Source organism: Microbacterium sp. ARD31 (assembly GCF_031844425.1).
On the sequence record NZ_JAUZVE010000009.1, the window covers coordinates 110924 to 166467 of the forward strand.

Here is a 55544-nt window from a genome sequence, read left to right on the forward strand (position 1 = left end):
GCGCCGTACCTTCCCTGAACCAGCCGTCCCAAACCGCCCGGCTCAACCTGCGGCGCAGACGAGGTCCTCGACGGTCCCGCTGACGTCGGCCACCATGTCCATGCTCGTCGGCAGCGCCGTGACGGCCACGACCGCCCAGCGGCCGTCGTCAGTCACCAGGTTGCGGGTCTCGAAGCCCTGGATGTCACCGCCATGGCCCCACCCCACGACACCGCAGTCGAGCTCGGCGCGCGCCAGTCCCAGGCCGTAGCGCCAGCCGGGCTCGGCGTCGAACTGCGGCGCGCGGACCGTCTGCCGCATCTGCGCCAGCTGCGCGGGAGCGAGCAGCTCGCCGTCGACGAGCGCGGTCATGAAGACGCCGAGGTCGGCGGGGGTGGAGACCAGCTGGCCGGCCGCCCACCCGAGCGAGGGGTCCATCCGGGTGATGTCCTGCCACGGTGCCCCGGGCTCCTCGGCGAGGTAGCCGTGGGGGTGGCTGCCGCGGATGCGCTGCTCGCCGACCCGGGGCCAGTAGGTGTCACGCAGGTCCAGCGGCCGGATGATCCGCCGGGTGATCTCCTCACCGACGGGCCGACCCGTGACCCGCTGGACCAGCAGGCCGAGCACGACGTAGTTGGTGTTGGAGTACTCCCACTTCGTGCCGGGCGCGAAGTGCTGCTCCTCCGCCAGGGCCGCGTCGAGCAGGTCGTGCGGCTCGAAGTAGGTGTGCGCCACCGCTCCGAGGGACCCGCCGGCCTCGATGACCAGCGAGTCGTAGTCCGGCAGCCCGGTGGTCTGCTGGAGGAGCTGGCGCACGGTGATGCGCCGGCCGTCCCCGCCCGGGCCGCGCACGACCCCGGGCAGGTAGTGCTCGACCCGGGCGTCGAGGTCGACGTCGCCCTCCTCGACGAGCTGGAGGACGACGGTGGCGGTGAACATCTTGGTGTTGCTCGCGATGCGGACCCGGGAGTCCGCGGGGACCTCCTCGCCCGTCGCGAGGTCGCCCGTGCCGGATGTGTACGTCCGCACGCGGCCGTCGGCGTCGCCCACCGCGGCGATCACGCCGGGGAAGCCGGTGCGCGACACGAGCCGGTCGACCCGCTCCTGCGCGGACGTGCGCTCGGTGGTGGGTGCCGCCTTCGCGTCGACCACGTTGGTCGTCACGGAGAGGGCGACGGCAGCCGCGGCGAGCGTGGCCGCCGTACGACGGGAGATGCGGTGCGAGAGCTGGGACATGGGGTCTCCTCCGGTGGTGGTGGAAGTGGTGGGTGTGCGTGTCCCTCAACCGTCGTCGTCGACGAGCCGGCGTTCGATCCCGCTGCCTGCCGACCTCGTGGTACAGCAGGCACTACTCCTGGCCCCGATCCCTTGGGACGGGCACCGCGCGCCCCCTACGGTGCAGACGTGTCCACCGCTCCCGTCGCCCTGCGTCGCACGCTGCGCTCGCTCGAGCAGCTGCTCGGCGGCTTCGGGACCGCCCTCCTCGCGCTGGGCGTGCTCACGTGGTCGCTGACCCTCGGCTGGTTCACCTCCCGCTCGACGCTCGGCCTCGTGCGCGGGCTCGCCGACCGGGAGCGCGCACGGCTCGGACGGTGGGGCGCCGAGGTGGTGCCCCCGACCGTGCGGCCCGACCGGCTGCGGGAGGCGCTGCGCGACCCGGCCACCCGCGCGGAGCTGCACTGGCTGGCCCGGCACGCGGTCGCCGGCAGCGTGGTGGGCTTCCTGGCCGTGCTCGCCCCGCTGTCGGCGGTGCGCGACCTGACCTTCCCGCTGTGGTGGTGGACGCTCCCCGACGGCTGGGCGAGCCCGTCGCTCGGCCTGTGGGTCGTGCAGACCTGGTCCGGGGTGCCGGTGGTCGTCGCCCTCGGCCTCGCCTGGGCCGCCCTCACCGCCTGGGGCGCCCCGCTCGCCGCGCGGCGGCAGCTGCGGGTGGCCCGTCGGCTCCTCGGCGAGGCACCCGGCGACCTCACCCTGAGGGTCGCCGAGCTCACCCGCACCCGCGCCGCGGCCCTCGACGCGCACGCGGCCGAGCTGCGTCGCATCGAGCGGTCGCTCCACGACGGCGCGCAGAACCGCATCGTCGCGGCCACGGTGATGATCGGCGCCGCGCGCCGCAGCCTCGCGGGAGCGCCGGACCGGACCGAGCACCTGCTCGGGCAGGCGCAGGACGCCGCCGAGCTCGCGCTCGCCGAGCTGCGGGCCGTGGTGCGCAGCATCCTGCCGCCGGTGCTCGCCGACCGCGGGCTGGAGGGGGCACTGCACGGCCTCGCAGCGGCCAGCCCGGTCCCCTGCACCACCGAGGTCGACGTCGGGGTGCGGTGCGCCGCCGCCGTGGAGGCGACGATCTACTTCGTGGTGGCGGAGGCCCTCACCAACGTGGCCCGGCACAGCGGCGCCGGGCGGGTCGACGTCGTCGTACGCCGCCGCGCGGACGACAACGTCGAGACGGTCGTGCGCGACGACGGCAAGGGTGGCGCCCACGAGGGCGACGGCACCGGGCTCGCCGGGATCCGCCAGCGGGTCGAGGCGATGGACGGGCGCTGGTCGCTGTCGAGCCCGGCGGGCGGTCCGACCGAGCTGAGGGTGGAGGTCCCGTGCGGATCGTGATCGCGGAGGACGACCCGCTGCTGCGCGAGGGCATCGGCGCGGTGCTGGTCGCGGAGGGCCACGAGGTCGTCGCGGCCGTCGGCGACGGCGACCTGCTGCTCGAGGCGGTCGAGCGGCACGAGCCCGACGTGGCCGTGGTCGACGTGCGCATGCCGCCGACGCACACCGACGAGGGCGTCCGCGCCGCGGTCGAGGCCCGGCGCCGTCGGCCCGGCCTCCCGGTGCTCGTGCTGTCGGCGTACGTCGAGCGGGCCTTCGCCACCGACCTCCTGTCGCAGGGCAGTGCCGGCCTGGGCTACCTGCTCAAGGAGCGCGTGGGGCGCGTCGAGACCTTCGTCCAGGCGCTCGAGCACGTTGCCCGGGGTGGCACGGCGATCGACCCCGAGGTGGTCGCGCAGCTGGTGGCGCGACCCGATCCGAGGATGGCCCGGCTCACCGCGCGCGAGCGCGAGGTGCTCTCGCTGATGGCCGAGGGCCGCGGCAACGCCGCGATCGCACAGGAGCTCGTGGTGACCGACGGGGCGGTGCACAAGCACATCCGCTCCATCTTCGCGAAGCTCGACCTGCCGCCCTCCGACGACGCCGACCGGCGGGTGACGGCGGTGCTGCACTACCTCGAGAACCGCTGAGCGAGCTCGCTCTGCCCACCACGGCCTGTCGAACAGGACGAAGTCGGGCCCGGCGTACGCCGCTGCGCTCGGCCCGCCCCTCCTGTCGGCACCTCGTCCTGTCCGACACGCCCGGGCGCACGCGGGCGGACGGGCTCGTTGGCAGCACCTTCACGCCGGGACGACGAGCTCGGCCACGGCCCGGGCGTGGACCACGGGGTCGGCGGGCGCACCGCGCAGGAGACTGGCCAGCGCGCCGTTGTAGACGACGAGCAGCCGGCCGACGAGCGCGTCGGGATCGGCCGTCCCGGTCTCGAGCGCCAGCTCGCGCAGTCGTGAGGTCAGCACCCTCGTGTCGGCCTCGACGAGGGCCCCGACCGGGTCGCCCCTCCGCCCGGCCGGTCGCTCGGACGCGGTGGCGAGGAAGCAGCACCACTGGGTGCTCCCCGACGTGCGCCGAAACTCGGCGAGCGCGTCGAAGAGGGCCAGGAGCCGGGCGCGCGGTGACGTCGCGGCCGCGATCGAGGCCTCCCACTGGGCCGTCCAGGCATCGAGCCTTCGCTCCAGCACGGCGGCGAGGAGACCGTCCTTGCTGCCGACGTGCTGGTAGAGCGTCGCGATCGCCACCCCCGCCTCGCTCGCGACCCGGTCGACGCCCGTCACGCCGATGCCGTCGCCGAAGAACAACCGCTCCGCGGTGTCGAGGATGCGCTCGCGCGTCTGGGTCCGGGCCACCGTAGAATCATAACGCTCGTTCTGATAGAACGGTCGTTATGGTTCTGACGATCGCCCCGATCGCGCCCGACCGGGCGCGGAGCCTCGCGGTCGCCGTGCTGGGCACGGTGCTGATCGCCTCCACCTACGGCATGGCCCGCTTCGGGGTGGGACTGTTCGCTCCCCGGCTCGTCGCCGAGCGCCCGGGGCTCGCGCCCGTGGTGGGCTGGGCCGCGGCGGCCCAGTTCGTCTCCTACGCGGTGGCGGCCGCGGTGGCGTCACGGACCTCCGACCGCAGCCCGCGCGCCGGCCTGCTGCTCGCCGGGACCACGGCGAGCCTCGGGTGCGTGGGGGTGGCGACGACCGCGTCACCGGGATGGCTGGTCGTCCTCGTCCTCGTCGGCGGTGCGGGGGCCGGCCTCGCCTCACCCGCGCTGGTCCGCGTCGTCGACGCGCTGGTGGAGCCGCGACGTGCCGCCACCGCCCAGTCGCTCGTCAACACCGGCACGGCGGTCGGCGTGGTGGTGGCGGGTGTCCTCGCCCTCGCGGTGCCGTCCGTCGCGGCCGCGTGGTGGGCGATGGCGGCGGTCAACGCGGCTGCGTCGGCCGGCCTGCTCGTCCTCGTCGGACGACAGGACCTCGGCAACCGGGCCGGCACGGGGACGTCGTACGACTGGCGCGCGCTCGGCGTCCCCGCCGTCGCGGCCGTGGTGGTCGGCGCCGGGTCGGCCCTCGTGTGGAGCTACGGCCCACTCGTCGCCACGCGGTCCGGCCCCGTGGCCGAGGCCCGGGTCGGGCTGCTCTGGATCGCGCTCGGGATCGGCGGCCTGGTGGGCCCCCTCACCGGCCGGCTCGTCGACCGCGCCGGGCTCCGGGGCGCCTGGCTCGGCTCCGTCGGGGCGGTGGTCGTCGCGCACCTCGCCCTCGGCGCCGGCCTCGGCCTCGGGCTCGCCTGGCCCACGTACGTCGCGATGGCCGCATTCGGCGCGGGCTACATGTGCCTGTCCGGCGTGCTGATCCTCTGGGCGCGCGAGGAGTGGCCCGACGCCGCCGGGCGCGGCACCTCGCTGCTGTTCATCGCCCTGGCGGTGGGCCAGGCGATCGGCGCGGTCGTGCTCGATCCGCTCCAGGCGAGCCGTCCCGGCGCGGCCGTCGTGGTCGCCACCCTCGCCTGCCTCGCCGGAGCGGCGCTCGTCCGCCGGCGGGCCTAACCGAAGCGCCACTCCAGCGTGGCGGCGTACGTCTCGCCGGGCTCGAGCACGGCCGAGGGCCACTCCGGGCGGTTCGGCGAGTCGGGGAAGAGCTGCGGCTCCAGCGCGATCCCGTCACCCTGGCGGTAGAGCGCGCCGGTGGTGGAGCGACGCCTGCCGTCGAGGAAGTTGCCGGTGTAGACCTGCACGCCCGGCTGGTCGGTCCACAGCTCCACGCTCGTGCCCGTGGCCGGCGCGGTGAGCACTGCCGCCCGCCGCAGGCCGGAGCCGCGCACGACGTAGTTGTGGTCGATGCCCTGGGCGTCGAGGACCTGGGGGTGGTCGGTCCGGACGGCCCTGCCGACCAGGGTCGGCTCCCGCAGGTCGAAGGGCGTGCCGGCGACCGGCGCGTGTCCCCCGGTCGGGATGCCGGTGGCGTCGACCGGCGTGTAGTGGTCGGCCTCCACGAGGAGCACGTGGGTGTCGATGCTCCCGGCCCCCTCGCCCTCGAGGTTGAGGTAGGCGTGGTTGGTCAGGTTGACCACCGTGGTGGCGTCCGTGGTGGCCTCCATCGCGACCCGCACGGTGTCGCCGTCGACGCGGTAGCGGACGGTGGCCGACACGGTCCCCGGGAAGCCCTGGTCGCCGTCGGGGCTCACGAGGGTCAGCACGACCTCGTCCGCGGTGTGCGAGACCACGTCCCAGAGGCGTACGTCGAAGCCGTCCGGCCCGCCGTGGAGGCTGTTGCCGCGGTCGTGGGTCCGCACCTCGACCTCGCGCCCGGCCAGGGCGAAGCGGCCGCCGGCGATGCGGTTGGCGTAGCGCCCGATGGTGCCGCCGAGGTAGTCGCTGCTCGCGAGGCGCTCCGCGACGTCGGGCTGGCCGAGCACGACGTTGCGGCGCTCGCCGTCACCGCCGGCGACGACGAGCCGGTGCACCGTCGCCCCGAGGGTGAGCACCTCGACGACCGGCCCGGGCTCGGCCCCGATGGTGAGCAGGCGGACGTCACGTCCGTCGGGCATCTGGCCGAACACCTGGTCTCGGGTCACCCGGCCATCCTCGCGGGGACGAGCACCTGCCGCACGCCCGACCCGCCCTGCTGGACCTGCCAGGCGTCCTCGACCTCCGCGAGCGGACGTGCCCGGTGCGCCACGCCGATGCGACCGTCGGCCGCGAGCCGCGCGACGGAGGTCAGCGCGGCGGCGCGCATGTCGGGGGTCAGCGCGTTGTTGGTGTAGCCGAGCAGCGACAGCCCGCCGGCGCGCAGGACCGCGGACGAGAAGGTGGCGGCGTCGGAGGCCGAGCCGCCGAGGTTGACCAGCCGGCCGCCGGGCGCCAGCACCCGCACCGCGGCCTCGGCGACCCAGCCGAACACCGGGTCGAGCACCACGTCGGCAGGCTCCGGCAGCACGTCGCGCAGCGCCTCAGCGAGGGCGACCGGGTCAGGATCGCCGGCCTCCACCACCGCGTCGGGGCCCTGCGCCGCGGCACGCTCGGCCGAGTCGCCGGGCCTGCAGACCGCGACCACGCGTCCCGCGCCCTGGGCCCGCGCTGCGCCGATCGCCGCCTGGCCGACCGCGCCGCCGGCGCCGAGCACCACCACCGTCTCCCCCGACCGCAGGCCGGCCCGCCAGCCGAGCGCCTGCCACGCGGCGACGCCCGAGAGGCCCAGCGCGGCGAGGGCGACGTCGTCGACGTCCAGGTCCGGCAGGGGTACGACGTCGGCCGCAGGCACGGCGCACAGCTCGGCCAGCGCCCCGTCCACGTCGGCCATCCCGGCCGAGGTGGACACGAACACCCGCGTCCCCGCGGGCGGCCCGCCGCCCGACAGCACCTCGCCGATGCCCTGCACGCCCGGGACGTAGGGCAGCTCGCGCGCCCCGAAGTACGACGTCCCGCTCGCGCAGAGGAGGTCCAGCGGGACGACCGGTGCGGCCGTGACCCGCACCAGCACCTCGTCGGGGCCGGGCGCCGGGTCGGCGTGGTCGGCGTACGCCGGTGCCGCCCCGTGGGCGTGGAGGACCGCGGCTCGCATCAGGTCGCGATGTCGGGGTAGGGCAGCGACAGGTGCTTCATCGCCGCGCCGTAGGCGAGCTGGTACTCGAGCGGTCCGTGGTCGCGCTCGAACATCGCGATGAAGAGCGTGAGGGTGAGGAACGGGTGGGCGCCGAGCTCGAACAGCCTGACGTGGTCGTGGCTCGCGAGGGCCTCGCGCTCGTCGTCCTCGAAGGCGAGCCAGGTCGACCGCTCGTCGGACGTGCAGTTGAGGATCCGGTTGGCCTCCTCGGCCTCCCACCACGCGACCGTGCCGCGCGGGTCCTCGCGGTAGCGCTCGACCAGCGCCGGGTCCCGGTCGATGGTGAACAGGAACTTGTTGACGAGGTACTTGCTCATCGGGCCGCTCCGTCCTGTGCTCCGTCCTGTGCTCCGACCTGTGGCACCCCGTTCGGGTACCAGGTGAAGTAGGCCTCCATGGTGTGGAACAGGTCGAGCGAGTCGACGTGGTCGGCCTTCGCGCCCTCCCCCGCCACGCCCATCATCAGCATGAAGTCCATGAAGCCGTGCGTCGCGTTGCCCGGCAGGTGGAGGCTGTCGAGGGTGACCTCGCGGCAGCAGCCGTCGATGTCGCCGTTCGCGATCCACTCGACCGCCCGCCGGTCGAACTCGGGGTCGGGGCCGTGCTCGCCGAACTGCCGCGGCCCGCCGAGCTCGAGCGAGAGGTGGCCGGTGCCGATGATGGCCACGCGCTGGTCGGAGGGCCACGACTCCACCAGCTCGCGGATCGCCTTGCCCAGGGCGACGAACCGCCCTGGCTGCGGCAGCGGCGGGGCGAAGATGTTGGTGTAGATGGGCACGATCGGCAGGTCCGCCTGCGGGCGCAGCGTGATGATCGGGCAGGTGATGCTGTGGTCGATCCGGAGCTCGTTGCTGAAGGCCAGGTCGAAGCCGAGGTCGAGGCCGCCGCGGAGCACGTGGGCGGAGAGGTCCTCCTGACCGGCCAGCGTCATCCGCGGCAGGCCGAACTCGCGCTCCTCGTTGTACCAGTTGGCGTCGTAGAAGGGTGCCTTGCCGACCAGGAACTGCGGCATGTTGTCGAGCCACAGCTGGTGGAAGTGGTCGCTGCCCACCATCACCAGCACGTCGGGACGGGCCCGGGTGAGCGTCTCGCGGAAGGCCTCGATCTTCCGCACCCACTCGTCGGCGAAGGGCGGACGGTCGTCGCCCACCGCGGTGCTCGCGCGGTAGTAGAACGGGTGGTGGGTCGAGGCGATGACGGCGACGATCTCGGCCATGTCGGGGCGGCTCCTCAGCTCTGCTCGGTCTGGAGGGGGTCGACGTAGACGGCGTTGCGGTCGACGCTCAGGTAGGCGTCCATGCCGATGGGGCGGCGCCGCTCCTCCGCAAGCTGCCCGAGCAGGCCCGCGGCCCGCGCCAGCAGCGCGAAGCCGCGCAGCATCTCGACCGGCAGGCCGAGGTCGGCGAGGGCGGCACCGCACACCCCGGCGCCGTTGAGCGGCAGCGTGCGGCCCAGCACCTCGGGGTGCACCCGGCCGATGGCGTCGAACAGCCGCAGGTGCGGACCGAGGAGGCCCTCCTCCTCGGCGATGCGCATCAGGACCGGCGTGCGCGGGTCCCGCTCCTTGTGGACCGGGTGGCCGAGCCCCGGGACGTAGCGGCCGGCCTCCCTGGTGCGGCGTACGGCGTCGAGCGCGAGCGCGTCGTACCCGGCGTCGTCGGTGGGAAGGTCACCGGCCGCGACGACCACGTCGTGGAGGTAGCCGCCGCAGTCCTCGGTCACCCCGAGGAAGCGCGAGCCGCCGCCGAGCAGGCCGGCGGCGAGCGCGCCCTGCAGCGAGTCGGGCGCCGAGAGGTACGTCAGCCGCGCGGCGATGGCGGTCGGGGTGAAGCCGTGGTCGGCCAGCGCGACCAGCACCGCCTCGAACAGCCGCGTCTCCGACGGCGTGGGCCGGCGCATCGCCACCAGCCAGAAGGCCAGCTCGCCGAAGCCGACCTCGCCCATCAGGTCGGCCGTGAGGTCCTGGCCGAGCAGCCGGATCTCGTCGGCGGTCGAGGTGCCGAGGGAGGTGGGGTACTGCTGGTCGGGCTCCGGGCTCATCACATCTCCTCGTCCAGCCAGGCACGGATCTCGTCACCGTGCTCGTCGAGCGCCGGCGGCGGGCGGTCGTAGCGCGCCTCGGCGTCGGAGAACCGGATCGGGTGGCGCACGCCGGGAAGCGCGGCGTCGCCGCTGCCGACGGTGACGACCGGGTCCAGGCCGATCTGCTCGGCGAAGGCGACGCCGCCGTCGACGGTGTTGATCGGTCCGCACGGCACGCCCGCGCCGATGATGTCCTCGAACCACTCCTGGGCCGTGCGGGTGGCCAGCCGCTCGACCAGCAGCGGACGCAGCTCGTCGCGGTTGGCGGTGCGGTCCTCGTTGCGCGCGAACCTGGGGTCGTCGGCCAGCTCGGTGACGCCGAGCACCTCGACGAGCTTGCGGAACTGCCCGTTGTTGCCGGCGGTGACGATGAGGTCCCGGTCGGCGCAGGGCAGCGGCTCGTAGGGGAACAGGCTCGGGTGGGAGTTGCCCATCCGGAACGGCACGGTGCCGCCGGCGACGTACGCACTGGACTGGTTGACCATCCCCGAGAGCGCGGACGACAGCAGGTTGACCTCGACGTGCTGGCCGCGGCCGGTGCGCTGCCGGTCCTGCAGCGCCGCGAGGACGCCGATGGTGGCGTGGAGACCTGCCATCACGTCGAAGACGGAGATGCCGGCGCGGTAGGGATCGCCGTCGGGGTCGCCGGTGAGGCTCATCAGGCCGCTGATGGCCTGGACGATGAGGTCGTAGCCGGGGAGCCTCGCGCCCTGCTCGCCGCTGCCGAAGCCGCTGATCGAGGCGTAGACGACGCCGGGGTTGGCCTCCGAGACGCTCGCGTAGTCGAGCCCGAAGCGCGCCAGCCCGCCCGGGCGGAAGTTCTCCAGGACGATGTCGGCGCGGGCGACCAGCCGGCGGGCCACCTCGAGGTCGTCGGGGTCCTTGAAGTCGAGGGCGATCGAGCGCTTGTTGCGGTTGACGCCGAGGAAGTACGTCGACACCCCGTCGCGCACGGGCGGCTGCCAGGTCCGGGTGTCGTCGCCCTGCGGCCCCTCGACCTTCACCACCTCGGCACCGAGGTCCCCCATCAGCATCGTGGCGTAGGGGCCCGCCAGGATCCGGGAGAGGTCGGCGACCAGCAGCCCCGCGAGTGGTCCCTGCTTCGGACGGTCTGTCACGCGCATCCCTCTCGGTTCTGCGGACAGGTGTCCGCTCACTGGTCGACCAGTGTTCGCGCGGCGGTCCAGACTTGTCAAGGGACTCCCTTGACATCGCGTGACCGTGCGGCGCACAGTGACGGGCACCACATCGACCGTGATACGGACAGTTGTCCGAGAAATGGAGACCATCGCATGCCGACCTCGGACGACCGTCGCCCGGTGCTCTTCACCGGCGGCACCGTGCTCACCATGGACGACCAGCACACCGTGCTCACCGACGCCGACGTGCTGGTCGTCGACGACCGGGTCGCGGAGGTCGGGGCGGGGCTGTCCGCGCCCGACGGCGCCGAGGTCGTCGACGCGTCCGGCGGCATCGTGATGCCGGGCATGGTGGACACGCACCGACACATGTGGCAGACCGCGATGCGCGCCTACGGCGCCGACTGGACCCTCACCCAGTACTTCGTCTGGTACTACCTCGAGCACGGCGCGAAGTTCCGCCCCGAGGACATCCGGGCCGGCAACCTGCTCTCCGCGTGGGACGCCCTCGAGGCGGGCGTCACCACCACCGTCGACTGGTCGCACGGCCTGCAGACCGTCGACCACGCCGAGGCGGCCGTCGACGCGCTGCGCTCGGTCCCGGGCCGCTTCGTGCTCGCCTACGGCAACATCCAGGCCGCACCGTGGGAGTGGACGGCCGACCCGGCGGTCCGCGGGTTCTTCGAGCGCAACCGGGGCACCGACGGCGACATGCTCGGCTTCCAGCTCGCCTTCGACGTCACCGGCGACCCCGCCTTCCCGGAGAAGGCCGCCTTCGAGCTCGCCCGCGACCTCGGCCTGCCCGTCACCACGCACGCGGGCGTCTGGGGCGCGACGAACGACGACGGCATCCGGCTCATGCACGAGCACGACTTCATGCAGCCCGACACGGTCTACGTCCACGCCGCGACGCTCTCCACCGACAGCTACCACCGCATCGCCGCCACCGGCGGCTCGGTGTCGGTGTCCACCGAGTCCGAGCAGAGCGCCGGCCAGGGATACCCGCCCACCTGGCAGGTCCGCCGCCACGGCATCCCCGTCTCGCTCTCCATGGACACCTCGGTGTGGTGGAGCAGCGACCTGTTCAGCGCGATGCGCACGACCCTCGGCGCCGACCGCTCGCGCGAGCACCTCGAGGCGCACGCGGCCGGCGACACGGTCACCCACTCCGGCCTGCGCGCCGAGCAGGTCGTCGAGTGGGCCACCCGCGGCGGCGCACGGGCGCTCGGACGCGAGGACCTCGGTCACCTCACCGCCGGCGCCAAGGCGGACGTCGTACTGATCAAGAACGACGACTCCCCCGTGTCGTTCCCGCTCCTCAACCCCTACGGCCACGTCGCCTTCCAGGCGCAGCGCGGCGACGTGCACACCGTCGTGGTGGACGGCCGCGTCGTGAAGCGCGACCACCGCCTCGTCGGCGCGGACCTCGCCTCGGTGCGCACCGAGGTCCAGGACACCGTGGAGCACCTGCGATCGGCGATGGGCGAGGACGTCTGGCAGCAGGGGATGAACCCCGACCTCCCGGGCGAGGACCACAAGGTGCTCGACAACCCGTACCAGTACACCGACTACCGCTCGCACACCACGCACGGCGCTCGCGGTACGGTCTTCGGCGAGCCGAACTCGGGGAGGTAGCCCATGGCCGGTCGTGGCAGCGGGCCCGACTTCGTGGAGTCACTGGCCCGCGGGCTCGACGTCCTGGCCGGCTTCGGTCCCGACCGGCCGACGATGACCCTCTCCGAGGTCGCGGCGGCCAGCGGGCTCGCCCGTCCCACGGCCCGCCGGCTGCTGCTCACCCTCGAGGAGCTCGGCTACGTCCGCGTCCGCGACGGCGCCTTCTCGCTGACCCCGCGCGTGATCGGCCTCGGCATGGCGTACGTCGGCTCGCTCGGCCTCTGGGACGTCGCGCGCCCGCACATGGAGGACCTCGTCGGGCGCATCAACGAGTCGGTGTCGCTCGCGCAGCTCGACGGCTCCGACATCGTCTACACCGCCCGCGTCTCGGTGCCGAAGATCATCGCGCTGCGGGTCGAGATCGGCACGCTCTTCCCGGCTCCGCAGACGTCGAAGGGCAAGGTGCTGCTGGCCGCCCTTCCGGCCCGCCAGGTCGCATCTGTCCTGGAGACCCCCAGCCGATCGGGCCTGCCGCCGCACGCCGGGCGCCCGGTCGACGAGCTCATGGACGAGCTCACCCAGGTCCGCGCCCGCGGCTGGGCCCTCGCCGACGAGGAGCTCGCCCCGGGCGTCCGCTCCATCGCCGTTCCCGTCCGCGACGGCGACGGCGAGGTCCGCGCGGCGATGAGCGTGACCGTGCACGCCGCCGAGACCTCCCGCGAGACGCTGGTCGACGAGCACCTGCCCCAGCTCGTCCGCACCGCCAGCGAGGTCAGCGCCGACTGGACGCTCTGGCAGTCACGACCGCACGTGGAGGTCGCGGCGCGCGGCTGAGGTCACCGTGGCATAGCGTCGCAGGGGTGGACACCGACCCCTTCCGACTCCAGCGCTTCGTCGAGGCCCAGGAGGGGGTCCACGCGCGGGCGCTGGACGAGCTGCGCGCCGGCCGCAAGACGACCCACTGGATGTGGTTCGTCTTCCCGCAGGTGGCCGGCCTCGGCTCCTCGGCCACTGCACAGCGCTACGCGATCGGCTCGCTCGAGGAGGCGCGCGCCTACCTCGCCCACCCCGTGCTCGGACCTCGGCTGACCGAGTATGTCGAGGCGGTCCTGTCGCACTCCGGTCGCACGGCCCACGACATCCTGGGATCGCCCGACGACGTCAAGCTCCGCTCGTCGATGACGCTCTTCGTGCTGGTGGCGGGTCCGGAATCGGTGTTCCAGCGCGTGCTCGATGCGTTCTTCGACGGCGAGATGGACACGCGGACGGTCGACCTCCTGAACGCCTGAGGGCAGCCAGCAACTCACATCTCCAGCGAGCGTTGTCATCGCGCAGTGGCCAGAACCCACACACGTGCGGCGGTTGTGGCCCTCGTACGCCCTGCCCGAGGGCGAAAACCCACACACGTGCGGCGGTTGTGGCCCTCGTACGCCCTGCCCGAGGGCGAAAACCCGCACACGTGTGGCGTGGCCTGAGGATGCCTCGCGTGGGGGGCGGTCTCGACGTTCTGCGCCGAGCACGGCATCTCGCGAAGGCGTTCTACGAGCTACGCAATCGCGCGATGGTCGACGGTCCGGCAGCGGTGCTCGAGCCGCGGTCCAGACGTCCCACCTCGAGCCCGACGAAGCTGAGCGACGAGGTCAAGGCGCAGGCCGTGCAGGTCCAGGCGGCCTTGGAAGCCTCCGGGCTGAACCACGGCCCGATCAGCGTGCACGACAAGATGAAGGCGATGGACCTGAGCGTGGCGCCCTCGGTGGCGTCGCTGGCCCGGATCTCCGCGAGGCAAGCGTGGCCCGCCTCGAGCCTGGCCGGCCAGCCATCGTGGTTCGACCGGCCAGTATCAACTCGGTACCTGCCCGCGCAGCCACCGCCACCGGCCGACCTGCTACGTCGGCAACGGCCGCCACCTCTGGCGCACACCCCACGGCCAGACACTCCTCGTCGACCACACCGGCACCCACCGGATCAGCCCCCACAAAGCGTCCGCCATGGCCGACGCCATCGACGACGGCGTCGAGCGCTACCACTCGGATGCGGTGGCCTACGACCCGGCTTGAGGCGACGGCTCACCGCGGCCGGGAGCCCAGTTGCCGTGGAAGCCGGTGGGCACGCGGCCGGGGAGGTGCACGGCAGCGACGTCCTCGAGCGTCTCCGCGTCCAGCAGCACCAGGTCGCTGCGCCCGGTGGCGCGGTCGTGGACGTAGCCCATCAGCACCCCGTGGTCCTCCCCGTCGGAGCCGGGGTCGGGGACGAAGCAGAACTCGCCGGCCTCCCGCCCCGCACCGAGCCGCCGGCTCTGCGTGGTGCCGGCGACCACGTCGTGCTTGAGCACGGTGTCACCGAAGCCGGGGCCGACCATCCCGACGGTGTAGCCGAAGCGGTGCGGCCGGCCGGTCAACCGCTCGTCGTATCGAGGGAACTCCTGGGCGTGCTCGTCGAAGCGGTGCTCTCGGGCCGTCCCCGAGCCGACGTCCAGGGTGAAGCGCACCAGCGACGCCGGACCCTCGTTGGGTCCGGTGTAGTCGGTCGCGAACATGCGCGGGTGCCTCACCACGTCCAGGACGACCTCGCGGCTGCCCGGCGCGCCGGTCTCGAACGCGTTGAGGGTGTGGAAGACGTAGCAGGGGTCGATCTCGAACCATTGCACGTCGGTCCCGTCGCCGGCGCGCGGGACCAGACCGATGCGCGCCACGTGCTCGGGGTCCCACGAGTACGGCAGCGGCGCCGCCGGGTCGGTGACGGACTCCCCGCGGGCCACGGCGTCGACCAGCCACTCGGGCATCGCGTTGCCGCCGAGCGCACGGCGCTGCTGGTCAGCCGTCAGCCGAGCCAGGCGCGGGACGCCATCGGTCACCATGCCCATGTCGAAGGTGACGGGCAGGTCGTAGACCACCACGTAGTGCTCGGTGAGGGCGCAGTCGTGGATCATCGGCATCCCGCCGGTCTCGATCTCCACGTGCTTGACGACGGTGCCGTCGGCACCGACGACGGTGTAGTCCACCGTGGTCCCCCGCACCCAGTTGTAGGAGATGGCGTGCAGGTCGCCGGTGACGGGGTCGGCGTGCGGATGGGCGGTGTAGCCCTGCGAGCCGCCGAAGTCGAGGGTCCCGCCGAAGTCGCAGCGACCGACGGTGTCGAGCTCGAAGGTCAGCTCGTACGGCGTCGGCCCGGACTCGACGATCGCGAGGGTCCTGCCGGCGTGCTGGACCACGTTGGTGTTCGGTGCGTGGTCCTCGCCCTCGGGCTTGACCCACCTGTTGCGGTACCACTCGGCCCGACCGTCCGCGATCCTGACGCCGTGCACCATGCCCTGGCCGAGGAACCAGTGGTGCTGCGGGCCGGGATCCTCGGCCGGGTTCGGCCCGTTGCGCAGGTAGCGGCCGTCGAGGTGCTCGGGCAGCCGTCCCGTGACGGGCAGGTCGAAGGCCGTCAGCTCGCTGTGGACCGGAGCGAAGTTGTCGGCGAGGTATCTGTTCTGCGTGGTCGGCATGGCGTCCTCCCGGAGCGTATAACGCCGTTATGCTTCGGACCATAACGCCGTTATGAAAGGCTGGCAAGGTGCCCGGAGGAGTGGACCAGACAAGCGCGGACCGGAAGGCGTCCGCCGACGACGTACGCCGGCGGCTGCTCGAGATCGCCGCCCACATGGTGCGGGAGCAGGGGGCTTCGGCGCTGTCCGCGCGGAACCTGGCTGCCGCGGCCGGGACCTCCACCATGGCGGTCTACACGCACTTCGGCGGCATGCCCGGCCTGGTGCGCGCCATGGTGGCCGAGGGCTTCGACCGGCTCTACGCGCGGGTAGCGGCGGTGCCGGTCACCGACGACCCCGTCGAGGACCTCCGCAACGCCGCCGCGGCCTACCACGCCCACGCCCGCGCGGACCCCGACCTCTACGCCGTGATGTTCGGCTCCGCCACCCTCGGTGCCCACCGCCTGCACCGCGAGGACCGGATCGTGGGGCTGGACGCGTTCGTCCAGATCACCCAGTTCATGGAACGCGGCATGGCGGCGGGGGTGCTGCGGCAGGCGGACCCTGCGGCCGTGGCCGCCCAGTGGTGGACCGCCCTGCACGGCTTCGTGATGCTCGAGGTGACCCGGTTCATCGACGTCGTCGACGACGCCGAGGGCACCGTGCTGTGGCCCTTGATGAACAACCTGCTGAGCTCATTGATGGTGACGCCCGAGCTGCCGCGGGAGGACGTCTAGCGCCACGTCGGACGACGACCGGGTCAGAGCAGCCCGAGGCCGGCAGCGTGGCGGCGTACGGCGTCCGAGTCCGCAGCGAGCACGAAGGGCACGTCCGAGTCCCAGGCGTCGGTGACCTTCTCGACCCGCCCGTCGCCCGGGTCGAGGCGGACCTCGCGGATGTAGACGGCGAGGACGCGGTCGGGGTGCTCGCGCCCGATGTCGGCGTAGATCTGCGGGTCGTGCTCGCCGGAGTCGCCGATGAGGACGAAGCGCAGGTCGGGGTGGAGGTCGAGGATCTCCCGGATCCGGTCGTGCTTCTGCTCGCGACCGGCCGCGGTGCCGAGCAGGTCGCGCAGCAGCACCGGGCCGATCGGGAAGTCGCGGTGGCGGAGGAAGGCGAGCAGGAAGGAGTGCAGGTTCCACGGGCTCGACGAGACGTAGAACACCGGGTTCACGCCCGCGGCCAGGTCGCGGTAGAGCTCGGCGGCACCCGGGAACGGCGTCCGGGTGAGCGCGGACCCGGCGAACGTCTGGACGACCATCCGCAGCACCCGCTGCACGCCCGTCTGCAGGATCGTGTCGTCGACGTCGGAGACCACCCCGAAGCGCGCCGCGCCGGCGGGGACCCGCACCTCCACCTGCCCCTGCGCCGACGTCACGCCGCGGTAGTCGCCGGCCAGAGCGACGACCCCGCTCGTCCACGGGCTCGACAGCGAGGAGGGCGACGCCGGCACCCGGACGAGGAAGTAGCCCTCCCCGTCGGTGACGGCGTCGACCGACGCGTCGCCGACCGTCACCCGCAGCGGGACGCCGGGCAGCTCGTCGGTGAGGAAGTGCCGGACGGTCCGCCGCACGGCGGCCCGGACGCTCTCGTCCTCGACCGCCTCACCCGCGAGCGGGTTGTCCAGCACCCGTCCGCGTACGACGACGCCAGCAGGCCCGCCGTGCCCGATGTAGGGCTCGATCCGGAAGTGCGCCGGCGTCCGCGAGGCGGCACGCCTCAGCCGGCGCCGGTCCCACGCCGACTCGACCGCGACCACCCACCGCTGGAGGCCCACGACGTCACCAGCGACCGTGGACCTGTGCGCGGATGCGCCGGTCGTACAGCTCCCGCACGCCGTCCAGGAAGGACGACGGGAGCTCGCCGACGGACCCCGCGGCCGCGTTGGACTCCGCCTGCGAGACGTTGCGCGCGCCGGGGATGACCGTCGTGACGCCGGGCTGCTGCACGACCCAGGCGATCGCCGCCTGCGCCGGGGTGACGTCGAGCCCGGACGAGTCGACGAGGGCGGAGAACTCCTTCGCCGCCGAGACACCGGTCTCGTAGTCGACGCCCGAGAAGGTCTCGCCGACGTCGAAGGCGCTGCCGTCGCGGTTGTAGTGGCGGTGGTCGTCCTCGGCGAAGGTGGTGTCGAGGTCGTACTTCCCGGACAGCAGGCCCGAGGCGAGCGGGACCCGTGCGATGATCCCGACGCCGGCGTCGCGCGCGGCCGGCAGGACCGCGTCGAGCGGCTTCATCCGGAAGGCGTTGAGGATGATCTGGACGCTCGCGACGTGGGGCCGGGCGATCGCGCTCAGTGCCTGGTCGGCGGTCTCCACGCTGACGCCGTAGGCGGCGACGACGCCCTCCTCGACGAGCCGGTCGAGCACGTCGTAGGTCTCGTCGGCGTCGATGACCTCGCTCGGCGGGCAGTGCAGCTGGACCAGGTCGATCGTGTCGACGCCGAGGTTGCGGCGCGAGCGGTCCAGCCAGGCGCGGAAGTTCGACTCGACGTAGTTCGCCGGCACCTGGTCCATCCGGCGACCCATCTTGGTCGCGACGGTGAACCCGGCGTCGGGGTGCGCGGCGACGAAGCGGCCGACAAGCCGCTCGCTGCGGCCGTCGCCGTAGACGTCGGCGGTGTCGTAGAACGTCACACCGGCCTCGGCCGACGCCTCCAGGACCGCCAGCGCGTCCGACTCGCTGACGTCGCCCCAGTCGGCGCCGAGCTGCCAGGTGCCGAGGCCCACGACCGAGGCCGAGAACGGGGTGCGGGGGAAGGGACGGGTCTCCATGCCGCGAGCCTAGACGCCCGCCACCGCGGCCCGGCCGGGGTTCCCGTAGTAGGCGTCGGGGCCGTGCTTGCGGGTGAAGTGGCGTGCGAGGAGGTGGTCCGGCGACGCCGCCGCGGGATTCAGCGCGAGCGTGTGCAGCGCCATCTGCGCCACCGCCTCGAGCACCACCGAGTGCTCGACGGCCCTGGTGGCGCTCGCGCCCCAGGTGAAGGGTCCGTGCCCTGCGACCAGGGCGCCGGGGACGTCGGGGCGCATCGCCTCGACCAGCACCCGGCCGGTGTTGAGCTCGTAGTCGCGCTCGCACTCCTCCGCCGTCAGGGTGCGGGTCAGCGGCACCGGGCCGTTGAACGTGTCGGCGTGCGTGGTGCCGAGCATCGGGACCTCGCGGCCGGCCTGCGCGAAGGAGACGGCGTACGTCGAGTGGGTGTGCGCGACCCCGCCGAGGTCGGGGTGGGACAGGTAGAGCAGTCGGTGCGTCTCGCTGTCGGTGGACGGCTTGAGGTCGCCGGCCAGCACCCGCCCGGTCTCCACCTCCACCGGCACGAGGTGCTCGATCGACAGCTCGGCGTAGGGCACCCCGGACGGCTTGATGACGTAGATCCCGCGCTCGCGGTCGAGGCCGCTGACGTTGCCCCACGTCAGGGTCGCCAGGCCCTCACGTGGGATGACGAGGTTGGCCTCCAGCACCTCGCGGAGCAGGTCGTCGGGGACCAGGCCCGCCAGCTCGATGGCCATCACAGCCCCTCGGCGAGCCGGTGGTAGGCCGCGTTCCACCGCAGCTCACGCTTGAAGGTCCGCGGCGTGGTGTCGTCGTCGATGACGACCAGCTCGACGCCGGTCATCTCGGCGAAGTCCTCGAGGACCTCGACCCCCACCGCCCTGGAGAGCACCGTGTGGTGCGGGGCGCCGGCCATCAGCCACGCCTCCGCGGACGTGGACAGCGAGGGCCGCGGCTCCCACACCGCACAGGCGACCGGGAGGTTCGGGAGGTCGGCGTCGGGCTCGACCACGTCGATGTCGTTGACGGTGAGCCGGAAGCGGTCCCCGAGGTCGGACAGCCCCGCGACGACGGCCCGGCCCGGGTCCGCCGTGAACCGCAGCCGGACCGGGTCCTCGCGGCCGCCGATGGCCAGCGGGTGCACCTCCAGCGAGGGCCGCGCCGTGGTCAGGGTCGGGCAGACCTCCAGCATGTGCGCGCCGAGGACCTTCTCCTGCCCGGGGACCAGGTGGTATGTGTAGTCCTCCATGAACGAGGTGCCACCTGGCAGCCCCGCCGCCATGGTCTTCGTGGCCCGCAGCAGCACCGACGTCTTCCAGTCGCCCTCGCCGCCGAAGCCGTAGCTGTCGGCCATGAGCCGCTGCACGGCCAGCCCGGGCAGCTGGCGCAGTCCGCCGAGGTCCTCGAAGTTCGTGGTGAAGGCGCCGAAGCCGCCGGCGGTGAGGAACTGCCGCAGGCCCAGCTCGATCCGGGCGCCCTGGCGCAGCGAGTCGGCGCGATCGGCACCGGGCAGCAGCTCGGGTGCGACGGCGTAGGTGTCGACGTACTCCTGGACCAGCTTGTCGACGTCGGCGTCGGCCACCTCGTCGACCAGCGCCACCAGGTCGTTGACGCCGTAGGTGTTGACCGAGACGCCGAAGCGCAGCTGCGCCTCGACCTTGTCGCCCTCGGTGACCGCGACGTCGCGCATGTTGTCGCCGAAGCGCGCGAGCTTGAGGTGCGCGAGCTCGTGGCGGCCGAGCGCCGCGCGGGCCCACAGGGCGACGCGCTGGCCGACCACCGGGGAGTTCACGTGGCCGGCGACGGTCTTGCGGGCAACGCCGAGGCGGGACTGGATGTAGCCGAACTCCCGGTCGCCGTGGGCGGCCTGGTTGAGGTTCATGAAGTCCATGTCGATGGTCGACCACGGCAGCTCCATGCCGGCCTGGGTGTGCAGGTGGAGCAGCGGCTTGCGCAGCGCGTCGAGGCCGGCGATCCACATCTTCGCCGGCGAGAACGTGTGCATCCACGCGATCACGCCCACGCAGCCCGGGTCGGAGTTGGCGTCGAGCATCTGCCGGTGGATCGACGCCGCGTCGAGCAGCACCGGCTTCCAGACCACCTTCACCGGGAGGTCCCCGACCACGCCGAGCCGCTCGGCGATGGCCTGCGACTGCGTCGCGACCTGGTCCAGGGTCTCCGGGCCGTAGAGCCCCTGGCTCCCGGTGAGGAACCAGACCTCGGGGGCGGGCGCGGACGTCATGCTCATGAGGCACTTCCTTCTGCTGTGGCGTTGTGGGACCGGCGGGAGACGGCGTCACGCCGGATCGCCTTGAGCCGCCGCATGGTCGTGGTGGCGCGACCGAAGTGGTCGTGCAGGGCGAGGTACTGCTCGAACAGCGCGTCGTACGCCGCCGCGCGCGCGTCGTCGGGGAGGTAGACGTGGCGGCGCACCTTGCCCATCTGCTTGGCGGCAGCGGGTACGTCGTCGTAGGCGCCGGCGGCGACCGCCGCGTGGATCGCCGAGCCGAGCGCCGGGCCCTGCTCGGAGTCGATGATCGAGAGCGGCAGCCGGGTGACGTCGGCGTAGACCTGCATGAGCAGCGCGTTGCGCGCCAGCCCGCCGGCGACGATGAACTCCTCCACCGGCACCCCGCTGTCGCGGAACGTCTCGACGATGACGCGGGTGCCGAACGCGGTGGCCTCGAGCAGCGCGCGGTAGACGTCCTCGGCGCGGGTGGCGAGGGTCTGCCCGACGACCAGGCCGGAGAGCTCGTGGTCGACGAGCACCGAGCGGTTGCCGGAGTGCCAGTCGAGGACGACCAGCCCGTGCTCGCCGACCTCCTGGGCCGAGGCGAGGCGGGTCAGGTGCTCGTGCACCGACTCGCCGTTCCGGGCCGCCGCCTCCGCGACGTAGGCCGGGACACCGTGCTCGACGAACCAGCCGAAGATGTCGCCGACACCGCTCTGTCCGGCCTCGTAGCCCCAGAGCCCCTCGACGATGCCGCCGTCGACCACGCCGCACATCCCGGGCACCTCGCGGAGCACCTCGGCGTTCATCACGTGGCACGTGGACGTGCCCATGATCGCGACCATCTGACCCGACCCGACCGCCTGCGCCGCGGGGGCGGTGACGTGCGCATCGACGTTGCCGACGGCCACGGCGATGCCCTCGGGCAGCCCGGTCCATGCCGCGGCCTGCGCCGTCAGCGTGCCGGCCCGGTCGCCCAGCGCGCCGATGCGGTGCTCGAGCTTGTCGGTGACGAAGTCGCCGAAGCCCGGAGACAGCGCCGTGAGGAACTCCGGCGACGGGTAGGTCCCCTCCCGGCCGTCGAACCTCTGGTAGATCCCCTTGTAGCCGGCGGTGCAGGCGTTGCGGACGTAGGTGCCGCACAGCTGCCACACGATCCAGTCGGCCGCCTCGACCCAGTGCTCCATCCGGTCGTAGAGGGCGGGGTCCTCCTCGAACAGCTGGAGGCCCTTGGCGAACTCCCACTCCGAGGAGATCAGGCCTCCGTAGCGCGGCAGCCACGCCTCCTCGCGGACGCGGGCGAGCTCGTTGATGCGGTCGGCCTGGCCCTGGGCGGCGTGGTGCTTCCACAGCTTCACGTAGGCGTGCGGGCGGTCGGCGAGACCGTCGACCTCGTTGAGCGGGGTGCCGTCGGCGAGCGTCGGCACCATGGTGCAGGCGGTGAAGTCGGTGGCGATCCCGATCACGTCCGCCGGGTCGACCCCCGCGGCCGCGACCGCCGCCGGGACGGCGACCCGGAGCACCTCGCGGTAGTCCTCCGGCACCTGCAGCGCCCACTCCGGCGGCAGCGGTCGCTCCGAGCCCGCGAGCTCGGCAGGCAGCGCGCGCTCGAGCACCGCGTGCGGGTAGGGGTGCACGGCGGTTCCGAGCTCGGCGCCGTCGGAGACGCGCACCACCACGGCGCGACCCGAGAGCGTGCCGTAGTCCACGCCGACGACGTACTGGTCACTCATGGGTCAGGAGGTCCTCTCGGTGCTGGCGCGCACGACCAGCTCGGGCTTGATGAGTCGCTCGGGTCCGGGGTCCCCGGCGAGGGCAGCGCGCAGGATCTCGATGGCGCGCCGGCCGACGGCCTCGAAGTCCTGCCGCACGGTGGTGAGGGGCGGGACGAGGTACGCCGCCTCCGGGATGTCGTCGAACCCGACGACGCTGACGCCGCCGGGCCCGCCCGGCACGGCGCGCCCGGCCTCGCTCAGCGCGCGCAGCAGGCCGAGCGCCATCTGGTCGTTGGCGCAGAACACGGCGGTGACGTCCTCCCGGCGCGCGATGTCGCGGCCGAGCTCGAAGCCGCTCGCGGCCGACCAGTCGCCGGTGACGTGCTGCGAGGGCCGCAGCCCGGCGGCGTACATCGCGTCCTGCCACCCCTGCAGCCGGGCGCGGGCCTCGGTCCACTCCTGCGGGCCGGCCAGGTGGACGATGTCGGTGTGCCCGAGCTCGACGAGGTGGCGGGTCGCCGCCTCTGCGCCGGCCACCTGGTCGACGCCGACGGTCCACCGCGCCTTGGCGGGATCACCCTCGACGACGACCACCGGCACGCCCCACTGCTCCTGCCCGCGGGCCACCTCGACGGCGGCATCGGTGGCGTGGATGAGCACGATGGCCTCGACACCCTGGTGGCGCAGGTGGTCGATCGCGTCGACGAGCTCGTCGCGGGTCATGCTCTGGAGGTTGACCGAGCTGACGAAGTAGCCCGCGTCGCGACCGGCCGCCTGGATGGTCCGGTGCACCGTCGACGGACCCCAGTAGCCGCTCTTGGAGCCGATCACGCCGATGGTCGCGGACTTGCGGGTGACCAGCGCGCGGGCGGCGGTGTTGGGGCGGTAGCCCAGCTGGCGGATGGCCTCCTCGACCTTCTCCCGGGTCGCGGGCCGCAGGTTGTCCTGGCCGTTGATGACCCGGGACACGGTCTGGTGGGAGACCCCGGCGAGCCGCGCCACGTCGGCCATCACCGGCGTACGCCGGACCTCGCTCATGCCCGGCGCCTGGTCGCGAAGCGCTGCACCACGACGAAGCCGAGGAGCAGCACGCCCGTGATGATCCGGATCCAGTACGAGCTGAGGGTCCCGTCGAAGGAGATGAGGGTCTTGATGATGCCGAGCACCAGCACGCCGAGCAGCGAGCCGAGGACGTAGCCGCGCCCACCGGTGAGCAGGGTGCCGCCGATGACGACGGCCGCGATGGCGTCGAGCTCCATCCCGATCGCGTGGAGGCTGTTGCCTGAGAGGATGTAGAGCGAGAAGAGCAGGCCCGCCAGCGCGGCGCAGAAGCCGCTGATGACGTAGACGCCGACCTTGGTCGCGGCGACCCGCAGGCCCATCAGCATCGCGGACGCCTCGTTGCCGCCGATGGCGTAGACCGTCCGCCCGAACCGGGTGCGGGCCAGGACGTAGGCGGCGACCACGACGGTGGCCAGCGCGACGAGGGCGGTCCAGCGGACGTAGTAGTCACCGATCCAGACCGTCCGGAACGCCAGCTCGGTGAACGTGGGGTCCTTGATCGAGATCGACTCGACGCTGATCAGGTAGGTGAGGCCGCGGGCCAGGAACAACCCGGCCAGCGTCGCGATGAAGGGCTGGATGTCGAAGTAGTGGATCAGCAGCCCCATCAGCAGGCCGAGCAGCGTGCCGGTGGCCAGCACCGTGACCATCGAGAGCCAGGGCGACCAGCCGAGGTCGAGCGTCTTCGCCGCGATCATCGTCGAGAGCGCGACGACCGAGCCGACCGACAGGTCGATGCCGCCGGTGAGGATGACGAAGGTCATCCCGACGCCCAGCACGACCAGGAACGCGTTGTCGATGAGCAGGGACAGCAGGACCTGCGGGTCGGTGAGGCCGTCGTAGCGCATCCCGCCGACGCCGAACAGGCCGACGAACAGCGCCGCCGTCGCGATGATCGGCAGGTAGCGGTCGGGGGGTCGGTAGGTCCGCACCCGGTCCCAGGCCGAGGCGGTGGGGACGGTGACGGCGCTCATGCTGGGGCTCCGTTCGCGAGGGTCGGGGCGCCGGGCCTCCGCACGCGCAGCAGGGCGCGGGCCTTCGGCGACTGGAGGAGGCACACCGCGATCACCACGACGGCCTTGAAGAGGTAGTTGACCTCCGAGGGGATCCCGATGTTCGGGATGGTGCGGGTCAGGGTGGCGATGAAGAGCGCCCCGACGACGGTGCCGGCCAGGGAGAAGCGCCCGCCCATCAGCGAGGTGCCGCCGATGACCACGGCGAGGATCGCGTCGAGCTCGATCCACAGGCCCAGGCTGTTGGCGTTGACCGAGTTGGTGTTGGCGGCGATCACCAGGCCGGCGAGGCCCGCGCACAGGCCGGAGAAGGCGTAGACGGTCCAGATGATCGTGCGGGCGCGCACGCCGGCGAGCCGGCTGGCCTCGGGGTTGATGCCGACGGCCTCGATGAGCATGCCCAGCGCCGTGCGCCGGGTGAGCAGCGCGGTGAGCAGCACCATGCCGACGGCGATCAGGAACGCCAGCGGCAGCGTCAGCACGAACCCCGAGGCGAGGTCGCTGAACCAGGGGTTGTTGACGGTCGTGATCTGGCCGTCGGTGACGGCCATCGAGATGCCGCGTCCGGCCACCATCAGGATCAGCGTCGCGATGATCGGCTGGATGCCGAGGACCGAGACCAGCAGGCCGTTCCAGGCACCTAGCACCACGCAGACCACGACGGCGTACGTCGTCGCCATCACGGCGGTGCTGAGCGCGCCCTCGTCGCCGGCACCGATGATCCGGGTGCAGGCGACCGCCGCGGCGATGGCGGCGATCGCGCCGACGGAGAGGTCGATGCCGCGGGTCGCGATGACCAGCGTCATGCCGAGCGCGACCAGCATCACCGGCGCGCTGTTGCGGACGATGTCGACGAGGTTGCCGTAGAGGTGGCCGTCCTGCATGCGTACGTCGAGGAAGGCCGGCTTGGCGACGACGTTGACCAGCAGCAGCACGACCAGCGCGAGCACCGGCCACAGCAGCTGGTGGCGCAGGACCCGCTGGGCGAGGGTGGGTGTGTCAGGCATCGGGCTCCTCCTCGGCGCGGGCCTCGCCCGCGATGACCTCGAGGACGTCGCGGACGCTGACCTCGTCGTTGACCTGCTCGTGGATCTTGCGGCGGTCGCGCATCACCACGAGCCGGTCGCTGAGCCGCAGGACCTCCTCCAGCTCGGCGGAGATGAAGACGACGGACATCCCCTGCGCGGCGAGCTCGGCGACCTTGGCCTGGATCTGGGCCTTCGCGCCGATGTCGATGCCGCGGGTGGGCTCGTCGAGGATCAGGATCTCGGGGTCGGTGATCAACCAGCGGGCGAGCAGGACCTTCTGCTGGTTGCCCCCGGACAGGTGGCGCATCAGGGCCATCGGGTCCGCCGGGCGGATGTCGAGCGCCTCGATGTAGTCCCGGACCAGCCGCGTGCGGGCGGCCTGCGGGATGGGCCGGAGCCAGCCGCGCGAGGCCTGCAGCGCGAGCAGCATGTTGTCGGCCACGGTCAGGTCGCCGACCACGCCCTCGGCCTTGCGGTCCTCGCTCGAGAAGGCGATCCGCCGGTCGATGGCGTGCCGGGGGCTGCGCAGGCGGCGCCGCTCGGAGCGGACCGTCAGCTCGCCGGTGTCGGCGGTGTCGGCGCCGAAGAGCAGCCGGGCCAGCTCGGTGCGGCCGGAGCCGAGCAGGCCGGCGATCCCGACGACCTCGCCCTCGAACAGTGCGAGGTCGGTCGCCTCGAGGGTGTTCTTGCGGCCCAGCCCGACCGCGGTGAGCACCGGGGTGCCGGACTCGCCGGCGGTCTGCGGGGCGGCGCGGTCGAGCCGGTCGAGCACCTCGAGCTCGCGGCCGATCATCAGGCGCACGAGCTCGAGCTGCGTGGTGTCGGCGACCATCCGCTCCTCGACGAGGCGGCCGTTGCGCAGGATCGTCATCCGGTCCGCGATCTCGTAGACCTGGTCGAGGAAGTGGGAGACGAAGACGATCGCGACCCCCTCCTCGCGCAGACGGCGCATGACGGCGAAGAGCTTCTCCACCTCGTCGGCGTCGAGGCTCGAGGTCGGCTCGTCGAGGATCAGCACCTTGGCCTCGACGTCGACCGCACGGGCGATCGCCACGAGCTGCTGCACGGCGATCGGGTGCTCGTCGAGGACCGTGCGGGGGTCGACGTCGATGCCGAGGTGGAGCAGCGTGCGGCGGGCCCGGCGGTTCATCTCCCGCACGTCGATCGACCCGAAGCGGCGCGGCTCGCGGCCGAGCAGCATGTTCTCCGCGACGGTCAGGTTCGGCACCAGGTTGACCTCCTGGTAGACCGTGCTGATGCCGGCGGCCTGGGCGGCTGCCGGGCTGGAGAACTCGTGCTGCTCGCCCTCGATCGTGACGACGCCCGCGTCGATGCCGTACACGCCGGTGAGGGCCTTGATGAGGGTCGACTTGCCGGCGCCGTTCTCGCCCATCAGGGCGTGCACCTCGCCCGGGAAGAGCCGCACGGACACCCCGTCGAGCGCGCAGACGGCACCGAAGGTGATGGAGATGTCGCGCATCTCGATCACCGGCGGCCGGTCCGGCGTGGGCACGGGCGTGGGTCTGGCCGGCGTCCTCATCTGGGTCATCTCGTTCCTCCCTGCCTCGGGTCGGCGTCGGGCGCGCGGCGCGGCCCGCGGGTGGCGCGGGCCGCGCTGCTGGTCGGGCGGGTCAGTACTGCCGGTCCGGCAGGACTTCCTTGGCCTGCTCCTGCGTGAAGGTGCCCTCCTCGGTGACCACGCGCTCGGGGACCTCCTCGCCGTCGAGGACCTTCTGGGCCAGGTCCATCAGCTGGGGACCGAGCAGCGGGTTGCACTCGACGATGAAGTTGATCTTGCCGTCGGCGAGGGCCTGCATGCCGTCCTTGACCGCGTCGATCGTGATGATCTTGATGTCCTTGCCGGGCTCGAGGCCGGCCGCCTCGATCGCCTCGATGGCGCCGAGGCCCATGTCGTCGTTGTGGGCGAAGACCACGTCGATGCTGTCGTCGGACTGCAGGAAGGACTCCATCACCTGCTTGCCGCCGTCACGGGTGAAGTCGCCGGTCTGGGACGCGGTGACCTCGATCGAGTCGTCGGCGGCGATCTTCTCGGCGAAGCCCTCGGCCCGGTCGATGGCCGGGGCCGCGCCGGTGGTGCCCTCGAGCTGGACGACGTTGACCGTGCCGTCGCCGTCGACGTCGGCGTCCTTCGCGTTCTCGACCAGCCATTCGCCGGCCTTCTCCCCCTCGAGGACGAAGTCAGAGCCGAGGAAGGTCTCGTAGAGGGAGGTGTCCTCGACGTCGACCGCCCGGTCGGTGAGGATCACCGGGATGCCGGCGGCCTTGGCCTCCTGCAGCACGGCGTCGAAGCCGGTCTCGACGACGGGGCTGAAGGCGATGATGTCGACCTTCTGCTGGATGTAGGACCGGATCGCGGCGATCTGGTTCTCCTGCTTGCCCTGGGCGTCGGTGAACTTGAGCTCGATGCCCTCCTGCTTCGCGGTGTCCTGGATGGACTTGGTGTTCGCGGTGCGCCAGCCGCTCTCGGCCCCGACCTGGGCGAACCCCATGGTGATGGTGCCGTCGTCGCTGGCCGAGTCAGAGCTCGCGTCGCTGCTCCCGCAGCTGGTGAGAGCGAAGGTGCTCAACGTGATCGCCGTCGCGGCGACCAGGGTCTTCTTCACCACTGTCTTTCCTCCACATCGATGGGGCGGGGCCGCCCGTGTGACTGGCGTCACGTGCGATGAGTGTGAGCGCTAACATTTGGTCCCGTCAAGGGCTCTGACCCATTTGGGGGACTCAGATGTGAACGTTCACCCGGGGCGGGCAGTGGACCGCCGCACCGTGAGGGTCGGCGCGATCGGGTCGCGGACGGCGTCGTCCTCGCCGCGCACGGCGGCCAGCGCCACCGCGAGCGCGCGCCGGCCCAGCTCGGCGAAGTCCTGCGCGACCGTGGTCAGCGGCGGCCAGAAGTACGCCGCCTCGGGCAGGTCGTCGAACCCCACGACGCTGACGTCCTCGGGCACCCGCCGGCCGCGCTCGTGCAGGGCGTTGAGCAGGCCGAGCGCCATCGAGTCGTTGCCGGCGAAGACCGCGGTGACGTCCGGGTCCTCGGCGATCAGGAGTCCCGCCCGGTGGCCGCTCGCGGGAGACCAGTCGCCGGTCAGCTCCGGCCCCGGCAGCAGCCCCCGCTCCTCGTGGGCGCGGCGCCAGCCGGCCCGCCGCTGCTCGGCCTCCACCCAGTCGGAGGGACCGGCGAGGTGGGCGACGTGGCGGTGCCCCAGGTCGAGGAGGTGGCCGACGGCCAGCACCGCGCCGGCCTCCTGGTCGATGCTCGCCGAGAGCGGGGTGCCCGCCGCGACGCCCTGGACGGTGACGATCGGGACGGGGAGCTGGAGTGACCGGGTGAGCTCCGCGGCCTCCCGGTGGGCGACCGCCACGACGATCGCCTCGACGGCCTGGTCGGAGAGCCGGTCGACGGCGTGGTCGAGGAGCTCGGCCGAGAACTCCGGCACACCGATGAGCGAGACGTCGTACCCGGCGGCGTACCCGGCCTCCTGCACGCCCAGCGCGATCATGCTCGGGCCGTGCAGCCCGAGGTGGGCGGTGACCATCCCGATGCGGTGCGAGCGGTTGGTGGCCAGGATGCGCGCGGCGTAGTTGCGGCGGTAGCCGAGCTCCTCGATGGCGGCGAGCACGCGCAGCCGCGTCTCCTCCTTGACCAGCGAGGCGTCGTTGAGCACGCGCGAGACGGTCTGGTGCGAGACACCGGCCCGTTCGGCGACCTGCGCCATGCTCGGGGAGCGCCCTCCTCGTCGGCTGCCGTTCCCCATGCGGCGCATCCTAGGTGCCGAGCGCGGCCCCCTCCCGGGCGAGCGTCGTCACGCGGTCCCAGTCCTGGGCGGCGAGGGCGTCGGAAGGGGTCAGCCACGACCCACCGACGCAGCCCACGTTGGGCAGGGCGAGGTACGACGCCGCGGTGGCGGCAGTGATGCCGCCGGTGGGGCAGAACCGGGCGGCCGGGACGGGCGAGGCGATCGACCGCAGGTACGCCGCCCCGCCGGACGCCTCGGCGGGGAAGAACTTCATCTCCGTCACGCCGGCCTCGAGGACCGCCATCACCTCCGACACCGTCGCCGTGCCGGGCAGGAACGGCACGCCCGAGGCGCCCATCGCTCCCAGCAGCGACGGGGTCGCCCCCGGGGAGACGAGGAACTGGGCCCCGGCCCCCACGGCCTGGTCGACCTGGACCGGGGTCAGCACGGTGCCCGCCCCGACGGTGATCTCCGGGACCTCGGCGGCGATCGCCGCGAGCGCCTCGAGCGCCACCGGCGTGCGCAGCGTCAGCTCGATCACCGGCAGGCCGCCGGCGACGAGCGCCCGGGCGACCGGGACGGCGTGCGCGACGTCGTCGAGGACGACCACGGGGACGACCGGCGCGAGGGACAGGACCGAGGCGGGCCGCTGGTCAGACGTGCTGGGCAAGGGGAGCCTCCTCCGAGGGGGCGGGCAGGGGACGGATGACGCTCGCACCGGTCTCGGCGGTGCCGACGATGGCGCGGAAGCCGGAGAACAGCTCGCGCCCGGTGCCCGCCCACTCCACGTCGTGCGGGGCGCGGCCGGTCGTCTCGCGGCGGTCCAGGTCGGCGTCGGACAGCGCGACCTCCAGGACACCCGCGTCGGCGTCGACGGTGAGCAGGTCGCCGTCGCGCACGCGGGCGATCGGACCCCCCAGCGCGGCCTCAGGGGTGACGTGGATGGCGGCGGCGACCTTGCCGGACGCCCCGGACATCCGGCCGTCGGTGACGATCGCGACCTGCTGCCCGCGGTCCTGCAGCACGCCCAGGACCGGCATGAGCTTGTGCAGCTCGGGCATGCCGTTGGCCGCGGGCCCCTGGTAGCGCACCACGGCGACGAGGTCGCGCCCGTCGAGCCTGCCCTCGGCGAAGGCGGCGAGGAAGTCGGCCTGGTCGTCGAAGACCATGGCCGGGGCGGTGACGACGCGGTGCTCCGGTCGGACCGCCGAGGTCTTCACCACGGCACGACCGAGCCGGCCGGACAGCATCCGCAGGCCCCCGTCCGCGGCGAACGGGTCGTCGGCGCCCCGCAGGACGGCGGTGTCGAGGGAGGCCTTCGGCCCCTCCTCCCAGGTGACGCGGTCCCCGTCGAGGCGGGCCTCGCTGGTGTGGCGCCACAGCCCGCGGCCGGAGACGGTCAGCACGTCGTCGTGGAGGTAGCCGTGCTTGAGCAGCGTGTGCACCAGGAACGGCGTGCCGCCGGCGGCGACGAAGTGGTTGATGTCGGCCGAGCCGTTGGGGTAGATCCGCGTCAGCAGCGGCACGGCCGCCGACAGGTCCGACAGGTCGTCCCACGTCAGCGTGATGCCGGCCGCGGACGCGATCGCCACGAGGTGCATCGTGTGGTTGGTCGAGCCGCCGGTGGCCAGCAGGGCGACGCAGGCGTTGACGATCGCCTTCTCGTCGACCAGCCGGCCGACCGGCGTCGGCTCCCCGCCTGCTGCGGTGATGGCGACGGCCCGCTCCCCCGCGGCGCGCGTCAGTGCCTCACGCAGGGGCGTGCCCGGGTTGGCGAACGTCGCGTCCGGCAGGTGCAGCCCCATCACCTCCATCAGCATCTGGTTGCTGTTGGCGGTGCCGTAGAACGTGCAGGTGCCCGCCGAGTGGTAGGACGCCGCCTCCGCCTCCAGCAGCTCCTCGCGGCCGACCTTGCCCTCGGCGTAGAGCTGGCGCACGCGGGCCTTCTCCCCGTTGGGCAGCCCCGACGGCATCGGGCCGGCCGGGACGAAGACGGTCGGCAGGTGGCCGAACGAGAGCGCGCCGATCAGCAGCCCGGGCACGATCTTGTCGCAGACGCCGAGCATCATCGCGGCGTCGAACATGTCGTGCGAGAGCGCCACCGCCGTCGACATCGCGATGAGGTCGCGGCTGAACAGCGAGAGCTCCATCCCGGCGCGCCCCTGAGTGATGCCGTCGCACATCGCCGGCACCCCGCCGGCGAACTGGGCGAGCCCACCCGCCCGGACGATGGCCTTCTTCAGGACCTCCGGGACGTCCCGGAACGGCTGGTGCGCCGAGAGCATGTCGTTGTAGGACGACACGATCGCGACGTTGGGCTTGCGACCGGACTTCAGGCCCTCCTTCACCGGTCCCTCGGCGGCCGCGAAGCCGTGGGCGAGGTTGGCGCAGGCCAGGCGGCCCCGGGCCGGCCCGGCGCTGGTGGCGGCCGCGACGCGCTCGAGGTACGCCGCCCGCGTGCGGGCGCTCCGCCGGGCGATGCGGTCGGTCACCTCGGCGACGACGGGGTGGACGGGGTGGACGGTGCTCATGCGGTCTCCTGCCAGGATCGGCCGTCGCGCTCCATGAGCGTCGTGGCGGCTGCGGGTCCGTCGGTGCCGGCGGGGTAGCGCCGGGGTCGGTGGGTCGGGCGCGACCAGTGGTCGAGGATCGGGGCGACCCAGGTCCAGGCGGCCTCGACCTCGTCGCGCCGCATGAAGAGCGTCGTGTTGCCCCGGACGACGTCCATGAGCAGGCGCTCGTAGGCGTCCGGCGAGCGGGCGCCGAAGGCCGCCGCGTAGCTGAGGTCGAGCGACACCGGGTGCAACCGGATCCCTCCGGGCCCGGGCTCCTTCGCCGTCATGTGCAGCCGCATCCCCTCGTCGGGCTGGACCCGGATGTGCAGGCGGTTGGGCTCGGTGGGTCCCTCGCTGTTCGGGAACATCGCGTGCGGCGGCTCCTTGAAGACCACCACGATCTCCGAGACGCGCTCGGGCATCCGCTTGCCGGTCCGCAGGTAGAACGGCACGCCCGCCCAGCGCCAGTTCTGCACCTCGGTGCGCAGCGCGACGAAGGTCTCGGTGTCGGAGGGGCCGCCCACCTCGTCGACGTACGCCCGCGCGGGTGCGCCGTCGCAGAGCCCGACGCCGTACTGGCCGGCGACGACGTCGCGGTCGACGAGCTCGGGCGTCATCGGGCGCAGCGCCTGCAGCACCTTGAGCTTCTCGTCGCGCACGGTCTCGCGGTCGACGTAGGTCGGAGGCTCCATCGCCACGAGGCACAGCAGCTGCAGCAGGTGGTTCTGGACCATGTCGCGCAGGGCGCCGGACCGGTCGTAGTAGGCCCCACGCTCGCCCACGCCGATCGTCTCGGCGGCGGTGATCTGGACGTGGTCGACCCAGCGGCTGTTCCACAGCGGCTCGAGGAAGGTGTTCGCGAACCGGGTGACGAGCAGGTTCTGGACGCTCTCCTTGCCGAGGTAGTGGTCGATGCGGAAGATGCTCGACTCGTCGAAGACCCGGCCGACGGCCTCGTTGATGGCGCGGGCGCTGGCCAGGTCGGTGCCGACGGGCTTCTCGAGGACGACCCGCGAGCGCTCGGTCACCAGGCCGACCTCGTCGAGGTGCTCGCAGATGGTGCCGAACAGCCCGGGGGCGACGGCGAGGTAGAAGACGCGGATGACGTCGTCGCCGACCGCACCGTCCTTGAGGCGGGCGTGCAGGAGGTGCCAGTCCGCGACGTCCTCGATGTCGAGCGCCACGTGGTGCAACCGGCCGAGCAGCCGGTCGACGACGTCGTCGTCGAGGTCCTGCGCGCGGACGTGGTGGACGAGCGCGTCGCGCACCATCGCGCGGTACGCCTCGTCGTCGGCGTCGGACCGGGACACCCCGATCACCCGGAAGCCGTCGGGCAGCTGGCCGTCGCGGTCGCGGAGGTAGAGGGCCGGGAGCAGCTTGCGCAGGGCGAGGTCGCCCGTGCCCCCGAAGACGGTGAAGTCGCAGGGCTCGACGGCCGAAGGGAAGACCATGGAGCGGGACGCTACGGACCATTCCGTTCATTCGCAACGTAACTTCGGTTTCTTCTGTACTTATCTCAGGGGATGACACAATCTGGGCACCATGTCCCTCGCACCCGTCCCGCCGCCCCAGCCCACCAGCGCGGGCGAGCTGCTCGCGTTGATCCGCTCCGGGCGGGCGACCACGCGTGGGGAGCTCGGGCGTGTCACTGGCCTGTCCCGGACCGCCGTCACGGCCCGGCTCGCCACCCTCGAGCGGGCGGGGCTGGTCGTCGGGGGCGAGCAGGAGTCCGCCACCGGCGGGCGCCCCGCCGGCACGCTCGTGCTCAACGCCGGCGCTGGGGTGGTGCTGGCGGTCGCGCTGGGCCGCAGCCGCTCGCAGGTGGCCGTCCACGACCTCGACGGCTCCGAGCTCGCCTCGGTGAGCCACGAGCAGGAGGTGGGGGCCGGCCCGCACGAGGTGATGCCGGTCGTGGTCCGGCACCTCGCCGAGCTGCTGGCCTCCCTCGGCCGCTCGCCCGACGACGTGAGGGGCGTCGGCATCTCCCTGGCGGGCGTCGTCGACGCCGAGCGGCTGATGAGCGCCGACTCGCCTGCACTCGCCGGGTGGGACGGCGTCCCGCTGGCTCCCTACGTGCGCCAGGTGACCTCCGCGCCGGTGCTCATCGACACCGACTGCAACGTCATGGCCCTCTCCCAGCTGCGCGTCGCGCCCACCACCCTCGACGAGCGCGACGACGCGCTCGTCCTCAAGGCGTCCACCGGCATCGGGCTCGGACTGGTCGCCGACGGCCGGATCGTGCGCGGGCACCGCGGCGCCGCGGGGCAGCTCGGGCACGTCAAGGTCGCCGCGGCCGCCGGCCTGCCGTGCCGGTGCGGAGACGTGGGCTGCCTCGAGGCCGTCGCCGGCGGCTGGGCCCTCGTCGAGGCACTCGGCAGCGACGAGGTGCACCACGTCCGCGACCTCGTCACCCGCGCCGTCGGGGGCGACGGCCGCGCGCGGGCCGTCGTACGCGAGTCGGGGCGCCACGTCGGCGAGGCCCTCGCCGCCATCGTCATCGTCACGAACCCGCGCGTGGTCGCCGTCGGCGGCGACATGGCCGGCGCCTTCGACGTGTTCTCCGCCGGCCTGCGCGAGGGGCTCTTCGCCAGCACGACGGCCCTGGCGGGCCGCGACCTGCAGGTGGTCCCGGTGGCCCACGGCGAGCGGGCCGGGCTGGTCGGGTGCGCGCAGCTCGCCCTGGACGAGGTGCTGTCCCCCACCGCGGTCGACGCGGCGCTCAGCGCCCCGAGACGCGGCTGATCAGGTCGCTGCGGCCGCGGGGGCGAGGACCTCGGCGGCGAACTCGCGCAGCGTGCGCGGCGGGCGCCCCGTCACCTGCTCGACCGTGTCGGTGAGCGTGCCGAACATCCCCGTCCGGATGCGGTCGTAGGCGCCCTCGTCGTTGCGGCGCTGGAAGTCGTCGTCGACCCCCGCGAGCGCCTCGTCCATCGTCAGCTCGACGGGTCGCACGGTGCGCCCCAGCACCGAGCCGAGCACCTCGGCGGTCTCGACGAGGGTCAGCGCCTCGGGGCCGGTGAGCTCGTGGACCCGGCCGGCGTGCCCGTCCTCGAGCAGGGCACGCGCCGCCACGGCGGCGATGTCGCGGCTGTCGATCCAGGACACGGCCGCGCCCGCGGTCACCAGTGGCAGCCGGCCCTCCTGCACGAGGTCGTCGAGGAAGAAGCGCGGGTCGGCGAGGACCTGCATGAACCACCCCGGGCGCAGGATCGTCCACGGCCGCCCTCCCTCACGGACGGCCCGCTCGACGCGGGGCGCCCAGTCGTCCGGACCGAAGTAGCCGCGGTCGAGCTCGGACAGCAGGACCACCCTGGCCGAGTCCGGGGTCGTCGCGACGAGGTCGGCGACGAGCTCGGGCGCGTCCGCGCGGTCGGGGCGCACCACGAAGACGCCATGCACCCCGTCCACGGCGCCCGGCCACGTGGTCGGGTCGTCCCAGTCGAAGCGCACCGGCCGGGCAGCCGCAGTGCTCGCACGCAGGAGACACGGGTCCCGCGTCCCGGCGCGGACGACGATGCCCGGCTCCTGCGCCAGCAGGTCGGTCAGCGGGGCGCCCGTCTTGGCACGGGCGCCGGTGACGAGGACGTCGGTCATGCGGTGCCTCACTCTCGCGCGAGCGGTGGTCGGGTGACCCCAGTATCCGTCCCGGCCCACATACCTTGACGCCCGCCGTCCGCCGCTGCAATATATTGCATATCAATTCCGACCCAAGGAGATCCCATGACCAGCACCGCAGGCATCACCAACGTCGTCCTCGTCCACGGCGCGTTCGCCGACGGCTCCGGCTGGCGGGGGGTCCACGACCGGCTGACGCAACGCGGGTTCCGCGTGAGCATCGTGCAGAACCCGCTGACGTCTCTCGAGGACGACGTCGCCGCCACGCGCCGGGTGCTCGACCTGCAGGACGGCCCGACGATCCTGGTCGGCCACTCGTGGGGCGGGACGGTCATCACCGAGGCCGGCGTCCACGACAAGGTGGCCGGCCTGGTCTACGTCGCAGCCCTCGTCCCTGACGCGGGCGAGGACTCCAACCAGCTCTACGAGGGCTTCGCCGAGACGCCCGACTTCGTGATCGACGTCGGGGACGACGGCTACGGCTTCCACAACCACGCGGCGTTCCAGCAGGGCTTCGCCGCGGACGCCAGCGACGCCGACGCCGCGTTCCTGCGCGACAGCCAGGTGCCGATCAACATGGCGGTCTTCGGCCAGACGGTCTCCCAGGCCGCGTGGCGGCAGAAGCCGAGCTGGGCGGTCTTCGGGACCGAGGACAGGGCGTTCGACCAGGCCATGCTGCGCCACATGGCGGAGCGGGCCGGCGCGACCATCACCACCGTGCCGGGCAGCCACGCGGCGTACGCCACCCAGGCCGACGCCGTCGCCGAGGTGATCGTCAGCGCTGCCGAGAACGCCGGCACCGCGGCGCTTTGACGCCGGTCGGCATGCGATGTGCAATACGTCGCATGCCGATCCCCGCCGCCTCGCCCCCGCCCGACCGACGGCTCCTGCGCGACGACGTGTACGGCCGGCTGCGCGACGCCATCATCGACGGCACCTTCGAGCCCGGCGAGCAGCTCCGTGACGCCGAGCTCGCGACCTGGCTGGGCGTGAGCCGGACGCCGGTGCGCGAGGCGCTCCTGCGGCTCGGCCAGACCGGGCTGGTGGTGGCTCGCCCCGGGCGGTCGACCACGGTGAGCACGATCAGCGAGCGGGCGGTCCGCGAGGCGCGTGACGTGGTGGCCGCGATGCACGAGCTCGCGGTCCGCGAGGCCGTGCCCAGCCTCACCGACGAGGACGTCGAGCGGATGCGCGAGGCCAACAGCCGCTTCGAGCAGGCGGTCCTCGCCGGCGACGTGGACGCCGCGCTCGCCGCCGACGACGAGCTGCACGGGGTGCCCGTCGCCGTGTGTGGCAACCAGTCCCTGCTCACCGTGCTGGAGCAGTTCACCCCGGTGCTGCGCCGTGCCGAGCGACTGCGGTTCGCCTCCATCGACGGCCGCGACTCCGTCGCCCGGCACGCGGAGCTGATCCGCCTCTGCGCCGCGGGTGACGTCGAGGGCGCGTCGGCCATCGCCTTCGGGACCTTCCACGAGCTGTCGCCCGAGGGCTAGCCTCTGCGATATATTGCATGCATGATCCTCGACCAGTTCGAGCGCCACCCGCTCACCTTCGGCCCGTCCCCCGTCCACCACCTCGCGCGGCTCACCGCGCACCTCGCCGCCCAGGGCGGTGGGGCGCAGGTCTGGGCCAAGCGGGAGGACGTCAACAGCGGCCTGGCCTTCGGGGGCAACAAGGTCCGCAAGCTGGAGTACATCGTCCCGGACGTCCTCGCCTCCGGCGCCGACACGCTCGTCTCCATCGGCGGCTACCAGTCCAACCACACCCGCCAGGTCGCCGCGGTCGCCGCGCACCTCGGGCTGAAGTGCCGCCTGGTGCAGGAGAAGTGGGTGCCGTGGGACGACCCCACGAACACGCAGGTCGGCAACATCCTGCTCAGCCGGATGATGGGCGCCGACTCGCGCCTGGACCCCCACGGGTTCGACATCGGCATCCGCGACTCGTGGAAGGAGGCGATCCGCGAGGTCGAGGAGGCCGGCGGCACGCCGTACGCCATCCCGGCGGGGGCGAGCGAGCACCGCCTCGGCGGCCTGGGCTTCGCCCACTGGGCCTTCGAGGTCGCCGAGCAGGAGAAGGCGCTCGGCGTCACCTTCGACACCATCGTGGTGTGCACCGTCACCGGCTCGACGCACGCCGGCATGATCGCCGGCTTCGCGGCCCTCGAGGACCTCACCGGCGTACGCCGACGCGTCCTCGGCATCGACGCCAGTGCGACGCTGGAGAAGACCCGCGACCAGGTCGGGCGGATCGCCCGCCACACCGCCGAGCTGATCAAGCTCGGCCGCGACCTGCGCGACGACGAGGTCACCGTGCTCGAGGGCTGGGCCGGCGACCTCTACGGGATCCCCGTCGACTCGACGATGGAGGCGATGGCGCTCGGCGCCCGGCTCGAGGCGATGATCACCGACCCGGTCTACGAGGGGAAGTCCCTCGCCGGCCTCGTCGACCTGGTCACCTCGCGCGAGATCCCCCGCGACTCGCACGTGCTCTACGCCCACCTCGGCGGCCAGCCGGCGATCAACGCCTACCACTCGCTCTGGCCGGGGGCCTAGGGACCGACAGCTCCGCGACTCACCCGGCGTAGGGCGGTGCCGCAGGAGCGGACCGCTGGAGGTTGACCCAGAGGGACGCGCCGTCGAGGTCACCCGGGCGCGCCAGGCCGTGCCGTGCGGTGGTGACCAGGGCCGGTCCGCCGGCCGGGTCGAACGCGATGCTGGTCGGCTGGCTCGTCGGGAGCGGCACGACGGCGGCGAGCGAGCCGTCGGTGTCGTAGCCGTGCAGCCGGGAACCGCCCCACAGCGCGCTCCAGAGCATGCCCTCGTCGTCCAGGGCCATCCCGTCCGGACTGGCGTCCGGCACCTGCGCGAACCTCTCGAGGGTGCCCAGCTCGCCGGTGGCGACGTCGACCGGGCCGCGACGGATGAGGCCGCGGTCGCTGTCGGCGAGGTAGAGCCATCCTCGCTCGTGGTCGATCACCGGCCCGTTGGGGATGGTCAGCCCCTGCAGGACGCGCGTCAGGGTCCGGTCGGGCTCGAGGCACCACAGGGAGCCGGCGCCCGGCTCGGCGTCGTACGCCATCACGCCGAACCACAGCCGTCCCGTCACGTCGGTGCACGCATCGTTGACCCGCATCGCTCGCGGGTCCAGCCCGGTGTCGATCACGACCGCCTCGCCGTCCTCGTCCAGGAGGCGTACGCCGGTGCCCGCCACCAGCGCCAGGCCTCCCCCCGCGCGCGGCGCCGCGGCGCCCAGCGGCACGTCGAGGGCGAGCAGCTCGGCGATCCCGGCGGGCCCGACCGAGAGCAGCCGCCCGGCCATCAGGTCGACCTGGACGGGGCCGTGGACCGGGCCCGACGCCCACCAGCGCGCGCCCTCGCCGAAGTCGATCGCCGGCATGTCGACCGGCCGCACTGTCATGGCCGCCAGTCTGCCCGAGCCTGCGACGACTCAGCGCGCCTCGTCCATGCGCTGGGTGCCGATGACCGACAGCAGCTGCAGCGACGCCTCGTCCGGCGAGCCGGGCTCGGCGGTGTAGAGGACGAGCTGCTGGCCCTGCTCGGTGATGTCGAAGGTGTCACAGGCGACCGTGACGGGACCCACGACGCGGTGGTCGAACGTCTTGACGAGAGCCGGTTGCGCCGTGACGTCGTGCAGCTCCCAGAGCCGGGCGAACTCCTCGCTGCCCTGCTGCAGCTCGGCGACGAGCCTGCCCAGCTCCGGGTCGTGCGGGTAACGCGCGACGGCCACGCGGAGCCTGGCCGCGGCGTAGCGCCCGAACTCCTCGAGGTCGGACACACCGTAGAGCCGCTGGCCGTGCCGGTGCGGCCCCAAGAACAGGCGACGGGCCAGGTTGCGTTCCTGGCGCGCGAGCGCCGAGAAGTCCTCCATCAGCGCTGCCGCGAGCGGGTTCCAGGCAATCACCTCGAAGGTCGCCGAGGTGACGAGCGCGGCGGCGTGGGGCACGCGGTCGATCAGCTCCAGGACGCTCGCGCGCACCTCGCGCGACGGACCCAGCCGCTCGGCCACCGGCGAGCCGGCGAGCCGGTGGAGGTGGTCCCGCTCGGCGTCGTCGAGCCGGAGGGCGCGCGTGAGGCCGGCCAGCACCTCCCGGGACGGCCACGGCGCACGCCCCTGCTCGAGGCGGGTGTAGTACTCGGTCGAGATGAACGCCAGCTGGGCGACCTCCTCCCGGCGCAGTCCCGGTGTACGTCGCCGGGTGCCGGCCGGCAGGCCCACGTCCGCGGGGGTGATGCGCTCCCGCCTGCTCCGCAGGAACCCTGCCAGCTCGTCCTTGTCCACGACTCCAGTGTGCGAGGCGATCACGGTCCGTGACAGGTACAGGGTGTGTCTGGTTGCGTCCGCCCGCAGACGGCACGGTCGATGCCATGACTGCGACACATGACCCACGCGTCACCGAGACGCTCCAGAAGATGGCCGACAGCTTCGTCGACTGGCCCCGCGCCCCGATCCACCACCGACCGTCGGAGGTAGGTCTGGACTACGAGGACGTGACCTTCCCGTCCGAGGACGGCGTACCGCTCGAGGGGTGGTTCATCCCTGCCCCGGGCTCGGACCGGTTGGTCATCGCCAACCACCCGCGTTGGTTCACCCGCGCCGGGCTGCCGTCCCACCTCGAGCCGTGGCGCTCCATCGCCGCCGCGACGGGCAACGACTTCGAGGTCGACTTCGTGCCTGACTACAAGCTGCTCCACGACGCCGGCTACCACGTGCTCGCCTACGACCTGCGGAACTTCGGCCAGAGCGGCACGGGCAACGGCGGCGTCTTCACCGTCGGGAACTTCGAGTCGCGCGACGTCATCGGGTCGTTGCGCTACGCGCGGAGCAGGCCCGACCTCGCCGGAGCGCGCATCGGCCTGTTCAGCCGGTGCGTCGGCGCCAACGCCACGATGAAGGCCATGACCCGCGCCCCCGCGGAGTTCGACGACGTGCGGTGCATGGTCACCCCCCAGCCGTTGTCCGCCGGGGTGTCCATGGGACGCGCCCTCGAGCGGTTCGGGATCCCCGTCGAACGGATGCCGGAGCTCGATGAGCTCGTCTTCCGCAGGACGAGCTTCCACATCGACGAGATGTCGCCGGTCCCGTGGGCGAGCAGCGTGCGGGTGCCGACGCTGCTCTACCAGGTGCGCGACGACGTCTACACGCATCCGAGCGACGTCCAGGCGATCCACGACAACATCGCCACCGACGAGAAGGACCTGTTCTGGATCGAGGGGACGACGCGCCGATGGGACGGCTACGCCTACTTCCAGCGGGAACCCGACCGGATCCTCGAATGGTTCGACCGCTACCTCTGACGGGCGAGCCGGAGCCTGTCAGATCGTGATGCCGAACAGCTTCTCGGCGTTGCGGAACGCGATCTTCTCCTTGTCCTCGCGTGGCAGGTCGACTGCCCGGAACCAGTCGGTCCCCTCCTTGATGCTGTCGATGAAGGGATAGTCCGTCGCGAACATGACGCGGTCGACGCTGATGTACTTCAGCAGGAGGTGGAGCAGGTCGTCCTGGAAGAACGCGCTGGTCGTGAACCAGAAGTTGTCCTGGAAGTACTGCTCGACGGGCTTCTCGAGCGACTTCTGGGTCGGCTCCCCCATGTCGTTGGCGATCCGCTCGTAGTAGAACGGCAGGCCTTCGCCCATGTGGCCGATGACGATCTTCAACCGGGGGAACCTGTCGAAGACCCCGTAGGTGATCATCCGCACGGCCTGGACCAGCACCTCCTGGTGCCAGCCGAGCCCGGACCCGCTGAAGATGTAGTCCTGGTACTCCCTGGTGTACTCCGGCCGGGTCGTCGCGTAGTAGGTCCGGTAGACGGCGTCGGACGGGTACCCGGGATGCAGGTAGATCGGGACGTCAAGGGCCTGCGCACGCGCCAGGACGGGCTCGAAGTCGGGATGGTCGAGGTACCTCGAGGTGATGTGCCCGTTGGTCAGCGCGCCCAGGAACCCGTCGTCGCGAACACACCGTTCGAGCTCGTCGGCCGCCGCCTCGGGGCTCTGCAGGGGAAGGGTCGCGAAGGCCTGGAAGCGGTCCGGGTGCTCGGCCATCGGGCCTTCCACCAGCTGCCGGTTGAGACGACGGGCGAAGTCGATGCCCTCCCGCCCGGGGACGTTCTGCACCGAGGGCGTGTGCGCCGAGAGGATCTGGACGTCGAGTCCCCCTTGGTCCATGTCGCGGAGGCGACGTTCGCCGAGGTCAGCCAGACCGATCTCGGTGAGGAAGGCGATGTGATCCTGGTTGAGGGAGTTCAGCCTCATCAGCTCGGGGGTCGAGAAGGTCTCCTCCGTGCCGATGAACCTCAGGTCCTCGTCACGGAGCCAGATGTCCCTCTCCGTGAGGGAGCCCTCGGGCTCCACCGGGTCATTGCCGCGTCCTGCGAGTGCCGACGCGGACCATCCCACGCCGGCGCCGAGTGCGGCCGCGCCTGCGACGAAGCCGCGTCGCCCCATCAGCGGTCGTGCTGCGTCGTGTTCGGTCGGGCTCATGTCCGTTGTGCTCCTTGGTTGCGAGGGCCTGACAGCTCGTAGGTCCACGCTCGCAGCCCGCGCTCCGCGAATCGTCCGCCCAGGGAAGACACCTCCCCGTACTCCGTGCGGAGTACGGGGAGGGAGCGCTGCCCGCTCGTGCGACGCGTCAGGCGAGTCCGGCTTCGTACGCCGCGATCACGAGCTGGACCCGGTCGCGGGCGCCCATCTTCGCGAGGATGCGCGCGACGTGGGTCTTGGCGGTCAGCGGGCTGACGACCAGCTCGTCCGCGATCTCCTGGTTGCTCAGGCCCGCGGCGACCAGGCGGAGCACCTCCCGTTCGCGCTCGGTCAGGCTGGCCAGCCGTTCGGGCGCAGCGACGTCGGGGCGACTCAAGGCGCGGGCGATGACCGCCCTGGTCGCGCCGGGCGAGAGCAAGGACTCGCCGGCGGCGACGGTGCGGATGGCGTCGAGCAGGACGTCCGGGCGGGTGTCCTTGGGCAGGAAGCCGCATGCCCCCGCGCGCAGCCCGCGCAGGACGTTGGTGTCCGTCTCGAACGTCGTCAGGATGAGGACCTTGCTGCCGCGCGATGCCTCGTCGGCGACGATCTGGCGAGTCGCTTCGATGCCGTCGGTGCCCGGCATCCTGATGTCCATCAGCACGACGTCCGGACCCAGGTCCCTGGTCAGCGTCACCGCCTCGTCGCCGGTGCCGGCCTCCCCGACGACCTCCATGTCGTCAGCCGAGCCGACCAGCAGCGCGAAGGCGCCGCGCACCAGGGTCTGGTCGTCGGCGAGCAGGACCCGGATCACGTCGGAGCCTGCCAGGTCTCGGGCAGCGGCAGGCTCGCCCGCACCTCGAACCCTCCCGACGTCACCGGCCCGGCGTGCAGCTCGCCACCGACGGCCCGTGCTCGCCCCGTCATCCCGGCGATCCCGAAGCCGTCCGGTGCCGCCATCGAGCCCGGGCGTGCGGGCCCACCGTCCACGACCGTGACCAGCAGCCGGGCGCCGTCCCGGGCGAGACGGACGCAGACGTGGTCGGCCTCCGAGTGCCGGACGACATTCGTCAGTGACTCCTGGATGATCCGGTAGGCCACGACCGACACCGTCGACGGCAGCTCGTCCGGCAGCCCGGTGGTCTCCAGGTCGACGCGGACACGGGCGGCCTCCGCCAGCTCCACCAGGCGCCGCAGCTCGCCGAGGTGCGGCGCCGGCTCGGTCGGTTCGGTGTCACCACCGTGCAGCACGTCCAGGACGGCGCGCAGCTCGTGCAGCGTGGCCCGGCTCGTGTCCGACAGGTCGTGCAGCGTGGTGGACAGCTCCTTCAGGGACGCGTCCCCGCGGTCCGGCAGCTGGTCGATGAGGTGCGCGGCGACGGACGCCTGGACGTTCGCGACGGCCAGGCCGTGGGCCAGGACGTCGTGCAGCTCGGCGGCGATCAGGACCCGCTCCTCGGTGACGCGACGCTCGACCTCGTCGGCACGCTCCTGCTCCAGCCGCGCGGCGACAGCGCCTCTCCAGCTCTCCCGGAAGCGGACCGCCAACCCGGCGAAGAAGGCCATGAGGAGCCAGCCGACGCCGAGGAGGGCATCGCTCAGCGCGCCCGATGTCTCGTCGGCGAGGACGGGCACCGTCACCGCGGCCACCGCCACGAGGGCGGCGATCGGCCTCCGGTGCGGTTCGCTGTGGCGCGCAGCCGCGAACGCCGCCACGAGCGAGGCCGGCATCGTGGCCTCGTGGGGATAGTCGAGGAGGTGGTAGGGCGTCGAGATGGCGAGGACGAGGAGGACGACGAGGATCGGCCGGCGACGGCGAGCCAGCAGCGGCACCGACATCGCGCCCAGCAGCACGATCGCCCACAGGTCCACCCGCCGCTCGCCGTCGAAGTCGACCACCTCGAGCATGGACGCGACGCCGACGCCCAGCACGAACGACCCCGCCGCCAGCAGCCCGTCGGCCACCGGCGGGCGAAGCGCCCTCATCGCTCACACGGGGACATCGACCCGCTCCTCTCTCGTGCGCCAGAGCTTGCTGGGCCACCAGATCCGCGGACCCAGCGACATCGTCAACGCAGGCACCACGACGGAGCGCACCAGCAAGGTGTCGATGAACACACCGACGGCGACCAGTATCCCCACCTGGATGAGCATGACGAGGGGCAACGTGGCCAGCACCGCGAAGGTCGCCGCGAGCACCATCCCGGCCGAGGTGATCACGCCACCTGTCACCGCGAGGCCACGCTTCGTGCCCTCCAGGGTCCCGTGCCGCACGGCTTCCTCACGCACCCGGCTCATCAGGAAGATGTTGTAGTCGACGCCGAGCGCGACCAGGAACAGGAACCCGATCAGGAGCACCGATGACTCCCAGCCGGTGAAGCCGAGCACGCGCTCGAACACCAGGTTGCACAGTCCGAGGGCTCCGAAGAACGACACCACGACGGTGGCCACGAGCACCAGCGGAGCCACGACGGCCCGCAGCAGCAACCCGAGGATGACGAGCACCACCAGCAGGATCAATGGGATCACGCGGTTGCGGTCGCTCGCGTTCGTCTCGTCCGTGTCCAGCAGCTCGGCACTCGGCCCGCCGACCAGCGCGTCGTCACCGGCCAGCTCCTGCAGGTCGCTCCGCAGCCGCTTGATCGTCGCCGTCTCGCCGGCGCTCTCCGGCGAGTCGACCGGGATCGCCGAGATCTCCACCCAGTCCTCGCTGGCCTGCCCCGTCGTGGCGCTGGCGACCCCGGGCGTGCTCCGGACGGCCGCCAGGACGTCGGCGCTCACGTCCGGCCGGCTCATCACGGTGACCGGCTGACCGCCCTGGCCGGGGAAGCGCTCGTCGATCAGCTTCGCTCCCACCACCGAGTCGGGTGTGGCACGGGCGAACTGGTCCAGCTGCGGAAGCGACCCGCTGGCACCGACCAGTCCGAGGGACAGGGCACCCAGGACCACCATCGGCACCGCCCAGCTCACGACGCGCCGTCGATCGACGAGCTCGCCCAACCGAGCCCACCGAGACCCTGACGCACGCGCCTCGGCCCCGAGCCGCGGCACGAACGGCCAGAAGATCCGGCGCCCGAGCACCACCAGCAGGGCCGGGAAGAACGTCAGCATGACCAGCAACGAGGCCCCGATGCCCGCGGCGCCCACCGGGCCGAGACCGCTGGTGCTGTTGAGGTCCGCAGCCAACAAGCACAGCAACCCTGCTGCCACGGTGCCGGCCGAAGCGGCGATGGCCGGCCCGGCGCCGCGCAGCGCCGCCAGCATGGCGTCGGCCGGGCGCTCGTGTCGGTGCAGCTCCTCGCGGTAGCGGGACACCAGCAGCAGGGCGTAGTCGGTGCCCGCACCGAACACCAGCACGATCAGCAGCGCCGAGCTCATGCTGGTGATGGTGAAGTCGAAGACCTGCGTGAGTGCGTACACGGCGCCAATCGACGTGACCGCCGCGACCCCGACCGCGACGAGCGGGACGAGCCAGAGCAACGGACTGCGGTACGTCAGGATCAGCAGGAGTGCCACGACCACCGCGGTGGCGAGCATCAACGTCGCGTCGACGGAGTCGAACACCTCGTCCATGTCGGCCCCGATCGCTGACGGGCCGGTGACGTACGCGTCCAGACCGTCCGGTCGGTCCGCCAGCACCTCGCGGGCATCCGCCACCGTGGTGGCCTCGGCCTCGTCGGTGGCCCACCGGCTGTTCAGGGGCAGCGCGAGGACGAGCGACGTCCCGCGACTGGACGCCGCGATCTCGGGAGCCGTCACCGGCCGGTTGCCGAAGCGCTCCGCCAGCTCGGTGTAGTGCCGCGCCGCGGCCGCCCGATCGCCCGGCCGGATGCCGTCGGACCGTTCGTACACGACCACGAGCAGACCGTCGCCACCGTTGGGCAGACCGGCCTCCGCCGCGAGCACCTCGGTCGACTGGGCGCTGGCCGGCAGGTAGTCGGCCTGGTTGTCGCGAGTCACCGAGTCGAGCCTGCCGGCCAGGGACAGGCCGCCGACCACCATCCCCACCCATGCCGCCAGCACGAGCCAGGGCAGCACCCTCCTGGGGCGCGGTCTCCTTGCCCCGGTGTCACCAGTCGTGGGGCTGGGCGCTTGCAGCTCGGTCGTCATGACGAGCAGGGTTCCAACCCGGCGGGGACCGGCGCGTCCCCCCACGGCAGACACCTCGCCGTACTCCGCACGGAGTACGTGAAGACTCCCCCGGGGTCTCGGGTCCCCGGGGGAGTCGGAGCCGCCTGTCGGAATCGAACCGACGACCTAATCATTACGAGTGATTCGCTCTACCGACTGAGCTAAGGCGGCGTGGTCCTCGAGCGTGCTCGACGGACCGCGGGCGAGTATACGGAGCCGGTGCTCCCGGACAGAAATCACGGGGTGGGGAGCACCGGCTAGGTTCGGTAGCGACCGCACCACCCCACCTCAGGAGGCACGATGCCCACTCGCTCCGCACGCACTGCCTGGAACGGCGGACTCCAGGACGGATCCGGTCAGGTCGAGCTCTCCAGCTCCGGGGCCGGGACGTTCGACGTCAACTTCCCCAAGCGCGCGGCCGACGACGCCGACGGCACCACCAGCCCCGAGGAGCTCGTGGCCGCCGCGCACTCCGCGTGCTACGCGATGTCGCTGTCGAACCTGGTCACCGAGGCCGGCGGCACGGTGCAGGCCCTCGACGTGAAGGCCGACGTCACGCTCGGCGCCGACCAGGAGGCCGGCGGCTTCAAGCTCACCGGCATCGTGCTGACGGTGCGCGCCGAGGTCGACGGTCTCGACGACGCGGCGTTCAAGGACGCTGCCGACAAGGCGAAGGCCGGGTGCCCGATCAGCAAGGCGCTCGCGGCCGTGCCGATCACCCTCGACGCCGCCCTGGAGGGCTGAGCGCGGCCTCGCGCCGCAGCTCGGCGAGCCGGTCGCGGAGGTCGGGGTCGCGCATGACCTCCGCGACCGTGGGGCAGTCCTGCGGACCCGTCGCGCCCGGCACGCACAGCGAGCAGAAGTCGCCCGGGCGCAGGGGGCACCGGGCGGCCACGGTCGTCATGCGACCACGCTAGGCCGCGGGCTCACGACGACGTAGGGCCGAAGGTCCCTCAGCAGGTCGTGCCGTCGTCGGGGACGGTGCCCTCGACGAGGTAGTCCTCCACGGCCTCGTCGATGCACTCGTCGCCGGAGTTGTAGGCCGTGTGCCCGTCGCCGTCGCGCTCCACCAGCACGCCGGACTCGAGCTGGGCGGCCAGCGCCTCGGCCCACTTCATGGGCGTCGCGGGGTCGCGGCTGGTGCCGAGGACGAGGATCGGGGCAGCGCCCTCGCCCCGGATGTCGAGCGGCTCCTCCGACGAGGTCACCTCGATGCCGCGGCACCCGGTGAGGCCCCAGGCGAAGACTTCGCCGAAGGTGGGCGAGGCCTCCTCGAAGGCCGCGAACTTCGACGGAACCCGGCCGAACCCGATCGACCTCGGGTCGTCGAGGCAGTTGATCGCGTAGATGGCCTCCATCGAGTTGTCCTTGTAGGACCCGTCGCGGTTGCGGGAGGAGTAGAGGTCGGAGAGCTCCATCAGCGCCGAGCCCTTGCCGTCGAGCGCGGACGCGAGGGCGGTGCTCAGCACGAACCAGTAGTCGCGGTTGTAGAGCGGAGCGACGATCCCGTAGAAGGCGTTGCCGACCTCGAGCTCGCGGTCACCGGCGGGCAGCGGCTCGTCCTCGACGGACTCCAGCAGGCCGCTGATCGTCGCCAGGCCCTCGTCGACAGAATCGCCGAGGAAGCAGTTGTCGGTCGAGTCGAGGCAGTTCTGCACGTAGGCGCGCAGCGCGGTCTCGAAGCCGGCGGCCTGGTCCAGCGACATCGTCTCGGGGTCGAGCGAGACGTCGACCGCCCCGTCGAGCACGAAACGCCCCACCCGCTCGGGGAAGAGCTCGGCGTAGGTCGCGCCGAGCTTGGTGCCGTAGGAGGCGCCGAGGTAGGTCAGGGCCTCCTCGCCGAGCGCGGAGCGGAGCACGTCCATGTCACGCGCGGTCTCGATCGTGGTGACGTGACCGAGCAGCGGTCCGGAGCTCTCCAGGCAGGCCGCCCCGAACCCCAGGACGGTCTCCTGGTAGTCCTCGACCTCGTCGGGGGTGTCGGGCGTCGGGTCCGCGGCGATGTAGGCGTCGAGCTCCTCGTCGCTGAGGCACTCGATGGGGGCCGACCGGCCGGTGCCGCGCGGGTCGAAGCCGACGACGTCGAAGGCCTCGAGGAGCGGCTTGCGGAAGACCATCCCAGCGGCGGCGGCGTACGACGTCCCGGGGGCTCCCGGGCCGCCCGGGTTGACGACCATCGAGCCGACGCGCGCGCCGGAGGCGGGGACCCGCAGCAGCGCGAGGTCGATCGTCTCGCCCCGCGGCTCGGAGTAGTCGATCGGCACGGTGAGCGTGCCGCAGTCCTGGTCGTCGTCGCCCGCGCAGGGCTGCCAGTCGATGCGCTGGGAGTAGAACTCCTCGAGGGCGGGCCTCGGCGCCTCGGTGACCGAGGCGGGCGGCGGGGTGGTCGGCGAGGGCGTCGGCAGCACGCGCGGCGCGTCGTCGGTGCCGTCGCCGCCGAGAGCCACGCCGACCGCGACGGCAGCCGTCAGCACCAGGGCGAGCACGGCCACCAGTGCGAGGACCCGCCTCACGCGCGCACTCCCGGCAGGCGCAGCGCGACGGTCATCGACTCCAGCGCCAGCTGGGGCGGCACGTTGAACTCCAGCATCTGCTCGCGGGCGGTGAAGATCTCGTCGATCATGCGCAGCAGCTGCTCGGGCGACGCGGCCCGGGCGACCACCTCGACGTCGCCGCGCAGCTCCTCGTTGACGAGCTCGCCGGGCGCCCCGACGGCCAGCGCGATGGCATCGCGGTAGACCGAGACGAGGTCCATCAGGCAGCGGTCGATGACGTCGAGCACCCGACGCCTGGCCTTCTGCTTCTGCAGCTTCTCCAGCGCCGCCAGCGCGGCGCGGTAGGCCCGGCTGGTGGTGTCCTTGCGCTCGCTGCCGAACATCGACTGCAGGCCCTCGAGCTCGCGCCGCTCGGTCTCGTCGGTGATCGCCGCGGTCTCCTCCTTGGCGATCTCGGCGAGGTTGGTCGCCGCCGTCATCACCGCACCCAGGGAGGTGAGCCGCGCCGGGAGGGAGACGACCTCGCGGCGCCGCCGCCGGGCGTCCTCGTCGACGCAGAGCGCCCGCGCACGGCCGATGTGGCCCTGGCTGGCCCGCGCGGCGAAGGACGCCATGGTGGCGTCGATGCCCTGCCGCACGAGGAAGCCGCTGACCTCCGGAGCGGTCGGGGTGGCGAGGGTGACGTGGCGCGAGCGGGACGCGATGGTCGGCAGCACGTCGGCCCGCGTGGGAGCGCACAGCAGCCACACGGTCTTCGGAGTCGGCTCCTCGATCGCCTTGAGCAGGGCGTTGCCGGTGCGCGGGTTCTCCGGGGTGCCGAGCCGGTCGGCGTCCTCGACGAGGATGATCTGCCAGCGACCCAGCGCGGGGAACTTCGCCGACGCCTGGACCAGGGACCGCATGTCGTCGACGTAGAGCACGGTCGTCTCGGAGCGTACGACGGTCACGTCGGGGTGGGACCCGCTCGTCACCAGCCGGCAGGCCTCGCACGTGCCGCAGCCGGTGCCGGTCTCGCACTGCAGGGCGGCCGCGAAGGCCCGGGCGACGTTGGAGCGCCCCGAGCCGGGCGGACCGGTGAACAGCCACGCGTGGGTCATGCCGTGCCCCGCCGCGGCGTCGCGGAGGGTGCCGATCAGGGACTGCTGGCCGACGAGGTCCTCCCAGACGGTCATCGCGCCCCCAGCAGCGGCTCGACCCGGGCCCGGATCGCGGCCGCGAGCTCCTCGATGGGCGCCCGGGCGTCGAGGACGAGGTAGTGGTCGGGGTCGCCGTCGGCGAGGTCGAGGAAGCCCTGCCGGACCCGCTGGTGGAACTCCAAGGACTGCCCCTCGATGCGGTCGCGCTCGTCGAAGCGACCGAGCCCCGCCTCGGGCTCGAGGTCGAGGACGACGGTGAGGTGCGGGCGCAGGTCGCCGGTCGCCCAGCGGGCGACGGCCTCGACCTCCGCGACCGCCAGCGTGCGGCCGGCTCCCTGGTAGGCCAGGGTCGAGTCGACGTAGCGGTCGGTGATCACCACCTCGTCGCGCGCGAGCGCGGGCAGCACGACGTGGTCGACGTGCTCGGCCTTGTCGGCGGCGTAGAGGAGGGCCTCCGTGCGGTCGGACAGGTCGCCGGTCGCCGGGTCGAGGACGATCCGGCGCAGCTCCTTGCCGACCGGGGTGTCGCCGGGCTCGAAGGTGAGCAGGACGGTGCGGCGCTGCTCGACGAGCCAGTCGTGGAGCAGGCGCGACTGCGTGGACTTGCCGGCGCCCTCGCCACCCTCGAAGCAGACGAAGAGCCCACGGTCGGAAAAAACCCCTCTGCTCACGCAGCACACCCTACGGGCGGGGTGGGACACGCACCCCGGACGCCCGCGTCAGCCGCGGCGGACCTTGATGGTCTGTCGGACCAGCACCTTCCTGGAGCCGGGTGCGGTGAGCTCGACGCGCACCTTCACGACGCGGCCCGGGCGGAGCAGCCTCATGCCCTTCTTCGACAGCCGCACCTTCACCCGGGCCTTCTTTCCGGAGGCCACGGTGTAGGCCTTCTGGCGGGCGAGGGCCTTGCCGCCCTTGGCGGTCTCGAGGCCGAGGCGGCCCGCGCAGCCCGCGACGTCGCGACCGCACAGCACGGGCACCCGGATCGCGCCCTTGCGCACCTTCGTCACGCCCTTCACCTTCGGGAGCGCGCCGACGGCCGCCGCAGCCGGGGCCGGGGGCGTGGGCGGGGCCGGGGTGGTCGGCGGGACCATCGTGACGCCGTCACCGAGGTCGATGTTGGTGGTGGCGAGCTGGTCGGTGGTGACCCGCACGATCGAGTTGTTCTTCGCGTCGGTGAACCAGATCGCCCCGTCCGGGCCGAAGGTCAGCGACGTCGGCTCGTAGCTGCCGACGGAACTGATCGCCCCCACGCCCGTGGCGGAGATGTGCCCGATGCCCGGCGCCGCACCGCGGTTGGTGAACCACATCTGCCGGTCCGGCCCCATCACCAGGTCGGAGGGCGCGGTGCGCGAGCCGGTGGACCAGATCTGCGTGGCCCCCGTGGCCGCGTCGAGGTAGCCGATCGAGCCGTGGGACGGGCTCGTGAACATGGTGCCGCTCCAGCTCCGGGTGAACCAGATCGAGCCGGTCGGCCCCGCGGCGAGGCCGTTCGGGTACGACGCGTCGCTCGGCAGGGGGTACGTCGTACCGCTGTTGGCGTCGGGACCCAGCCTGACGAGGGTGTCGAGGCCGGCGCCCTGGCACCACATGCTGCCGTCGGTGGCCTCGCCGAGGACGTCCTCGCACTCGGGCGCATTGGCGGTCCAGCTGTAGGGCTGGCCCGGGACGATGCGGATGACCCCGGACTCGTCGTAGTTCATCGTGATCCAGGCGGACCCGTCCCCGGCCACGCGGACCGCCCCGCCATAGGGGTAGGACCCCAGACCGTACTTCGTGGCGCTGCCCGTCGCCGGGTCCAGCCGCACCGCGTTCCAGCCCGAGTCGTACACGACCCACACGGCGCCGTCCGGCGCCACGTCGAGGTCCATCACCGAGGCCTCGTCGGTGGTGGTGGCGCCGAGGCCGTACTCGGTGACCTGGCCGGCGGGGGTGATGCGGCCCACCTTGTTGGCGTCCTCCTCGACGAACCACATGGTCCCGTCGGGAGCGGTGGTGATCCGTCCGAGCCCGGCGTTGCTGGTCGGCACCGGGAACACGCTCACGGCGGCATGGGCCGGCGCTCCGGCTTGGACGACCAGGAGCGGGCTGACGACGACCGCGAGCGCGGCAAGCACGGCGGTGCGGGCTGTGGTGGGCATGCGTCGAACGTATCCAGCCCGGCTCGGTCCGAAACAGCGACGGAGGGATGAAAGTCGTTCCGCCGGACGCTGCGCCGCAGCCGCTCCGGCCCCCTATGCTCCTGCGGAACGAGGGGGACGCATGACAGCGCAGGTGCAGGAGCGCCCGGCATCGGACGGACGAGCGGTCGGCCGGTGGGACCGCGCCGCTGCGTGGTCGCTGCTCGTCGTGGTCGCGGCGACGTGCCTCGCAGCCGTCCTGCTCGGCGAGCGGGAGGTCGACGTGTCGCACCTGCGGCAGGCGATCGGCGAAGGTGACGTGACCGACGTCCGGATCTCGGAGCAGCTTGCCGAGGGGAACATCGGCTACGGCCCGGTCGCCATCCGCTGGCGCGAGCACGGCATCGCGTACGCCACCACCGTCACCCAGGCGTCCAGCGAGCGGGAGGCCCGCAAGGTGCGGCGGCCGGGCGACGAGGTCGTGGTCGGCGACGTCGCCGACTGGCTGCGCACCAACGGCCGCGAGGTGACGGTCACAGGCCGGACGCAAGCCCCCTACGGCGGCACGTGGACGACGATCCTCGGCTTCCGTGCTCCCGGCTGGCTCGCCTTCGCCAGCCTCGGCACCGTGTGCGCGACGCTGCTCCTCATCGGCAGCATCGAACCGTGGCGGGCCACGCGGTGGGGCTGGGCTTGGCTCGTCCTGCTCACGCCGGTCGGCGTACCCCTGTTCCTGCTCTTCGGGGGCCTCACCGGGCTGCTGCGCCCGCGACCTGGCGCCTACCGCCTCACCGGCGGCTGGGCGTTCCTGCTCGGCTCGGTCGTCGCGGCGAACCTGCGCTGACCGTCAGGACTTCTTCGCGGCCTTCTTGGCAGTCGTCTTCTTGGCGGCCGTCTTCTTCGCAGCCGTCTTCTTGGCCGCGGTCTTCTTCGCCGGCGCCTTCTTCGCGCCCGTCTTGGCCGCCTTCTTCGCCGGACCGCGCTCACGGCGCTCGGCGAGGAGCTCGGCCGCGCGCTCGAGGGTGATCGACTCGACCGTGTCGTCCTTGCGCAGCGTGGCGTTGTACTCGCCGTCGGTGACGTACTCGCCGAAGCGGCCGGCCTTGACGACCACCGGCTGCCCGGAGACCGGGTCGTTGCCGAGCTCCTTGAGCGGCGGGGTGGCCGCGCCGCGCCCGCGCTGCTTGGGCTGGGCGTAGATCGCCTTCGCCTGGTCGAGCGTGATGTCGAAGATCTGGTCCTCGGAGGTGAGGCTCCGCGAGTCGGTGCCCTTCTTGAGGTAGGGCCCGTAGCGCCCGTTCTGCGCGGTGATCTCCGTGCCGTCCTCGTCGACGCCCACCACCCGCGGCAGGTCGAGGAGCTTGACGGCGTCCTCGAGGCTGACGGTGTCGACGGTCATCGACTTGAACAGCGAGCCGGTCCGCGGCTTGGCGCTCTTGGGGGCGTCGTCGGGCAGCACCTCGGTGACGTAGGGGCCGAAGCGACCGTTCTTGGCCACGATCTGGAGACCGGTGTCGGGGTGGTTGCCGATCACCTGCTCCTCGCCGGCGGGGTTGGCCAGCAGCTCCTTGGCCTTGGCCACCGTCAGCTCGTCGGGCGGCAGGTCGTCGGGGACGTTGGCGCGCACCGGCGCTCCGTCGCCGCCCTCGGGGTTCGGCCCCTCGACGTACGGGCCGTAGCGGCCGACGCGGAGGTTGATGCCGTCCTCGGGCGTGCCGATGGCGAAGGTCGCCATCTCCTTGGCGTCGATCTCACCGAGGTCGGTCACGAGCGTCTTCAGGCCGACCACGTCGCCGGCGCCGTAGTAGAACTCCCCCAGCTCGGTGGCGCGGTCGCGCTGGCCGTTGGCGATCTCGTCGAGCACGTCCTCCATCGAGGCGGTGAACTCGTACGACACCTGGCGCGGGAAGTGCTCCTCCAGCAGCCGCGTGACGGAGAAGGCCAGCCACGCGGGCACCAGCGCGGTGCCCTTCTTGTAGACATAGCCGCGGTTGAGGATCGTGCCGATGATCGAGGCGTACGTCGACGGACGGCCGATCTCGCGGTCCTCGAGCTCCTTGATCAGCGTGGCCTCGGTGTAGCGGGCCGGCGGCTTCGTCTCGTGGCCTTCGGGCGTCAGCGTCGCGACCGAGACCGGAGCACCCTCGGCGAGGTTGGGGAGGCGGGTCTCGGCGTCGTCGCGGCGCTTGGACGCGTCGTCGATGTCCTCGACGTAGGCCTTCAGGAAGCCGTGGAAGGTGATCGTGCGGCCGCTCGCGCTGAAGACGACGTCGCGGCCGTCCGCTGCGGCGCCGCCGAGGCGGATCGTCACCGAGTTGCCGGTGGCGTCCTTCATCTGCGAGGCGACGGTGCGCATCCAGATGAGCTCGTAGAGGCGGAACTGCTCACCGGACAGCCCGGTCTGGGCGGGCGTGCGGAAGGTGTCACCGGCGGGCCGGATCGCCTCGTGCGCCTCCTGCGCGTTCTTGACCTTGGAGGCGTAGGTGCGCGGGGAGTCCGGGAGGTACTCGGCACCGTAGAGCTCACGGACCTGGTCGCGGGCGGCGCCGATGGCCGCGCCGGACAGCGTCGTGGAGTCCGTTCGCATGTAGGTGATGAAGCCGTTCTCGTAGAGGCGCTGCGCCACCGACATGGTGACGCTGGCGCTCATCCCGAGCTTGCGCGAGGCCTCCTGCTGGAGGGTGGTGGTGCGGAACGGCGGGTACGGCGAGCGGCGGTAGGGCTTGGACTCCACCGAGCGGACGGCGTACGACGTCTCGCCCAGGCCGGTGGCCAGCGCCTCGGCGTCGGCGCGGGAGAGGTGGACCCGCTCCCCCTTGCCCTTGAGCACGCCGGTGTTGTCGAAGTCGGAGCCGCGGGCGACGCGGACGTCGTCGATGCTGTGGAGCTTCGCCGGGAACATCCGCGGGTCGTGGCCGGTGCCGGCGTCGAAGGTGGCGTCGAGGTCCCAGTAGGAGGCGACCTTGAACTTCATCCGCTCGCGCTCGCGGTCGACGACCAGGCGGGTGGCCACCGACTGGACGCGCCCGGCGGAGAGGCCGGACATGACCTTCTTCCACAGCACCGGCGAGACCTCGTAGCCGTAGAGGCGGTCGAGGATGCGGCGGGCCTCCTGGGCCTCGACGAGGTCGTCGTTGATCTCGCGGGGGTTCTCGACCGCAGCGAGGATCGCGGGCTTGGTGATCTCGTGGAAGACCATGCGGTGGACGGGCAGGCCCTTGGGCGGCTTGAGCTCGTCGAGGAGGTGCCACGCGATGGCCTCGCCCTCGCGGTCCTCATCGGTGGCGAGGTAGAGGGCGTCGGCCTCCTTGACCAGCTTCTTCAGCTTGGAGATGTGGCTCTTCTTGTCGCGGGGCACGACGTAGTAGGGCTCGAAGCCGTTGTCGACGTCGACCGCGAGTCGCCCCCACGGCTTGTCCTTGATCTTCGCCGGCGTGTCCGCCGCGTTGTTCGGCAGGTCGCGGATGTGTCCGATCGAGGACTCGACGACGTAGTCCTGGCCGAGGTAGCCGCCGATGGTGCGGGCCTTGGCCGGGGACTCGACGATGACGAGCTTTGCCACTTCTTCTCTGCTCCCTCTTGTTGCTGCCGAGATGTGCTCGGCGCCGCAACGGTAGCGCCACATCGGCAGATGGCCACCCCTGGAGGCGACTCGCCCGGTCCGGACCGGGCTCCGAGGGAGCCCCGCGTCAGCCCTGGGAGGGCTTCAGCGGGTCGTGGCCGAACGACATCAGCACGCGGCGTACGTCGTCGTCGTAGGCCTCCGGCTCGGGCTCGTCGCCGCGGATGGTGCGCACCTGCTCGACGACGTGGCGCATCGTGTCGACGTCGTCGGGCGTGAGGTCGGTGCGGCGCTTGCCGAGGATCTGGACGACTTGCTCACCGACCTCCAGCTCGGGGCTGTCGGGCGCGACCGCCGTGCCGCCGTCGGACGCCTCGACGACCATCCAGTCGGCGAG

The 55544-nt window shown here is 72.5% G+C and carries 51 protein-coding genes, 1 tRNA gene and 1 pseudogene (1 of these 53 cut by a window edge); 15 read left to right on the plus strand and 38 right to left on the minus strand.

Annotated elements, in window-relative coordinates; translation table 11 throughout:
• Positions 1-42: 42 nt before the first annotated feature.
• A complete protein-coding gene (locus Q9S36_RS21980; RefSeq protein ID WP_311286987.1) occupies positions 43-1215 on the minus strand; it encodes a serine hydrolase domain-containing protein in 1173 nt (390 codons plus the stop codon).
• Positions 1216-1383: 168 nt separating this feature from the next.
• Here Q9S36_RS21980 and Q9S36_RS21985 point away from each other — a divergent pair, with 168 nt between their 5' ends.
• Positions 1384-2586, plus strand: a complete 1203-nt coding sequence (locus tag Q9S36_RS21985) for a sensor domain-containing protein (RefSeq protein WP_311286988.1) — start codon at positions 1384-1386, stop codon at positions 2584-2586.
• The gene (locus Q9S36_RS21990; protein ID WP_311286989.1) at positions 2574-3215 is read left to right on the plus strand and encodes a response regulator transcription factor; all 642 of its coding nucleotides are present in this window, start codon (positions 2574-2576) and stop codon (positions 3213-3215) included. Before Q9S36_RS21985 ends, Q9S36_RS21990 begins: the two co-directional genes overlap by 13 nt.
• Positions 3216-3365: 150 nt before the next feature.
• Here Q9S36_RS21990 and Q9S36_RS21995 read toward each other — a convergent pair whose 3' ends face one another.
• Positions 3366-3929, minus strand: a complete 564-nt coding sequence (locus tag Q9S36_RS21995) for a TetR/AcrR family transcriptional regulator (RefSeq protein WP_311286990.1) — start codon at positions 3927-3929, stop codon at positions 3366-3368.
• Positions 3930-3967: 38 nt separating this feature from the next.
• Between Q9S36_RS21995 and Q9S36_RS22000 the strand changes: the two genes are divergently transcribed.
• Complete coding sequence (locus Q9S36_RS22000; RefSeq protein ID WP_311286991.1) at positions 3968-5119, plus strand: MFS transporter; 1152 nt, start codon at positions 3968-3970, stop codon at positions 5117-5119.
• On the opposite strand, the gene Q9S36_RS22005 is transcribed toward Q9S36_RS22000, so the two are convergent.
• Genes Q9S36_RS22005 through Q9S36_RS22030 form a run of 6 tightly spaced genes read right to left on the minus strand, consistent with a single transcriptional unit; the run spans position 5116 to position 10375 of the window.
• Positions 5116-6147 (minus strand): aldose epimerase family protein, encoded by a 1032-nt coding sequence (locus tag Q9S36_RS22005; RefSeq protein ID WP_311286992.1) that lies wholly within the window; start codon positions 6145-6147, stop codon positions 5116-5118. The genes Q9S36_RS22000 and Q9S36_RS22005 overlap by 4 nt on opposite strands.
• The gene (locus tag Q9S36_RS22010) at positions 6144-7133 is read right to left on the minus strand and encodes a zinc-binding alcohol dehydrogenase family protein (protein WP_311286993.1); all 990 of its coding nucleotides are present in this window, start codon (positions 7131-7133) and stop codon (positions 6144-6146) included. The genes Q9S36_RS22005 and Q9S36_RS22010 overlap by 4 nt, the downstream gene beginning before the upstream one ends.
• On the minus strand, positions 7133-7492 hold the full coding sequence (locus Q9S36_RS22015) for a hypothetical protein (protein ID WP_311286994.1): 360 nt from the start codon (positions 7490-7492) through the stop codon (positions 7133-7135). Before Q9S36_RS22015 ends, Q9S36_RS22010 begins: the two co-directional genes overlap by 1 nt.
• The gene (locus tag Q9S36_RS22020) at positions 7489-8391 is read right to left on the minus strand and encodes a hypothetical protein (protein ID WP_311286995.1); all 903 of its coding nucleotides are present in this window, start codon (positions 8389-8391) and stop codon (positions 7489-7491) included. Before Q9S36_RS22020 ends, Q9S36_RS22015 begins: the two co-directional genes overlap by 4 nt.
• Positions 8392-8405: 14 nt before the next feature.
• A complete protein-coding gene (locus tag Q9S36_RS22025) occupies positions 8406-9215 on the minus strand; it encodes a citryl-CoA lyase (protein ID WP_311286996.1) in 810 nt (269 codons plus the stop codon).
• A complete protein-coding gene (locus Q9S36_RS22030; RefSeq protein ID WP_311286997.1) occupies positions 9215-10375 on the minus strand; it encodes a CoA transferase in 1161 nt (386 codons plus the stop codon). Before Q9S36_RS22030 ends, Q9S36_RS22025 begins: the two co-directional genes overlap by 1 nt.
• Before the next feature lie 174 nt (positions 10376-10549).
• On the opposite strand from Q9S36_RS22030, the gene Q9S36_RS22035 reads away from it, so the two are divergent.
• The 4 genes and pseudogenes from Q9S36_RS22035 to Q9S36_RS22050 all read left to right on the plus strand — a co-directional run.
• On the plus strand, positions 10550-12031 hold the full coding sequence (locus Q9S36_RS22035) for an amidohydrolase family protein (RefSeq protein WP_311286998.1): 1482 nt from the start codon (positions 10550-10552) through the stop codon (positions 12029-12031).
• A 3-nt stretch (positions 12032-12034) separates the two neighbouring features.
• Entirely contained in the window at positions 12035-12844 is an 810-nt protein-coding gene (locus Q9S36_RS22040) for an IclR family transcriptional regulator C-terminal domain-containing protein (RefSeq protein WP_311286999.1), read from the plus strand.
• 26 nt (positions 12845-12870) lie between these two features.
• Complete coding sequence (locus tag Q9S36_RS22045; RefSeq protein ID WP_311287000.1) at positions 12871-13299, plus strand: DUF1810 domain-containing protein; 429 nt, start codon at positions 12871-12873, stop codon at positions 13297-13299.
• 234 nt (positions 13300-13533) lie between these two features.
• Positions 13534-13816 (plus strand): annotated as a pseudogene (locus Q9S36_RS22050) (IS481 family transposase); the annotation flags it as partial.
• A gap of 235 nt (positions 13817-14051) precedes the next feature.
• Here the strand turns inward: Q9S36_RS22050 and Q9S36_RS22055 are convergent.
• A complete protein-coding gene (locus Q9S36_RS22055) occupies positions 14052-15500 on the minus strand; it encodes a carotenoid oxygenase family protein (protein WP_311287001.1) in 1449 nt (482 codons plus the stop codon).
• Positions 15501-15568: 68 nt separating this feature from the next.
• Here Q9S36_RS22055 and Q9S36_RS22060 point away from each other — a divergent pair, with 68 nt between their 5' ends.
• Positions 15569-16216 (plus strand): TetR/AcrR family transcriptional regulator, encoded by a 648-nt coding sequence (locus tag Q9S36_RS22060; RefSeq protein WP_311287002.1) that lies wholly within the window; start codon positions 15569-15571, stop codon positions 16214-16216.
• Positions 16217-16239: 23 nt separating this feature from the next.
• Here Q9S36_RS22060 and Q9S36_RS22065 read toward each other — a convergent pair whose 3' ends face one another.
• The 14 genes from Q9S36_RS22065 to zwf all read right to left on the minus strand — a co-directional run bounded on the left by Q9S36_RS22065 (position 16240) and on the right by zwf (position 33060).
• The gene (locus Q9S36_RS22065) at positions 16240-17256 is read right to left on the minus strand and encodes a phosphatase domain-containing protein (RefSeq protein ID WP_311287003.1); all 1017 of its coding nucleotides are present in this window, start codon (positions 17254-17256) and stop codon (positions 16240-16242) included.
• A gap of 4 nt (positions 17257-17260) precedes the next feature.
• Positions 17261-18253 carry an aldo/keto reductase gene (locus tag Q9S36_RS22070; protein ID WP_311287004.1) on the minus strand — a complete coding sequence of 331 codons (993 nt, stop codon included), beginning with the start codon at positions 18251-18253 and terminating at the stop codon, positions 17261-17263.
• A 9-nt stretch (positions 18254-18262) separates the two neighbouring features.
• Positions 18263-18988 carry an L-ribulose-5-phosphate 4-epimerase AraD gene (araD, locus tag Q9S36_RS22075; RefSeq protein WP_311287005.1) on the minus strand — a complete coding sequence of 242 codons (726 nt, stop codon included), beginning with the start codon at positions 18986-18988 and terminating at the stop codon, positions 18263-18265.
• Positions 18988-20499, minus strand: a complete 1512-nt coding sequence (gene araA, locus Q9S36_RS22080) for an L-arabinose isomerase (RefSeq protein WP_396653812.1) — start codon at positions 20497-20499, stop codon at positions 18988-18990. The genes araD and araA overlap by 1 nt, the downstream gene beginning before the upstream one ends.
• The gene (gene araB, locus Q9S36_RS22085; protein ID WP_311287006.1) at positions 20496-22214 is read right to left on the minus strand and encodes a ribulokinase; all 1719 of its coding nucleotides are present in this window, start codon (positions 22212-22214) and stop codon (positions 20496-20498) included. The genes araA and araB overlap by 4 nt, the downstream gene beginning before the upstream one ends.
• A gap of 3 nt (positions 22215-22217) precedes the next feature.
• The gene (locus Q9S36_RS22090) at positions 22218-23234 is read right to left on the minus strand and encodes a LacI family DNA-binding transcriptional regulator (RefSeq protein ID WP_311287007.1); all 1017 of its coding nucleotides are present in this window, start codon (positions 23232-23234) and stop codon (positions 22218-22220) included.
• Complete coding sequence (gene yjfF, locus Q9S36_RS22095) at positions 23231-24232, minus strand: galactofuranose ABC transporter, permease protein YjfF (RefSeq protein ID WP_311287008.1); 1002 nt, start codon at positions 24230-24232, stop codon at positions 23231-23233. The genes Q9S36_RS22090 and yjfF overlap by 4 nt, the downstream gene beginning before the upstream one ends.
• Positions 24229-25278 (minus strand): ABC transporter permease, encoded by a 1050-nt coding sequence (locus Q9S36_RS22100; RefSeq protein ID WP_311287009.1) that lies wholly within the window; start codon positions 25276-25278, stop codon positions 24229-24231. Before Q9S36_RS22100 ends, yjfF begins: the two co-directional genes overlap by 4 nt.
• Positions 25271-26848, minus strand: a complete 1578-nt coding sequence (locus Q9S36_RS22105; protein WP_311287010.1) for a sugar ABC transporter ATP-binding protein — start codon at positions 26846-26848, stop codon at positions 25271-25273. The genes Q9S36_RS22100 and Q9S36_RS22105 overlap by 8 nt, the downstream gene beginning before the upstream one ends.
• An 82-nt stretch (positions 26849-26930) precedes the next feature.
• A complete protein-coding gene (locus Q9S36_RS22110; RefSeq protein ID WP_396653813.1) occupies positions 26931-27926 on the minus strand; it encodes an ABC transporter substrate-binding protein in 996 nt (331 codons plus the stop codon).
• 126 nt (positions 27927-28052) lie between these two features.
• Positions 28053-29072, minus strand: a complete 1020-nt coding sequence (locus Q9S36_RS22115; RefSeq protein WP_311287012.1) for a LacI family DNA-binding transcriptional regulator — start codon at positions 29070-29072, stop codon at positions 28053-28055.
• Between the two features lie 10 nt (positions 29073-29082).
• Positions 29083-29724: a bifunctional 4-hydroxy-2-oxoglutarate aldolase/2-dehydro-3-deoxy-phosphogluconate aldolase gene (gene eda / locus Q9S36_RS22120; RefSeq protein WP_311287013.1), complete on the minus strand. Its 642-nt coding sequence runs from the start codon at positions 29722-29724 to the stop codon at positions 29083-29085.
• Entirely contained in the window at positions 29708-31585 is a 1878-nt protein-coding gene (edd, locus tag Q9S36_RS22125) for a phosphogluconate dehydratase (protein WP_311287014.1), read from the minus strand. The genes eda and edd overlap by 17 nt, the downstream gene beginning before the upstream one ends.
• On the minus strand, positions 31582-33060 hold the full coding sequence (gene zwf / locus Q9S36_RS22130; protein WP_311287015.1) for a glucose-6-phosphate dehydrogenase: 1479 nt from the start codon (positions 33058-33060) through the stop codon (positions 31582-31584). The genes edd and zwf overlap by 4 nt, the downstream gene beginning before the upstream one ends.
• Positions 33061-33151: 91 nt before the next feature.
• Between zwf and Q9S36_RS22135 the strand changes: the two genes are divergently transcribed.
• On the plus strand, positions 33152-34351 hold the full coding sequence (locus tag Q9S36_RS22135) for an ROK family transcriptional regulator (protein ID WP_311287016.1): 1200 nt from the start codon (positions 33152-33154) through the stop codon (positions 34349-34351).
• On the opposite strand, the gene Q9S36_RS22140 is transcribed toward Q9S36_RS22135, so the two are convergent.
• Positions 34352-35203: an NAD(P)H-binding protein gene (locus Q9S36_RS22140; RefSeq protein WP_311287017.1), complete on the minus strand. Its 852-nt coding sequence runs from the start codon at positions 35201-35203 to the stop codon at positions 34352-34354.
• 126 nt (positions 35204-35329) lie between these two features.
• On the opposite strand from Q9S36_RS22140, the gene Q9S36_RS22145 reads away from it, so the two are divergent.
• Genes Q9S36_RS22145 through Q9S36_RS22155 form a run of 3 tightly spaced genes read left to right on the plus strand, consistent with a single transcriptional unit; the run spans position 35330 to position 37776 of the window.
• On the plus strand, positions 35330-36037 hold the full coding sequence (locus tag Q9S36_RS22145) for an alpha/beta hydrolase (protein ID WP_311287018.1): 708 nt from the start codon (positions 35330-35332) through the stop codon (positions 36035-36037).
• Positions 36038-36069: 32 nt separating this feature from the next.
• A complete protein-coding gene (locus Q9S36_RS22150) occupies positions 36070-36717 on the plus strand; it encodes a GntR family transcriptional regulator (RefSeq protein WP_311287019.1) in 648 nt (215 codons plus the stop codon).
• A gap of 21 nt (positions 36718-36738) precedes the next feature.
• Entirely contained in the window at positions 36739-37776 is a 1038-nt protein-coding gene (locus Q9S36_RS22155; protein ID WP_311287020.1) for a 1-aminocyclopropane-1-carboxylate deaminase, read from the plus strand.
• Positions 37777-37795: 19 nt separating this feature from the next.
• On the opposite strand, the gene Q9S36_RS22160 is transcribed toward Q9S36_RS22155, so the two are convergent.
• Positions 37796-38641: an SMP-30/gluconolactonase/LRE family protein gene (locus Q9S36_RS22160; protein WP_311287021.1), complete on the minus strand. Its 846-nt coding sequence runs from the start codon at positions 38639-38641 to the stop codon at positions 37796-37798.
• Positions 38642-38671: 30 nt separating this feature from the next.
• On the minus strand, positions 38672-39523 hold the full coding sequence (locus Q9S36_RS22165; RefSeq protein WP_311287022.1) for a helix-turn-helix transcriptional regulator: 852 nt from the start codon (positions 39521-39523) through the stop codon (positions 38672-38674).
• A gap of 86 nt (positions 39524-39609) precedes the next feature.
• On the opposite strand from Q9S36_RS22165, the gene Q9S36_RS22170 reads away from it, so the two are divergent.
• Complete coding sequence (locus tag Q9S36_RS22170; protein WP_311287023.1) at positions 39610-40539, plus strand: alpha/beta hydrolase; 930 nt, start codon at positions 39610-39612, stop codon at positions 40537-40539.
• Positions 40540-40557: 18 nt separating this feature from the next.
• Here Q9S36_RS22170 and Q9S36_RS22175 read toward each other — a convergent pair whose 3' ends face one another.
• The 5 genes from Q9S36_RS22175 to Q9S36_RS22195 all read right to left on the minus strand — a co-directional run bounded on the left by Q9S36_RS22175 (position 40558) and on the right by Q9S36_RS22195 (position 46005).
• Positions 40558-41724: an amidohydrolase family protein gene (locus Q9S36_RS22175; RefSeq protein WP_311287024.1), complete on the minus strand. Its 1167-nt coding sequence runs from the start codon at positions 41722-41724 to the stop codon at positions 40558-40560.
• Between the two features lie 148 nt (positions 41725-41872).
• Positions 41873-42517, minus strand: coding sequence for a response regulator transcription factor (locus Q9S36_RS22180; protein WP_311287025.1), 645 nt, complete (start codon positions 42515-42517; stop codon positions 41873-41875).
• Complete coding sequence (locus Q9S36_RS22185; protein ID WP_311287026.1) at positions 42514-43689, minus strand: sensor histidine kinase; 1176 nt, start codon at positions 43687-43689, stop codon at positions 42514-42516. The genes Q9S36_RS22180 and Q9S36_RS22185 overlap by 4 nt, the downstream gene beginning before the upstream one ends.
• Before the next feature lie 3 nt (positions 43690-43692).
• Positions 43693-45813, minus strand: a complete 2121-nt coding sequence (locus tag Q9S36_RS22190) for an MMPL family transporter (protein WP_311287027.1) — start codon at positions 45811-45813, stop codon at positions 43693-43695.
• Between the two features lie 119 nt (positions 45814-45932).
• A tRNA-Thr gene (locus Q9S36_RS22195) sits at positions 45933-46005 on the minus strand.
• Between the two features lie 129 nt (positions 46006-46134).
• On the opposite strand from Q9S36_RS22195, the gene Q9S36_RS22200 reads away from it, so the two are divergent.
• On the plus strand, positions 46135-46578 hold the full coding sequence (locus Q9S36_RS22200) for an OsmC family peroxiredoxin (protein WP_311287028.1): 444 nt from the start codon (positions 46135-46137) through the stop codon (positions 46576-46578).
• Here the strand turns inward: Q9S36_RS22200 and Q9S36_RS22205 are convergent.
• From Q9S36_RS22205 to Q9S36_RS22225, 5 genes are read right to left on the minus strand one after another with little or no spacing between them, the layout of a single operon-like run.
• Positions 46550-46738 (minus strand): DUF6767 domain-containing protein, encoded by a 189-nt coding sequence (locus Q9S36_RS22205; protein WP_311287029.1) that lies wholly within the window; start codon positions 46736-46738, stop codon positions 46550-46552. The genes Q9S36_RS22200 and Q9S36_RS22205 overlap by 29 nt on opposite strands.
• A 49-nt stretch (positions 46739-46787) precedes the next feature.
• Complete coding sequence (locus Q9S36_RS22210; protein WP_311287030.1) at positions 46788-48347, minus strand: alpha/beta hydrolase; 1560 nt, start codon at positions 48345-48347, stop codon at positions 46788-46790.
• Positions 48344-49501, minus strand: a complete 1158-nt coding sequence (locus Q9S36_RS22215; protein ID WP_311287031.1) for a DNA polymerase III subunit delta' — start codon at positions 49499-49501, stop codon at positions 48344-48346. Before Q9S36_RS22215 ends, Q9S36_RS22210 begins: the two co-directional genes overlap by 4 nt.
• Positions 49498-50136, minus strand: a complete 639-nt coding sequence (tmk, locus tag Q9S36_RS22220) for a dTMP kinase (protein WP_311287032.1) — start codon at positions 50134-50136, stop codon at positions 49498-49500. Before tmk ends, Q9S36_RS22215 begins: the two co-directional genes overlap by 4 nt.
• Before the next feature lie 48 nt (positions 50137-50184).
• The gene (locus Q9S36_RS22225) at positions 50185-51606 is read right to left on the minus strand and encodes a hypothetical protein (protein ID WP_311287033.1); all 1422 of its coding nucleotides are present in this window, start codon (positions 51604-51606) and stop codon (positions 50185-50187) included.
• Positions 51607-51727: 121 nt separating this feature from the next.
• Between Q9S36_RS22225 and Q9S36_RS22230 the strand changes: the two genes are divergently transcribed.
• On the plus strand, positions 51728-52429 hold the full coding sequence (locus Q9S36_RS22230) for a hypothetical protein (RefSeq protein ID WP_311287034.1): 702 nt from the start codon (positions 51728-51730) through the stop codon (positions 52427-52429).
• 3 nt (positions 52430-52432) lie between these two features.
• Here Q9S36_RS22230 and topA read toward each other — a convergent pair whose 3' ends face one another.
• Together topA and Q9S36_RS22240 are read right to left on the minus strand one after the other, a co-directional pair.
• Complete coding sequence (gene topA, locus Q9S36_RS22235; protein WP_311287035.1) at positions 52433-55210, minus strand: type I DNA topoisomerase; 2778 nt, start codon at positions 55208-55210, stop codon at positions 52433-52435.
• 64 nt (positions 55211-55274) lie between these two features.
• Positions 55275-55544, minus strand: the 3' portion of a protein-coding gene (locus tag Q9S36_RS22240) for a DUF3140 domain-containing protein (protein ID WP_311287036.1). 72 nt of this gene lie beyond the right edge of the window; the window shows 270 of its 342 coding nt (coding positions 73-342); its start codon lies beyond the right edge, outside the window — the gene reads right to left on this strand; its stop codon occupies positions 55275-55277.

What these genes read in the sequence shown, in the direction of transcription:
- Q9S36_RS21980 (WP_311286987.1), bottom strand. Translation starts at nt 1,215, where the DNA reads ATGTCCCAGCTCTCGCACCGCATCTCCCGTCGTACGGCGGCCACGCTC.
- Q9S36_RS22000 (WP_311286991.1), top strand. Translation starts at nt 3,968, where the DNA reads ATGGTTCTGACGATCGCCCCGATCGCGCCCGACCGGGCGCGGAGCCTC.
- Q9S36_RS22010 (WP_311286993.1), bottom strand. Translation starts at nt 7,133, where the DNA reads ATGCGAGCCGCGGTCCTCCACGCCCACGGGGCGGCACCGGCGTACGCC.
- Q9S36_RS22015 (WP_311286994.1), bottom strand. Translation starts at nt 7,492, where the DNA reads ATGAGCAAGTACCTCGTCAACAAGTTCCTGTTCACCATCGACCGGGAC.
- Q9S36_RS22020 (WP_311286995.1), bottom strand. Translation starts at nt 8,391, where the DNA reads ATGGCCGAGATCGTCGCCGTCATCGCCTCGACCCACCACCCGTTCTAC.
- Q9S36_RS22025 (WP_311286996.1), bottom strand. Translation starts at nt 9,215, where the DNA reads ATGAGCCCGGAGCCCGACCAGCAGTACCCCACCTCCCTCGGCACCTCG.
- Q9S36_RS22035 (WP_311286998.1), top strand. Translation starts at nt 10,550, where the DNA reads ATGCCGACCTCGGACGACCGTCGCCCGGTGCTCTTCACCGGCGGCACC.
- Q9S36_RS22040 (WP_311286999.1), top strand. Translation starts at nt 12,035, where the DNA reads ATGGCCGGTCGTGGCAGCGGGCCCGACTTCGTGGAGTCACTGGCCCGC.
- Q9S36_RS22055 (WP_311287001.1), bottom strand. Translation starts at nt 15,500, where the DNA reads ATGCCGACCACGCAGAACAGATACCTCGCCGACAACTTCGCTCCGGTC.
- Q9S36_RS22070 (WP_311287004.1), bottom strand. Translation starts at nt 18,253, where the DNA reads ATGGAGACCCGTCCCTTCCCCCGCACCCCGTTCTCGGCCTCGGTCGTG.
- araD (WP_311287005.1), bottom strand. Translation starts at nt 18,988, where the DNA reads ATGGCCATCGAGCTGGCGGGCCTGGTCCCCGACGACCTGCTCCGCGAG.
- araA (WP_396653812.1), bottom strand. Translation starts at nt 20,499, where the DNA reads ATGAGCATGACGTCCGCGCCCGCCCCCGAGGTCTGGTTCCTCACCGGG.
- araB (WP_311287006.1), bottom strand. Translation starts at nt 22,214, where the DNA reads ATGAGTGACCAGTACGTCGTCGGCGTGGACTACGGCACGCTCTCGGGT.
- Q9S36_RS22090 (WP_311287007.1), bottom strand. Translation starts at nt 23,234, where the DNA reads ATGAGCGAGGTCCGGCGTACGCCGGTGATGGCCGACGTGGCGCGGCTC.
- yjfF (WP_311287008.1), bottom strand. Translation starts at nt 24,232, where the DNA reads ATGAGCGCCGTCACCGTCCCCACCGCCTCGGCCTGGGACCGGGTGCGG.
- Q9S36_RS22100 (WP_311287009.1), bottom strand. Translation starts at nt 25,278, where the DNA reads ATGCCTGACACACCCACCCTCGCCCAGCGGGTCCTGCGCCACCAGCTG.
- Q9S36_RS22105 (WP_311287010.1), bottom strand. Translation starts at nt 26,848, where the DNA reads ATGACCCAGATGAGGACGCCGGCCAGACCCACGCCCGTGCCCACGCCG.
- Q9S36_RS22115 (WP_311287012.1), bottom strand. Translation starts at nt 29,072, where the DNA reads ATGGGGAACGGCAGCCGACGAGGAGGGCGCTCCCCGAGCATGGCGCAG.
- edd (WP_311287014.1), bottom strand. Translation starts at nt 31,585, where the DNA reads ATGAGCACCGTCCACCCCGTCCACCCCGTCGTCGCCGAGGTGACCGAC.
- zwf (WP_311287015.1), bottom strand. Translation starts at nt 33,060, where the DNA reads ATGGTCTTCCCTTCGGCCGTCGAGCCCTGCGACTTCACCGTCTTCGGG.
- Q9S36_RS22135 (WP_311287016.1), top strand. Translation starts at nt 33,152, where the DNA reads ATGTCCCTCGCACCCGTCCCGCCGCCCCAGCCCACCAGCGCGGGCGAG.
- Q9S36_RS22140 (WP_311287017.1), bottom strand. Translation starts at nt 35,203, where the DNA reads ATGACCGACGTCCTCGTCACCGGCGCCCGTGCCAAGACGGGCGCCCCG.
- Q9S36_RS22145 (WP_311287018.1), top strand. Translation starts at nt 35,330, where the DNA reads ATGACCAGCACCGCAGGCATCACCAACGTCGTCCTCGTCCACGGCGCG.
- Q9S36_RS22150 (WP_311287019.1), top strand. Translation starts at nt 36,070, where the DNA reads ATGCCGATCCCCGCCGCCTCGCCCCCGCCCGACCGACGGCTCCTGCGC.
- Q9S36_RS22155 (WP_311287020.1), top strand. Translation starts at nt 36,739, where the DNA reads ATGATCCTCGACCAGTTCGAGCGCCACCCGCTCACCTTCGGCCCGTCC.
- Q9S36_RS22160 (WP_311287021.1), bottom strand. Translation starts at nt 38,641, where the DNA reads ATGACAGTGCGGCCGGTCGACATGCCGGCGATCGACTTCGGCGAGGGC.
- Q9S36_RS22170 (WP_311287023.1), top strand. Translation starts at nt 39,610, where the DNA reads ATGACTGCGACACATGACCCACGCGTCACCGAGACGCTCCAGAAGATG.
- Q9S36_RS22175 (WP_311287024.1), bottom strand. Translation starts at nt 41,724, where the DNA reads ATGAGCCCGACCGAACACGACGCAGCACGACCGCTGATGGGGCGACGC.
- Q9S36_RS22185 (WP_311287026.1), bottom strand. Translation starts at nt 43,689, where the DNA reads ATGAGGGCGCTTCGCCCGCCGGTGGCCGACGGGCTGCTGGCGGCGGGG.
- Q9S36_RS22190 (WP_311287027.1), bottom strand. Translation starts at nt 45,813, where the DNA reads ATGACGACCGAGCTGCAAGCGCCCAGCCCCACGACTGGTGACACCGGG.
- Q9S36_RS22200 (WP_311287028.1), top strand. Translation starts at nt 46,135, where the DNA reads ATGCCCACTCGCTCCGCACGCACTGCCTGGAACGGCGGACTCCAGGAC.
- Q9S36_RS22205 (WP_311287029.1), bottom strand. Translation starts at nt 46,738, where the DNA reads ATGACGACCGTGGCCGCCCGGTGCCCCCTGCGCCCGGGCGACTTCTGC.
- Q9S36_RS22215 (WP_311287031.1), bottom strand. Translation starts at nt 49,501, where the DNA reads ATGACCGTCTGGGAGGACCTCGTCGGCCAGCAGTCCCTGATCGGCACC.
- Q9S36_RS22225 (WP_311287033.1), bottom strand. Translation starts at nt 51,606, where the DNA reads ATGCCCACCACAGCCCGCACCGCCGTGCTTGCCGCGCTCGCGGTCGTC.
- Q9S36_RS22230 (WP_311287034.1), top strand. Translation starts at nt 51,728, where the DNA reads ATGACAGCGCAGGTGCAGGAGCGCCCGGCATCGGACGGACGAGCGGTC.
- topA (WP_311287035.1), bottom strand. Translation starts at nt 55,210, where the DNA reads ATGTGGCGCTACCGTTGCGGCGCCGAGCACATCTCGGCAGCAACAAGA.